This window comes from Geopseudomonas sagittaria (assembly GCF_900115715.1).
Lineage (GTDB): Bacteria > Pseudomonadota > Gammaproteobacteria > Pseudomonadales > Pseudomonadaceae > Geopseudomonas > Geopseudomonas sagittaria.
Window position 1 is genome coordinate 1 of sequence record NZ_FOXM01000023.1, and the last position, 44,620, is coordinate 44,620.

69 protein-coding genes are annotated in these 44,620 nt (G+C 64.3%); 30 read left to right on the forward strand and 39 right to left on the reverse strand.

Going from position 1 to position 44,620, the window contains the following annotated elements:
- Positions 1-225 precede the first annotated feature (225 nt).
- The 39 genes from BM297_RS19505 to BM297_RS19680 form a co-directional block, all read right to left on the reverse strand.
- Complete coding sequence (locus tag BM297_RS19505) at positions 226-453, reverse strand: hypothetical protein (RefSeq protein WP_092434931.1); 228 nt, start codon at positions 451-453, stop codon at positions 226-228.
- Positions 453-884 (reverse strand): lysozyme, encoded by a 432-nt coding sequence (locus tag BM297_RS19510; protein ID WP_092434933.1) that lies wholly within the window; start codon positions 882-884, stop codon positions 453-455. The genes BM297_RS19505 and BM297_RS19510 overlap by 1 nt, the downstream gene beginning before the upstream one ends.
- A 54-nt stretch (positions 885-938) precedes the next feature.
- Positions 939-1,277 (reverse strand): hypothetical protein, encoded by a 339-nt coding sequence (locus tag BM297_RS19515; RefSeq protein WP_092434936.1) that lies wholly within the window; start codon positions 1,275-1,277, stop codon positions 939-941.
- Positions 1,274-2,182: a hypothetical protein gene (locus tag BM297_RS21910; protein ID WP_175526693.1), complete on the reverse strand. Its 909-nt coding sequence runs from the start codon at positions 2,180-2,182 to the stop codon at positions 1,274-1,276. The genes BM297_RS19515 and BM297_RS21910 overlap by 4 nt, the downstream gene beginning before the upstream one ends.
- Before the next feature lie 54 nt (positions 2,183-2,236).
- Positions 2,237-4,339, reverse strand: a complete 2,103-nt coding sequence (locus BM297_RS19525; protein WP_092434939.1) for a hypothetical protein — start codon at positions 4,337-4,339, stop codon at positions 2,237-2,239.
- 71 nt (positions 4,340-4,410) lie between these two features.
- Positions 4,411-4,698: a hypothetical protein gene (locus BM297_RS19530; RefSeq protein ID WP_092434941.1), complete on the reverse strand. Its 288-nt coding sequence runs from the start codon at positions 4,696-4,698 to the stop codon at positions 4,411-4,413.
- Complete coding sequence (locus BM297_RS19535; protein ID WP_139231093.1) at positions 4,695-5,060, reverse strand: hypothetical protein; 366 nt, start codon at positions 5,058-5,060, stop codon at positions 4,695-4,697. The genes BM297_RS19530 and BM297_RS19535 overlap by 4 nt, the downstream gene beginning before the upstream one ends.
- Positions 5,061-5,074: 14 nt before the next feature.
- The gene (locus BM297_RS19540) at positions 5,075-7,633 is read right to left on the reverse strand and encodes a hypothetical protein (RefSeq protein ID WP_092434947.1); all 2,559 of its coding nucleotides are present in this window, start codon (positions 7,631-7,633) and stop codon (positions 5,075-5,077) included.
- Complete coding sequence (locus tag BM297_RS19545; protein ID WP_092434950.1) at positions 7,633-9,387, reverse strand: coiled-coil domain-containing protein; 1,755 nt, start codon at positions 9,385-9,387, stop codon at positions 7,633-7,635. Before BM297_RS19545 ends, BM297_RS19540 begins: the two co-directional genes overlap by 1 nt.
- Positions 9,387-11,459 carry a hypothetical protein gene (locus tag BM297_RS19550; protein WP_092434953.1) on the reverse strand — a complete coding sequence of 691 codons (2,073 nt, stop codon included), beginning with the start codon at positions 11,457-11,459 and terminating at the stop codon, positions 9,387-9,389. Before BM297_RS19550 ends, BM297_RS19545 begins: the two co-directional genes overlap by 1 nt.
- Positions 11,459-11,905, reverse strand: a complete 447-nt coding sequence (locus BM297_RS19555) for a hypothetical protein (protein WP_092434956.1) — start codon at positions 11,903-11,905, stop codon at positions 11,459-11,461. The genes BM297_RS19550 and BM297_RS19555 overlap by 1 nt, the downstream gene beginning before the upstream one ends.
- Complete coding sequence (locus BM297_RS19560; RefSeq protein ID WP_139231094.1) at positions 11,892-12,359, reverse strand: hypothetical protein; 468 nt, start codon at positions 12,357-12,359, stop codon at positions 11,892-11,894. The genes BM297_RS19555 and BM297_RS19560 overlap by 14 nt, the downstream gene beginning before the upstream one ends.
- On the reverse strand, positions 12,346-14,652 hold the full coding sequence (locus BM297_RS19565) for a phage tail protein (RefSeq protein WP_092434962.1): 2,307 nt from the start codon (positions 14,650-14,652) through the stop codon (positions 12,346-12,348). Before BM297_RS19565 ends, BM297_RS19560 begins: the two co-directional genes overlap by 14 nt.
- Positions 14,652-15,248 (reverse strand): phage connector family protein, encoded by a 597-nt coding sequence (locus tag BM297_RS19570; RefSeq protein ID WP_092434964.1) that lies wholly within the window; start codon positions 15,246-15,248, stop codon positions 14,652-14,654. The genes BM297_RS19565 and BM297_RS19570 overlap by 1 nt, the downstream gene beginning before the upstream one ends.
- 3 nt (positions 15,249-15,251) lie before the next feature.
- Entirely contained in the window at positions 15,252-15,542 is a 291-nt protein-coding gene (locus BM297_RS19575) for a hypothetical protein (RefSeq protein WP_092434967.1), read from the reverse strand.
- A 47-nt stretch (positions 15,543-15,589) separates the two neighbouring features.
- Positions 15,590-15,751, reverse strand: coding sequence for a hypothetical protein (locus BM297_RS21915; RefSeq protein ID WP_175526694.1), 162 nt, complete (start codon positions 15,749-15,751; stop codon positions 15,590-15,592).
- The gene (locus BM297_RS19580; protein ID WP_092434970.1) at positions 15,744-16,136 is read right to left on the reverse strand and encodes a Bbp16 family capsid cement protein; all 393 of its coding nucleotides are present in this window, start codon (positions 16,134-16,136) and stop codon (positions 15,744-15,746) included. The genes BM297_RS21915 and BM297_RS19580 overlap by 8 nt, the downstream gene beginning before the upstream one ends.
- Positions 16,137-16,147: 11 nt before the next feature.
- On the reverse strand, positions 16,148-17,143 hold the full coding sequence (locus BM297_RS19585) for a major capsid protein (RefSeq protein ID WP_092434973.1): 996 nt from the start codon (positions 17,141-17,143) through the stop codon (positions 16,148-16,150).
- 31 nt (positions 17,144-17,174) lie between these two features.
- The gene (locus BM297_RS19590) at positions 17,175-17,762 is read right to left on the reverse strand and encodes a hypothetical protein (protein ID WP_092434976.1); all 588 of its coding nucleotides are present in this window, start codon (positions 17,760-17,762) and stop codon (positions 17,175-17,177) included.
- The gene (locus BM297_RS19595) at positions 17,755-18,072 is read right to left on the reverse strand and encodes a Bbp19 family protein (protein WP_092434979.1); all 318 of its coding nucleotides are present in this window, start codon (positions 18,070-18,072) and stop codon (positions 17,755-17,757) included. The genes BM297_RS19590 and BM297_RS19595 overlap by 8 nt, the downstream gene beginning before the upstream one ends.
- Positions 18,073-19,758, reverse strand: a complete 1,686-nt coding sequence (locus BM297_RS19600) for a portal protein (RefSeq protein WP_092434982.1) — start codon at positions 19,756-19,758, stop codon at positions 18,073-18,075. It abuts the gene before it with no gap.
- 5 nt (positions 19,759-19,763) lie between these two features.
- Complete coding sequence (locus BM297_RS19605) at positions 19,764-20,027, reverse strand: hypothetical protein (RefSeq protein ID WP_217648291.1); 264 nt, start codon at positions 20,025-20,027, stop codon at positions 19,764-19,766.
- 2 nt (positions 20,028-20,029) lie between these two features.
- Positions 20,030-21,553, reverse strand: coding sequence for a terminase (locus BM297_RS19610; protein ID WP_092434985.1), 1,524 nt, complete (start codon positions 21,551-21,553; stop codon positions 20,030-20,032).
- Positions 21,495-22,016: a terminase small subunit gene (locus BM297_RS19615; protein ID WP_092434988.1), complete on the reverse strand. Its 522-nt coding sequence runs from the start codon at positions 22,014-22,016 to the stop codon at positions 21,495-21,497. The genes BM297_RS19610 and BM297_RS19615 overlap by 59 nt, the downstream gene beginning before the upstream one ends.
- 4 nt (positions 22,017-22,020) lie before the next feature.
- Positions 22,021-22,194: a hypothetical protein gene (locus tag BM297_RS21920; protein ID WP_175526695.1), complete on the reverse strand. Its 174-nt coding sequence runs from the start codon at positions 22,192-22,194 to the stop codon at positions 22,021-22,023.
- A gap of 15 nt (positions 22,195-22,209) precedes the next feature.
- A complete protein-coding gene (locus BM297_RS19620; RefSeq protein WP_092434991.1) occupies positions 22,210-22,536 on the reverse strand; it encodes a phage holin family protein in 327 nt (108 codons plus the stop codon).
- Between the two features lie 80 nt (positions 22,537-22,616).
- Positions 22,617-22,991: a Gp49 family protein gene (locus BM297_RS19625; RefSeq protein ID WP_092434994.1), complete on the reverse strand. Its 375-nt coding sequence runs from the start codon at positions 22,989-22,991 to the stop codon at positions 22,617-22,619.
- Between the two features lie 224 nt (positions 22,992-23,215).
- Positions 23,216-23,761, reverse strand: a complete 546-nt coding sequence (locus BM297_RS19630; RefSeq protein ID WP_092434997.1) for a hypothetical protein — start codon at positions 23,759-23,761, stop codon at positions 23,216-23,218.
- The gene (locus BM297_RS19635; RefSeq protein WP_245768302.1) at positions 23,758-24,135 is read right to left on the reverse strand and encodes a VRR-NUC domain-containing protein; all 378 of its coding nucleotides are present in this window, start codon (positions 24,133-24,135) and stop codon (positions 23,758-23,760) included. Before BM297_RS19635 ends, BM297_RS19630 begins: the two co-directional genes overlap by 4 nt.
- 235 nt (positions 24,136-24,370) lie before the next feature.
- Positions 24,371-24,760, reverse strand: a complete 390-nt coding sequence (locus BM297_RS19640) for a DUF3310 domain-containing protein (RefSeq protein ID WP_092435000.1) — start codon at positions 24,758-24,760, stop codon at positions 24,371-24,373.
- Positions 24,757-24,936, reverse strand: coding sequence for a hypothetical protein (locus tag BM297_RS19645; RefSeq protein WP_092435002.1), 180 nt, complete (start codon positions 24,934-24,936; stop codon positions 24,757-24,759). Before BM297_RS19645 ends, BM297_RS19640 begins: the two co-directional genes overlap by 4 nt.
- A complete protein-coding gene (locus tag BM297_RS19650; RefSeq protein WP_092435005.1) occupies positions 24,933-25,115 on the reverse strand; it encodes a hypothetical protein in 183 nt (60 codons plus the stop codon). The genes BM297_RS19645 and BM297_RS19650 overlap by 4 nt, the downstream gene beginning before the upstream one ends.
- A complete protein-coding gene (locus BM297_RS19655; protein ID WP_092435008.1) occupies positions 25,112-25,411 on the reverse strand; it encodes a Ref family recombination enhancement nuclease in 300 nt (99 codons plus the stop codon). The genes BM297_RS19650 and BM297_RS19655 overlap by 4 nt, the downstream gene beginning before the upstream one ends.
- Entirely contained in the window at positions 25,408-25,875 is a 468-nt protein-coding gene (locus tag BM297_RS19660) for a recombination protein NinB (protein WP_092435011.1), read from the reverse strand. The genes BM297_RS19655 and BM297_RS19660 overlap by 4 nt, the downstream gene beginning before the upstream one ends.
- On the reverse strand, positions 25,868-26,044 hold the full coding sequence (locus tag BM297_RS21925) for a hypothetical protein (protein ID WP_175526696.1): 177 nt from the start codon (positions 26,042-26,044) through the stop codon (positions 25,868-25,870). The genes BM297_RS19660 and BM297_RS21925 overlap by 8 nt, the downstream gene beginning before the upstream one ends.
- On the reverse strand, positions 26,041-26,688 hold the full coding sequence (locus BM297_RS19665) for a PDDEXK family nuclease (RefSeq protein WP_092435015.1): 648 nt from the start codon (positions 26,686-26,688) through the stop codon (positions 26,041-26,043). Before BM297_RS19665 ends, BM297_RS21925 begins: the two co-directional genes overlap by 4 nt.
- A complete protein-coding gene (gene dnaB, locus BM297_RS19670) occupies positions 26,688-28,061 on the reverse strand; it encodes a replicative DNA helicase (RefSeq protein ID WP_092435017.1) in 1,374 nt (457 codons plus the stop codon). The genes BM297_RS19665 and dnaB overlap by 1 nt, the downstream gene beginning before the upstream one ends.
- Positions 28,054-28,848 carry a replication protein gene (locus BM297_RS19675; protein WP_092435020.1) on the reverse strand — a complete coding sequence of 265 codons (795 nt, stop codon included), beginning with the start codon at positions 28,846-28,848 and terminating at the stop codon, positions 28,054-28,056. The genes dnaB and BM297_RS19675 overlap by 8 nt, the downstream gene beginning before the upstream one ends.
- Positions 28,849-28,945: 97 nt before the next feature.
- Entirely contained in the window at positions 28,946-29,143 is a 198-nt protein-coding gene (locus tag BM297_RS19680) for a helix-turn-helix domain-containing protein (protein ID WP_092435027.1), read from the reverse strand.
- A 96-nt stretch (positions 29,144-29,239) separates the two neighbouring features.
- Here BM297_RS19680 and BM297_RS19685 point away from each other — a divergent pair, with 96 nt between their 5' ends.
- The 30 genes from BM297_RS19685 to BM297_RS19805 all read left to right on the forward strand — a co-directional run bounded on the left by BM297_RS19685 (position 29,240) and on the right by BM297_RS19805 (position 44,549).
- Positions 29,240-29,881: a LexA family protein gene (locus tag BM297_RS19685; protein ID WP_092435031.1), complete on the forward strand. Its 642-nt coding sequence runs from the start codon at positions 29,240-29,242 to the stop codon at positions 29,879-29,881.
- Between the two features lie 400 nt (positions 29,882-30,281).
- Entirely contained in the window at positions 30,282-30,551 is a 270-nt protein-coding gene (locus BM297_RS19690; protein ID WP_092435034.1) for a hypothetical protein, read from the forward strand.
- Between the two features lie 69 nt (positions 30,552-30,620).
- The gene (locus BM297_RS19695) at positions 30,621-30,824 is read left to right on the forward strand and encodes a hypothetical protein (RefSeq protein WP_245768303.1); all 204 of its coding nucleotides are present in this window, start codon (positions 30,621-30,623) and stop codon (positions 30,822-30,824) included.
- Between the two features lie 62 nt (positions 30,825-30,886).
- Positions 30,887-31,159: a hypothetical protein gene (locus tag BM297_RS19700; RefSeq protein ID WP_092435037.1), complete on the forward strand. Its 273-nt coding sequence runs from the start codon at positions 30,887-30,889 to the stop codon at positions 31,157-31,159.
- 14 nt (positions 31,160-31,173) lie between these two features.
- Positions 31,174-31,626: a hypothetical protein gene (locus tag BM297_RS19705; RefSeq protein ID WP_092435040.1), complete on the forward strand. Its 453-nt coding sequence runs from the start codon at positions 31,174-31,176 to the stop codon at positions 31,624-31,626.
- A gap of 544 nt (positions 31,627-32,170) precedes the next feature.
- On the forward strand, positions 32,171-32,407 hold the full coding sequence (locus BM297_RS19710; RefSeq protein WP_092435043.1) for a hypothetical protein: 237 nt from the start codon (positions 32,171-32,173) through the stop codon (positions 32,405-32,407).
- Positions 32,404-32,691, forward strand: a complete 288-nt coding sequence (locus BM297_RS19715) for a hypothetical protein (RefSeq protein ID WP_092435046.1) — start codon at positions 32,404-32,406, stop codon at positions 32,689-32,691. Before BM297_RS19710 ends, BM297_RS19715 begins: the two co-directional genes overlap by 4 nt.
- Positions 32,688-32,846 (forward strand): hypothetical protein, encoded by a 159-nt coding sequence (locus BM297_RS21930; protein ID WP_175526697.1) that lies wholly within the window; start codon positions 32,688-32,690, stop codon positions 32,844-32,846. The genes BM297_RS19715 and BM297_RS21930 overlap by 4 nt, the downstream gene beginning before the upstream one ends.
- Before the next feature lie 13 nt (positions 32,847-32,859).
- Positions 32,860-33,618, forward strand: a complete 759-nt coding sequence (locus BM297_RS19720; RefSeq protein ID WP_092435049.1) for an ERF family protein — start codon at positions 32,860-32,862, stop codon at positions 33,616-33,618.
- Positions 33,596-34,207 carry a lambda exonuclease family protein gene (locus tag BM297_RS19725; protein ID WP_092435053.1) on the forward strand — a complete coding sequence of 204 codons (612 nt, stop codon included), beginning with the start codon at positions 33,596-33,598 and terminating at the stop codon, positions 34,205-34,207. The genes BM297_RS19720 and BM297_RS19725 overlap by 23 nt, the downstream gene beginning before the upstream one ends.
- Positions 34,204-34,683, forward strand: a complete 480-nt coding sequence (locus BM297_RS19730; RefSeq protein ID WP_092435056.1) for a hypothetical protein — start codon at positions 34,204-34,206, stop codon at positions 34,681-34,683. Before BM297_RS19725 ends, BM297_RS19730 begins: the two co-directional genes overlap by 4 nt.
- 27 nt (positions 34,684-34,710) lie before the next feature.
- The gene (locus BM297_RS21695) at positions 34,711-34,941 is read left to right on the forward strand and encodes a hypothetical protein (protein ID WP_139231095.1); all 231 of its coding nucleotides are present in this window, start codon (positions 34,711-34,713) and stop codon (positions 34,939-34,941) included.
- Positions 34,942-34,981: 40 nt separating this feature from the next.
- Positions 34,982-35,179, forward strand: a complete 198-nt coding sequence (locus BM297_RS19735) for a hypothetical protein (protein ID WP_092435059.1) — start codon at positions 34,982-34,984, stop codon at positions 35,177-35,179.
- Positions 35,164-35,499 (forward strand): LytTR family DNA-binding domain-containing protein, encoded by a 336-nt coding sequence (locus tag BM297_RS19740; RefSeq protein WP_092435062.1) that lies wholly within the window; start codon positions 35,164-35,166, stop codon positions 35,497-35,499. The genes BM297_RS19735 and BM297_RS19740 overlap by 16 nt, the downstream gene beginning before the upstream one ends.
- A complete protein-coding gene (locus BM297_RS21935) occupies positions 35,496-35,660 on the forward strand; it encodes a hypothetical protein (protein ID WP_175526698.1) in 165 nt (54 codons plus the stop codon). Before BM297_RS19740 ends, BM297_RS21935 begins: the two co-directional genes overlap by 4 nt.
- Positions 35,657-36,124, forward strand: a complete 468-nt coding sequence (locus BM297_RS19745; RefSeq protein ID WP_092435065.1) for a hypothetical protein — start codon at positions 35,657-35,659, stop codon at positions 36,122-36,124. Before BM297_RS21935 ends, BM297_RS19745 begins: the two co-directional genes overlap by 4 nt.
- On the forward strand, positions 36,121-36,318 hold the full coding sequence (locus BM297_RS19750) for a hypothetical protein (RefSeq protein WP_092435070.1): 198 nt from the start codon (positions 36,121-36,123) through the stop codon (positions 36,316-36,318). The genes BM297_RS19745 and BM297_RS19750 overlap by 4 nt, the downstream gene beginning before the upstream one ends.
- 13 nt (positions 36,319-36,331) lie before the next feature.
- Positions 36,332-37,726, forward strand: a complete 1,395-nt coding sequence (locus BM297_RS19755) for a helicase-related protein (protein ID WP_092435073.1) — start codon at positions 36,332-36,334, stop codon at positions 37,724-37,726.
- Positions 37,723-38,595 carry a DNA-methyltransferase gene (locus BM297_RS19760; protein ID WP_092435076.1) on the forward strand — a complete coding sequence of 291 codons (873 nt, stop codon included), beginning with the start codon at positions 37,723-37,725 and terminating at the stop codon, positions 38,593-38,595. The genes BM297_RS19755 and BM297_RS19760 overlap by 4 nt, the downstream gene beginning before the upstream one ends.
- Before the next feature lie 148 nt (positions 38,596-38,743).
- Positions 38,744-39,082: a hypothetical protein gene (locus BM297_RS19765; protein WP_175526699.1), complete on the forward strand. Its 339-nt coding sequence runs from the start codon at positions 38,744-38,746 to the stop codon at positions 39,080-39,082.
- Positions 39,037-40,521 (forward strand): DNA cytosine methyltransferase, encoded by a 1,485-nt coding sequence (locus BM297_RS19770; RefSeq protein ID WP_092435079.1) that lies wholly within the window; start codon positions 39,037-39,039, stop codon positions 40,519-40,521. Before BM297_RS19765 ends, BM297_RS19770 begins: the two co-directional genes overlap by 46 nt.
- Positions 40,522-40,612: 91 nt before the next feature.
- On the forward strand, positions 40,613-40,804 hold the full coding sequence (locus tag BM297_RS19775) for a DUF1382 family protein (RefSeq protein ID WP_092435082.1): 192 nt from the start codon (positions 40,613-40,615) through the stop codon (positions 40,802-40,804).
- Positions 40,797-41,609 (forward strand): DnaJ-like cysteine-rich domain-containing protein, encoded by an 813-nt coding sequence (locus BM297_RS19780; protein ID WP_139231096.1) that lies wholly within the window; start codon positions 40,797-40,799, stop codon positions 41,607-41,609. The genes BM297_RS19775 and BM297_RS19780 overlap by 8 nt, the downstream gene beginning before the upstream one ends.
- Complete coding sequence (locus BM297_RS19785; RefSeq protein ID WP_092435088.1) at positions 41,606-42,202, forward strand: hypothetical protein; 597 nt, start codon at positions 41,606-41,608, stop codon at positions 42,200-42,202. Before BM297_RS19780 ends, BM297_RS19785 begins: the two co-directional genes overlap by 4 nt.
- A complete protein-coding gene (locus BM297_RS21940) occupies positions 42,166-42,336 on the forward strand; it encodes a hypothetical protein (protein ID WP_175526700.1) in 171 nt (56 codons plus the stop codon). Before BM297_RS19785 ends, BM297_RS21940 begins: the two co-directional genes overlap by 37 nt.
- Before the next feature lie 54 nt (positions 42,337-42,390).
- Positions 42,391-42,747 (forward strand): hypothetical protein, encoded by a 357-nt coding sequence (locus BM297_RS21700; RefSeq protein WP_139231097.1) that lies wholly within the window; start codon positions 42,391-42,393, stop codon positions 42,745-42,747.
- Positions 42,744-42,974 (forward strand): phiTE_015 family protein, encoded by a 231-nt coding sequence (locus tag BM297_RS19790; RefSeq protein ID WP_092435091.1) that lies wholly within the window; start codon positions 42,744-42,746, stop codon positions 42,972-42,974. The genes BM297_RS21700 and BM297_RS19790 overlap by 4 nt, the downstream gene beginning before the upstream one ends.
- Entirely contained in the window at positions 42,971-43,234 is a 264-nt protein-coding gene (locus BM297_RS19795) for a hypothetical protein (RefSeq protein WP_092435094.1), read from the forward strand. Before BM297_RS19790 ends, BM297_RS19795 begins: the two co-directional genes overlap by 4 nt.
- The gene (locus BM297_RS22400; protein ID WP_092435097.1) at positions 43,234-43,551 is read left to right on the forward strand and encodes a helix-turn-helix domain-containing protein; all 318 of its coding nucleotides are present in this window, start codon (positions 43,234-43,236) and stop codon (positions 43,549-43,551) included. Before BM297_RS19795 ends, BM297_RS22400 begins: the two co-directional genes overlap by 1 nt.
- Positions 43,437-44,549, forward strand: coding sequence for a tyrosine-type recombinase/integrase (locus tag BM297_RS19805; protein ID WP_092435100.1), 1,113 nt, complete (start codon positions 43,437-43,439; stop codon positions 44,547-44,549). Before BM297_RS22400 ends, BM297_RS19805 begins: the two co-directional genes overlap by 115 nt.
- Positions 44,550-44,620: the final 71 nt, after the last annotated feature.

A 44,620-nucleotide genomic window follows, 5' to 3' on the forward strand; every position in this document is an offset into this window, starting at 1 on the left:
TGGTGCGGACGGAGAGACTCGAACTCTCACACCTTGCGGCACTGGAACCTAAATCATACGCTGCAACCCGCAACCCTTGCAAATCAACAGCTTGAGCCGCCCGCATCTGTTCACGCTGTCCAGCAAAACAGTTCCCATGTCACGCAGGCTGACGGATCATGTCACGATCTCGCTACGCCACATCTATAAGCGCATCCGTGCTCCCATCTCAGCCCGTCCGGGCAATCACTTTTCCCCAGCTTTCCTATAGAACCGCCTGCCGAACAGGCCGACACCGGCGAACATGACCGCACCGATCAGCCACGACACGACGCCGCCATCGCCTGCAGCCGCAACGCACTGCCATAGCCGCTCGTCAGCCAGCAGCTTGCCGATCTGCGCGGCATAGTCGGCATCGTGCGCCTGGCAGCAGTGCGACCACCAGCCTTCGAAGAACGCGGTGCAATAGTCCATCACTCCACCCCCTCGAACATGGCGCGCTCGGCAGCGCGGCGCCGGACCAGGCCGGCGAGAACCTGACCGCCTGCACGATTCCACCGCTCCAGCTCGGCCGCGGCGCTGGCATAGTCGCCCGCGTTCAGCCGGCGCAGCATCGTGGACTTCTCCAGCGCGCCCGGCCCGAGGTTGTACGTCCACGCCACCAGGGCGTCGAACTGGCCCTGCGTCAGAGGCACCGTGACCAGCCGCTCTACGTAGCCGGCGAAGCGATCCACCTCGGCCAGCAGCAACTCCTCGGCGCGCTCGCGGGTGATCTCCTGCCCCATTTTCACGCCGGCCGTGTGGCCGTAGCCGATGGTCGGGATTCCGGCTGGGCATTTGTACGCGCGCAAGCGCAGCCCCTCGAACTGACGGATCAGCGCCAGGCCTTTTTCACTCGTTCGCATGTCATTCCCTCCCCAGAAACAAGAAAGCCGCCCGGAGGCGGCCTGTGTGCTGCGTTACTCGGAAGGCTCGACGACCGTCAGTCCGTTGGCCGCCAGCGCCTCCAGCCAGTGCTGCCGGGCCTCGTCTCCTGTCGGGTCAGAATGCTCGCGCACGGAGGTGACTACCTGAGCCAGAACGTCATCGATGGCGGGGTCTCCGGTAGGTGCTGATTTTTCCGCCAGCACGGCTGGTATCCACCAGGCATGACATCCGCGCCACAGCGCACCGCCAGCGCCCTGCAGGCGAACGGACAAGTTTCCCGGCCCGTAGCCGGCCGCCTCGGCAATCGCGTCCGCAGCCGAGGCGGGGGCGTCCGGGCACAGCTGGACGACGGATAGCGTGTACTCGGTCATACGCCGGCCCTCTGGTTCAGGTAGCGAGTGAGGTTCGCCGTCTCTGCGGCATTCAGCGCGCGGTTGACGATGATCAGGCCGCAGTTGTCCACGTTGTCCGTGAAGCTGGTGCCAATGGTCTGCGCCGTGAGGATCTGAGCGCCGACGCCGGGGATGGAGCGGGCAACCGTGCAGGCGCTGCCGAGCGCAGCCTGGAATGTAACGGCGAGCGAGTCGTCGGCGTCGTAGTCGATGCGGCGCGGAGTGTCGCGTATGAAGGGTTTCGCGGATGCGGTTGGCTGGACGGCGTGGTTGCCGTGGAGTTCTCGGAGCGAAACGGAGCCGATGGTGATATCGACGTTGGCGGTGGTTCTTGTTATCGAAAGCACGGCGCTGCTTGCCACGATCACACCTTTAAACGTCCCCACGCCAGCAATAGCAACCGACCCCGTTGTGTTCTCGAATACCTTGACGCCGCCTGACACGTGCGCAGAAACTACGACCGTGACTTCGTATGCTTTGCCAATGGTCGCCACGCCCGCCGACGCTGCCACGGTTAGCTGCGGCGATGTTGTTCCACTTTGGTAGCGCAGAGTCCCTCCTGAAAACGTGGCTATATGGGTCGCATCCGCGCCTGATATCGTCCAGCCAGCGGCCCCTTGGCTAAAGTCGCCGTTAGTCAGTATCTCCGCTCCCCGCACCAGCCCCAGCCTCTTATCCAGCATCAGCCCCACGGGCTGGCCGGCAGCGGTGACGGGCGTGGTGCCGGCGCTGTCCTGCCAGAGCGTCGACAAATCCGAGGGATCATAGATAACGCCCTGCTCGCCCAGAGCAAACAGGGCGCGGGGATTCCAGGCGCCGATGGCGTCATTCACCGCCCGCGCAATGGGCGACGTGACGGGCCGCGTGATGGGTCGTGTGATCATTGTGGCTCCAGAATAAGAAAGCCCGCTCAGCGGCGGGCTTGTACTCGCGGATAGTTATCGGGCATTCCACCCGAAGAACTGCGTCCCGGTCGACGGGTCAACGTTGACGTTGATGGTGAACTGAGTGGCTGTGATATTGGAAATCCACCACTTTGCCGCGTTGGTCGAGTTAGTGGCCACAATGCTGATATCTGCCGCTGTCGGCGTGAACGAGAGCCCGTGCGTAACAACGACCGATGTCGACCCTGGGGCAATGCTTGCCGTCCCCTTGTTCTCGGTCGCATAGCCGGAGTTCCCGTAAATCTTGTTGCCTGTTCCGGGCAGAATGCCGGCAGTCTTGTTGCCCTGCACGTAGTTTCCGCAGGCAATACTGTCGGTTGCTTCGCCGTATTCGATCCCGTAAAGCTGCCTGGTCGCGCCGCCGCTGGAAGTTCTCGAAACGTTGCCGGAGGTGATATTCCCCGCCCCTTTGACCTTGATCCCGGAAAAGGCCAGCGAGTTGAAGAAGTCAGAATCGACCACGGTATTGCCACAGATCGACGAGGTGGCAGTGGTGGCAAAGATGCCGTGACCGCCCTTGTTGGAGATCGCATTGCCGCTGATCGTCACATAGCTGCCAGTGACCGCAATGCCGTGCCCGTAGTTCGTCGTGACGGTATCGCCGTTGATCTGGTTCCCAACAATGGCGACGCTCTGGGCTGCCGTCAGGTTGATGTCCGTCCCGAGGCCATTGAAAAACACGTTATTACCGATAACGCTGCGCACCAGGGCGCCGCTGATGCCAATCGAGCATGAGCTTATGTCGCAACCCACAATCGCCAGAGCCTGCCACTGCTGGGTCAGCTGGATAGCCGTTCCGCATGAGTGGGCGCGCGCGGAGTTGAAGTAGCCATTACGGCGGTCGTTGGACGCGGCCAGGCCGCCGAGCTTGAAGCCCACGTTGCAGGTGCTAGCGCCCGACGAAGAACCAATCTCCCAGTTCTGGGTGTTGATCTCTACCCCGACGCCGCACTTGAACACGGTGGCGTTGCGCGACATGGTGAACATATCCCAGTTGACCAGGCCGTCACCTACACGAATGCCGGTCACGGACGATGTCTTTCCGGGACCCTCGATGAACACGTCATCGCCAAATGACACATAGTGCGCCTGCACGTCGAACATCACGCCGATTGTCTCGTTGAGCGTGAAAAACGAACTCTTGACATACTTGTACGGCGATCCGACAAAACGCACCGACCTGTCAACGACAACGGTGGACTTGATCTGGCAGCCCTCGTGCACACGGATTGTATGGCCCACCGCGCTCGGGGCCTGGATGGCTGCCGTCACCGCGGGCGCCCAGTCCCATGTGGTGTGGTCGTTGAGGGCGGGCTTGTCGGTGATCTCGCCGGCGAACTCCCACAGGCTGAATTCCTGCGCGGACAGCATGCCGCGAACACTGGTGATGGCCGATGTGATCGCGTTGCGGCTGAAGGCGACCATGGATGCCCCGCGCAACGGGTCGCCAGAGGCTCCCAGATCCTGACGCAGCACGGCATCGCCTACCGCAACCAGCGAAGCCGAGTCAGTCGCCCACACGCCGCTCATGGTCAGCGGCAGCACGGCAGAGGCTGAGGCACGGTACAGCTCGCCGGAGTACGAGAGCACCTGATTCAGCGCGGTCAAGGTCAGGCCACCAGCGTAGGCGCCAAGGTCGACGTAGCCAGACGACACCTCGAAGGATTCCTGGCGGGCGACCATCTCTGCTGCCGTAGCAGCCGCCTCAGCAACGACCCCCCCCATTACATCAAGCTCGTCCTGCTGCTGCTGGTCGATCATGGTCAGCAGGTCAAGGGCGTCTTCGTGCACTTCCGCGAAGAACTTTCCCTGGTTGCGCAGGTCGGTCAGCTGCAGGAGATCAACAACCCGACGCACGCTTAGCGTCTGACCTGTCTCGGGCGGGGTGATCAGCGTCACGCTGCCGCCGGCCTCGCCACCCGAGCCGCTCACGGTGTACTGAGAGTTAATGGTCAGCGGCAGCACGCCGGCAGTGGCGTCGTCGATCAGCGACACAACCAAGTCGCCCGCCGAGTTGAATTTGAATCCGACTGGGAAGATGGTTGTCACGCCGTTGCCGGCGAAGCTCGCCGTGCTGGTACTGGTCTGGACCGTCATGGGCCGTCCTTTTTTCGAGGCAATAAAAAACCCCGCCGGAGCGGGGTTTGTGTGTTTCGGGGCTGTCGCAGCTATAGAGCAATCAGCATGAGGCCTATACAGACGAAGATGACGGACATGCAGGCAGTCCAAAGCAGGAATGCATTACCGCCATCCACGACCGCGGCATAGGCATCCCTAAGGCTGCTGATACGCCCATCAGCCACCTCGGAGGCAATAGAAATAGACACGAAGGTCGACGGGAAGAATGCGACAACCGCTGCATATACACGGTGCTCGACCGGAAACGGCATGGCAAACAGCCAGACAACCAGCAGCGGCAGCGCAACCACGATGCAGACCGCCTGCAGCGTCTTCACCGGCCATCGCTCGCTCGGAGCTCCAGAATCATTCCGATCAGACGTCCGCGCATAGCTTCCTCGCGATGCAGCCTTTGCCGCTCAATCGAGGCGTCGGCCAGCTGCATGGATCGCAGGCTTCCTCCGGCACGCTCGATCATGCTGTCCCTGGCCATGTAGAAATAACGCTGCTCTTGATCAGTGCAGGCGCCAATAGCGGCCGTGGCTATGTGCTCTGGGTCGGCCTCGTCAGAATAGAATCGCTCAGCGCTATCGAATACGCAGTCGACGTGCGCCGCGCCTGCTGCCTTGAGCTCGTCATCGCTTATCGATGGCGCCCGCTGATTGGCGCACCCAGCCAATACCATGGCGATTCCAGCCAAGAAAACTCGCATCCTTACCTCGCAATTCCAAGTGGGTCCAGATAGGTCTGAGACGGTTTGATCAGGAACTGCTGATTGTTCTCCTTTTCGGCCCGCCTTTCCATCCTGCGCAACGCGCCAGGGTTCATCGCCTCCTGAACGCTGTACAGAAACAGATAGTCCATGGCGGCACGAGTGTAAAACAGGTTGGCGAATGGCGTGTTCTGGATGGCGAAGCGGAACGATGCCGCCGCCGCGTCGTCGCCGTCGCGCATGCGGGTGAATAGGTCGTGCCCGCCGTCGATCAGTCCCAGCGTCGGACCGGATAGCGACTGGGTTAGCCCTCCGCCGAAGCGGTTGGCCTCGCCGAACAGGAAGTCACCGTACAGGCCCATTGCGCCACCCTGCAGCATGGCTGCCACCATCGTCTTGGCGTCGGTGGGGTCGCGCGGTTCGCGACCCTTCAGCAAGTCCTTGGCGGTCATCGCGCCATAGCCGAAGATCGTCGTCCACAGCAGCAGCTGGGCAAATCCGGCTTTCTCGCCGCGACCACTGCGCAGCGCCTGGACAATCTCTCGGCCTGGACGAAACCCGGCACCGTAGGCGCCAGGCGCATAGCCTCGTCCGTACAGCTCGCGGCCAATTGACTTCTGCAGCACGGCCACCGGGAAGGCCTTGAACTGACCAATGAAGCGCAGCAGCTCGCCGGCGACTGTTCCCGGCTGGGTGCCGCGGCGCATCATGGCTCGAGTGCGGGCGTCCGGCTCGATGACGGCGTAGCTCGCCCGGTCGGTGATGTAGCTGCGCAGCTGGCCCCGCAACTCCTCGCGCAACTCGTCCAGCGCAGCATCATTCACGGTGCGACCCTGCCCCTCCAGGTAGCTGGACAGGTCGCCATCCGGAATTCCGTCAACCCCCTGGGTCGTCATGTACTCGCGGCCGTCCGCCTCGCGGGTGGCGGAGTGCCGCAGCAGATCCCATCGGCCGGAGTCGACGCCGAATAGCTCCAGCGTGCGCTGCAGATCGGGATTCATCTGATCCCAGTCGAGCGAGCGATTGTAGGCAAGATGGTGGCTCATCATCAGCGCCGCAGTAGAGCGCATGGTGTCGGTCCACCACGTCAGGCCGTTGAGCTTGAAGAACAGCTGCTGCGCCCGGCTCATCTTGCCGCCGAGCGTGTCGTCGGCGCTGAACTTGCTCACGACATCGCCGCGCACGTTGTCGAAGAATACCCCCAGCGTGGACAAAATTTCGCGCTGCTCGTCCGTCTTGCGACCAGACAACAGGCCGCTGAACAGATCCCCCATGGACGACAGCATGCCGCGGCCCTGGTAGCGCAGCTCGCTTGCCGCCACCGGAAGATCGGTGATTGCCGAAACGACCGCGCCGCCCAGCTTGGCCATGGATTGCCACGCGCGCAGGTTGGCAGCAACGCGCGCACCGACCTGATTGACAGCAATCCGGGCGGTTCCGTCGATCTCGGAAAACCGAGTCTTCAGCAGCCCCCTGCGGTCCGCTTGGAACTGCCTCAACTTTTCAGGGTCGGCCTTGAAGTCGGTCATTAGCTCGTCAAGCGCGGCCTCCCAGTTGGATTCCGGGTTGGTGCCAAGACGACGCATCAGGCCGGTGCTTTCTCCTGCGCGGTCCAGGCCGCCGAGGAATGCCTCGCGAAGCGATCCGGTGCCATAGGCCTTGTTGTACTGGTTCCAGGCCAAGCCATCCTTGAAGTGCAGGACGCGCTCGGCGCTGACCTTATTGGCGAGGTTTCGCGGCCCCTTGAAGCCGGAGGCCTCGGCAGGCTTGTTCGCCTTGAGGTGTACGCCAGAGACAAGGCCGTTGTAAGTTGCCAGCAGAAAGCCGTCGCGGTCGCCTGCGTCAAAGGTGCGCTCGTCCAGCAGCGGCAGAATGTCGTCGCGCCATTGCTGAAAGCCGGCACGCTCAATCTTGTACGGGTCGTGTGACTGGCGCACCACGTAGCCAGGCAGCTTGCGAATGAACGCGCCGGTGCGGTTGGCGTCGATGCGGCTCGCATCCTGGTATTTCTGCATGACCTTGGCGATGGCCTGCGCCTGCTGGCCAATGCCGTCAAGCGGGCGATCCGTGCCAAGGCGCCAAAGCGCGTCGGCGATGTCATCGTCCAGATCGCCGCGGGTCAAGAACGGCAGCAGCCCTTCCCGCTCAATGTCATTGAGGAATCCGGCTATGTAGGCCTGAGACAACTGCTTCTGCTCGGCCGCCACAGATCGGCGGGCGCCTGGGCGAGAGACGTTGGTGCCGACAAGGAAAGACTCGAGGCCGAGGTCTGGGCGATCCGACCAAGTGCCACGGATGTAGCCGACCAGCTCGGCGCGCCGGCGCGCATTCAGCAGCGCGTTGCGCTTCTCGATCACCGCTGCCAGCTTCACCTGATTGCCCAGTTCGTCCGCCGCCTTCAGCGCAGCATCCTCCAGGCCAAGCATGCCGTCCGCCGCCTGCAAATCTCGAATGCGCGCGCGCAGGTCGGTCTGCAGTTCGATCATCTCCTCAATGCTCAGCTCGCGGCCTGCCGCTTTGGCGGCAGCCTGAACCGTATCAATGCAGTCTTGTGCGGCCATTAGTTCCTCAGCTGGCAAATTGCCGCGGCGCGGTAGGCGGCGGCGTAGACTTCGGCGTCTTCCATAAACTCGTCGGCGGCGCGCGTGAATGGCGAGATATCCATGCCGGCCTGCGCCGCCACCTCGTCCGTCAACGCCTGCTCATCGGCGAGCAGCCTTTCGGCGCCGTCAAGCTCTTCGGCGTCCGGAAGAGACATAGCATCTTCGGCGGCGCGGCTGGCCTGCTCGGCCTCGGCATCTGCCATCTGAGCCGCAGGCCGCTTGATTCTTTCCGCGGCGTCGGCGCGCTTCGCCGGGTCAGCCAGGTCAAAGATGGCTTCAACGTCAACCTGGCGCCCGGTCACGGCCTGCGCGACCGCTGTGCGCAGCGCGCTTTCCCGCACCTGCCACGGCGCATTCTCAGCGCGCATGCGGGCGGTATCGCGCAGCTCGAAGCCGTCAGCGATCTGCCTCGCGCGCTCGTCTATGCGCGGACGATAGCGCTCTGGAATCTCGCCGCGGCGCAGGGATGCAAGATCCGCCCGGGCGAACTCGGCCTGCCGGTTCGCGTCCAGCGCATTGGCGATCGCCTTCTGCCGCTGGCCAAGCTGCGCACGCTCTTGGGCGATGGCGTCACGCGCAGCGCGCTCGGCCTGCTTACGAGTCATGCGCTGGCCCTGGAATTCCTTGGCGCGATCCCGGTAGGTGTCGCCCAGCGAATCTAGCGAGCGCTGTAGGGATGCCTGCTCTGCGCGCAGCCCGCGCACGTCAGCAGCCTTTCCGCCTGCCGCCGCCTCCAGTTCGGCGCGGATGGCCGGAGTCAGCTCGTCGGCCGCCTGCCGCCCGGCGCCGACAACTAGCGCGGCACGGTCGTCCGCAAGCCCGCGCTCAAGCGAAACACGCAACGCGGCGAGCGGGTCGTCATCGGCGCGAGCCATGGCATTGGCCAATTGGCTGCGGGAAGCCGCCGGCGCCTGAATCGGCTCCACGGCCACCGCTGACAGCAGCTCGGTTGCCTCCTGAACTTCCGCCCTCAGCCTGCTGCGGCGCATGTCGGAAACCATACCGCCGACGCTGTGCAGGCCGCCTCCCAGCACGGTACCGAAGGCGACGTTCATCAAGCTGTCGGTTATGTCGTAGTCGGACTGATCCTGGGCAGATGCGTACAGGGTCAGCGGCTCCAGAAGCGCCGCGCCGGCAGCCCCCTCCAGCGCCCCGACACGCGCCCGCACACCGAAGCGAGCCGCACGACTGCCGGCCTTGGCCAGCATGCCGGCATAGCGCGCCTCTCCCACAATCGGAATGAAGGCGGACGCCAGGTTGATCGGGTCGACGGCCGACGCAGCGAAGCCGGCCAGCAGCTGAATGGGGACGGTCGAGCCCGGCGCATTCTGCAGGACGAATTGGCGCTCGTTCTCCTCGCGCTTGCGCTCCATCAGGATTTCCAGCGCCCCCTCGCGGATGCCGGAATCCTCAATGGTCAGGTCAAGCCCTGCCTCCTTGACGCGAGCCCGCGCTTCGTCGGCCGTCACCAGCGGCGTGGTCGGCGGGGCGCGCAGCGTCTCGCGCGTGCGCCCCATCATGGTCCCGCCCGGGCGGATAACCTCACCCTCGGCAGCCGCGCCTAGCTCCTGGATGCGATTGACGGCAGACAGCGGGTTCTCGAACCACGACTGGTCAAACGCCGCTTCCGCCGCGTCGGCCTGTCCGGTCACGACGTCATCAAGCAGGTTTCTGTCGCGCCTGACGATCAGGCCTTCGGTGATGATAGGCATCAGTTGCCCCCGCTGCGGCGTAGTTCAAACGAGTTTTTGCCGGGCGCCAGCACGGATTCGCCCACCAGATCGTCCCAGCTGCGCACAACAGGGCCGCCCGACGTGCTGAGCACCGCCTCGCCGCCGTAGTAAAGCGCCAGGCCTGACTCATCAGGCAGCGTCACCCAGTAGCCGTCGCGCTCAATGGCCGCCTTGACGCGGCCTTTCGCGAAGTCCTCGCTGACACCCTGCGGAACGGCAAAGGACAGCTCGCCGGGGTCGATCTTGCGCGCTACGCGCTCAGCTCCTGCCTCGATAAGGTCGGCATCGTATTCCTTCGGCGCCCGCCACGTCCCCTTCAGGGTATAGCGGTCGTCGATGACTGCCTTATAGGCCTGCTCGGCGGCCTCTGATGCGCTCTTGCCTTGCCCCATGTAGGCATAGGAAAGGCGCTCCATCTCGCTGTACAGCGTGGCGAAGGTGCGCTCTCCGCCAACCTGGCCAGACAGCGTGGCGCGGAACTCAGCCATGCTCTCGCCCAGTGCGTCCTTTGCTGCCTTGGTGTCGCTGCTGGGCAGGCCGGCTTTCAGCTCCTCGGTCTTGAGTGGCGCGATTCGCGCAAGGGTCGATGCGGTCTGCGGATCAACGCCTGTGCCGATGACCATCGCCGCGCCTGGCAACTTGCCCTGCAGCTGCTTGAACACGGACGGCCAATGCTTGCCCCACTGCGCCTGCAGCTGCTGCATCATGTCGGCCGCGTTGCTGCCTCCGTCCTCGGTTCGCGCGAAACCTGCCGCAATGCCGGCAGCCTGCTGGTCTGTTAGCAGCTTCGGCTCGGCAACTCCCAGGCGGCGCTGCTCGGCGATGGTGGCCACCGCGTATGCTTCTGCCGCCGCCGGCTCTCCACTGCCGAGCCCTTGCGCCGCCCGCTGCACGTCAGGCGATCTGCTGGCGACGTAGGATGCCGGATCGCCCTGCAGCTCCTTGCCGAGCCGCGATGCTGCGTTGACCAGCACTCCGTACAGCTTGGCGTCCTGCTGAAACCCGGCGGAGGCGGTTCCCCCAGCGACCGGATTGAACTGCTCGAGCAACTGGGCGCGCTGCTCGGGATCTGCGGTTGCCAGGTCGCGGATTGCCGCGCCAAGCCCCTGAGATTTCTGGAACTGCTGAAACCGCTGCTGACCCTCTTCGGCGCCGTAGGACGCGACGAACTCGGCCTGCGATGGCGGGCTGTCGTAGTCGAACCCGGACAGGTATGCCGCCGTGGCATCTGATACGCGCGATGACAGCTCAGCACGGTAAATCGCCTGAGCCTGGCGAGCCTCGATTTCGCGGCTCTTGATCTCCCGCTCGATCAGGTTGCTCATCTGCACCTGATCTTCGGCCGTCATGTTGCCCTGGGCCGCCTTGAAATACTCGCGCGCCCGATACGGGTCGTCGCTGGTCATGCGGGAGATGACAGCAGTGGACATGCCGCTATTGGCCTTGAGCAATTGCGCCTGCGCCATTTCGGCCGGAAGGCCCTTGCGTTGGGCCTGCGACTGCAGAACGGCGGCCATTTTGCTCTGGTAGTAGGCGATCTTGTCGGGGTCATTGTAGTGGAGGGCCGCCCCCTGCATGGAGGTTTCCAGCTGTCCGCGATCCACGTCGTCGTAGTAGCTCTGGCGCTCGCCGAACTCGTAGCGGTTGAGGTCGGCCCCCAGCGACTGCCGGCGCCGCGTCACGATCTCTTTAAAGCGCGATCGCTGGCTTTCCGTCTTGAGGCCTTCGCCTATCTTTCGCTGCGTCTCGTCGAACTGGCCAATAGTGCCGTTGGTCACGTCGAGCGCGTTGGCGCCCTTCTTGGTGTATACGCCCTTCTCCGGGTTGAATAGCGTGTCGAGCTGCCAGTCGGTGAGCTGCCTGTCAGCATCCATCACTGCGGCGGTGTCGGCCTTCTCGCGCTCTTCTTCTGCTCGGCGGATGGCGAAGTCTTCGACCTGGGCCATGCCGCGCACCAGCCCGGAGGCGTCCGGGGCGCGCATGCTGAAGCCGGCATCGCCGATCGGCGCCACGCGCACCTGGCGGCTGGAGTAATCGGGAATCCGTGCCATCACTTTTTCCCCTTGCCGAACATGCCCATGGAGGCGGCCTTTTCAGCGCCGCCGAGAATGGAGCCGATGGCGTCCATCTTGCCCTGGTACTTGGCCAGCTTGCCCTGCTGCCGCTGGTCAATCGCTTGCACCTGATAGCCGTAGGCCTCGCGGGCGGCATTGTTGACCAGGGTCAGCGCGTCCAGCTCGCCGAGCGCGGCGGTGTCGTTCTGCACCTGGCCGGCAGATCCGCTGTTGACGTCCACGCCGTTGGCGGCGAAGGCGGCACGCTGGGCGCCGAGCACCTGGCCGGTCTGCTGGCGTTGCTCGTCGGCGTCGATGTTGCCGCGCTTCACCGCGTCGCGCCCGGCGCGTTCGGAGATCCCGGCGTTGACCTTGGCCACCTTGTTCAGGTACTTGCCCTGCTCATAGCTTTGGACGGCGCCGACTACGTTACTGATGCACATGGGCACCTCTCATCCAGAATTGACGGAACGGCAGGCCCAGCGGGCCGTAGGGCGCCGGAGGCTCGAAGGTGAAGCCGAGCCACTGCAGCCAGCGAATCGCCACGGTGTTGCGCGCGTCGACGAAGTTGGTCAGCAGCGGGCTGCGGGTCAGCATCTCGGCGACCTCGGGCCGGCACACATCGAGGAAGGCGCGCGGGTGGCGCTCGACGTGCACGGTGCTGATCAGCCACGGCACGCCGATACCCTCGGAGTGCGGAGCATCGCCAAACACCGCTACCACGTCGCCATCCACGACGATCTTGCTGGCCTTGTGGCCGTCCATGCCGTCGCGGATCGCCTGGGCTATCGGCACCTGCAGCGCCTCCTCGATCTCGTCGCGGTCGGCCTGGCGCACGATGGCCGCCACGGCCTCGACATCGCTCTCGTGGATCGGCAGCACCTCAGCCCTTGCCACTGATCGTCACCTCGGGAATCAGCGCCAGCACGGTCAGCGGCAGCGGGTCAGGCTGGCGCAGGTAGATCCGCCCGGCCTCATCCCATTGCGTGCTGATCTTCAGCTCGCTGACGCCAGATTGAAGCGCCAGCGGGTCGTTGTAGTTCACCCGGTAGGGGGCTTTCTGCTCGTACAGGTGGGTGGAGTCGCGGCCAGCCCAGAAGTTGCGCGAGTCCTCCAGTACGGCCGTGATCGAGTGGATCGCCTTGCGCTTGTCGAGCACGGTTTCCTGTCCGGGGAAGTCGATCTCTAGCGTCTCCAGTTCGGCGGTATAGGGCAGTCCGACATGCGCCACGGCCGCCGGCGACTGCAGGCTGATCGAGCCACCCGCCACGGTGCGCGGGGGGTGCACGTCGCCATCGGCCAGTACCGCCACGGACTTTCCTTCCAGATGGCTAAGGCCCGAAAGCGAGCCCGCCAGAAGCGCCCAGTCAGCCACGGCCGTGCCGCGCAGCGATGCCGGACACGCCTCCAGAAGCTTGACGGACACCCTGCTGGATGAGTCGTAGCCCGTAACCTCAATGCGCACCAGGTCACTGCCGGCGCGCAGGCGGTAGCGATTGCCAACGCTACCGGAAGAGAACGGAGCATGCCCGCTGGCGGTAAGGGTCACGACCTCCGGGTGCAGCCAGCTGGAACCGCCGCTCAACGTCAGCAGCGCGCTGTCGCTGGTGTTGCGCCCGTCGTAGGTCAGGCCGCAGTCGACGAAGTAGGCATCCTCCATGCCGGTGATACGCCGCGAGGCCATGCGTTCGACATAGCGCATGGTGGCGCCGCCGATGGTGCGGCGCACCAGCAGATAGAGCGCGTCCTCGTCACCCTCGGCCACGCTGGCCACCGATTCGACGAAGCCGTCGGTGCTGTGGCGGTGCCAGGCGATCAGCTGTTCTTCAGGCAGGAAGGTCATGCCCAGCAGCGCGCCGTCGTTGCGCACGCACCACACCAGCCGATCCGGCGCCTGCTGGAAGGCCCAATCCACGATCTGGTAGCCGCGGAACAGGTGCGGCGCGAACTTGGTCAGGTCGTCGCCGCTGAATCCGTCGCTCTCGAAGGTGTAGGCCAGCGATGCCACGCCGGCGCCGCGCGCCTGCACGTAGATCGCCGAGTCGTTGACCACGATGGGGGGAATCTTGGCGCAGCCGTTGTAGCTCTGCACGTTGGCGCGCACGCTCTTGGGCGTCAGCCCGGCTTCCGAGCCCTCGATCACCCACTCGCCGCCAGAGGTCAGGCCGAGCAGCTGGCGCAGCGGCAGCAGGTGGCGGAAGCGATGCACCTGGCGCGAGGCGATGGTCATGGTGACCGCGTCGTCGTCCTTGGTCGGGGTGGCATAGCCGAAGTTGTGGAAGTTGCCGGTCTTGCTCATCCACACGGTCTGCGGGCCGTTGTCGCTGCCGGCGAAGCACAGGCGCTGCTGGTAGTAGCCCACGGCGCCTGGATAGTTGCCGGCGCCAGCGAACGGATTGGCCGCGTTCGGCGGCGTGTCAGTCTTGGTGGCGGCGATGTTGATGTCGGTGAAGGTGTTGGTCGAGGCGCGGCCGATGTAGCCATAGATCCCTGATCCGGCGTTGTCCTTGTACACGTTGTAGTAGTCGGCGCCGGCGACGGCAGTCCAGGTCAGCACCCCGCCCGGCAGGCTGTCCCAGCTGGCGACGGCGGCCGATGCCGATGGCAGACTCTCGTCAGGAACCTCGTTGTCCACAACGGCAGTGACCACGTAGCGGTAACTGGTGGTCGCCCCGCTGCCGCCGGTGCGCGCGCTAGCCGACAGTCCAGCCGGAGCACTGGTCGACGGCACGAAGCTGATCGTGCTCAGCGTCCAGTCGTCATGATCCAGGCGCGAAAGAGACCGCGGGGCATGCGCCGGATGGACGATGGTCAGCACGTCGGCCGACTGCGTGTAGTTGAGTTCGAACAGCTGCGTAGCTGCGTAGGGCGTGGCGATCTCGTAGGGCACGCCAGGGCTTGCCTCGACGATGCCGCCGTCCTTGTAGACGCGCATGTAAAGGTTGCCGAACTCGAGCACATAGGTCTGCTCGTCGTTGAACTCGAACGGGATCAGACGGGCGACACCGCTGGCCTTGCTCTCGTGGACGAACACGGTGCCGGCGCGGTTGCGCACGCCGCCGTAGGGCATCACGAAGAAGTTGTGGCACAGCTTGAGGCCGGTCTGGTAGCGCGCCAGGTCGACGCGCGCCTGCAGTGAGGGTGCCAGCTCGCCGGCGGCGAAACTCGGCTGGATAACGCTGGTGCCCATCAGTTGCGTCCTGTGATGAATTCGGATTCAGGCGGCACGCCCTCCTCCGATTCCTCGAAGGCGTTGGCCTGCGCCATGTCGACGACCATGCGGTACTGCTGATAGGCCGCCGCGTAGTTGCTGGCATTGCCCTGCAGGCCGGTCGCCAGCTCGGCCGCCAGCCGCCAGGCCAGCGCGGAGACGAACAGCGGATCGAAATAGGTGGTGTCTTCCACGCGGGCGACATAGACCAGCTCAGCCGGCGACTGATCGCAGAGGATCGCCCGGCCGCCATCGGCATGCGCCACGGCGAACGGCACCCGCTGGGCGCTGGTCGGCTGGCGGACGCCGGGCTGGCTGACGTGCTGCGCCCTGATGCAGTCGACCGGGTAGCGGTAGCGGTACGCCCAGCCATCCGGTGGACTGCCAATGTCGGCCAGGGTCACGCGCCTGGTGGCGAACGGCCACGGGAAGTCGCGCAGCAGCTCGTCGCGGCAGGCCTCGTAGTGCAGGCTGCACAGCTGGGCGGCGAGGCTCTGCTCATTCAGCGAGGCGATCAGCTGGCTCTGGCCGATGCGGGTCAGCGCGATGTTGCAAATCTGCACGACGCTGGGCATGGGTTAGACCTCGGAGAACACGCCGATGCTGACCAGCGCCGGCGAGCGCAGGACGCGGAAGGTGCCGGGGCCGGCAACCTTGGTGGTCGGCTTCGACGAATCTAGGCGCGTCACGCGAATGGGCTCGCCCGGAGTGACCAGCACCACGTCGCAGAAGTAGGAGCTACCGGCGGCGTTGATGTTCGAGCCCGGCGCGGCATAGATACCGACCACGGCTTCGGCGCCAGAGGCCACCGGAATGTCTGCGCTGGGCTCCGCGGCAGTGCCGAGCGGCAGCGATACGGTTTGCACCATGGTTCACCTCTGACAGAAAAGAGAACGGCCCCCGGAGGGGCCGATGGTCACGCGTCGGGCAGCTCGCGCTTGCCCTTGGGTTCCGGCTTGGCGGGGATCTCCTGGAGATGCGCGCCGGAGCTGTCGATCTCGAGTTCCACCACTTCGCCCGGCTCGTACAGCCGACCGTTGATGAAGGCGCGCTCGAGCACGCGATAGGCCTTAGCCATTGCCCTGCACCCCGGCGACGATGCCCGCAGTGACCTTGCCGGTGGTCGGCGCGGTGCCGGTCACGGTGTAGTTCACACGCAGGTAGCGCTCGCACTTCTGCGCCAGGGTGATCACCGGCAGCTGGTAGCCGGCAACCAGGCTGGCCAGCGGCACCACGGTGCTGTGCAGGGTGACGGGCGAGCCGAACGCCGAGTCGGCATCGGTCTGCACGTCGATGGTCAGCGAGGTCAGGTTGTTGAAGGCGGCAGTCACCTGGACCAGCAGCGGGACGTTGCCGCCCTTGCCGTAGTCCTTGCTGTTGCCGGTATCGATGGAGTCGGTGGACGCGGCGGTGGCGGTGATCGCCTGGTCGCGCGACATCAGCAGCTTGGCATCGAAAAGCATGTTGTTACTCCTTAAACCACGCGGGCTTCGGTGTTGAGCAGGGCGTCAACGCGCTTGATCGGCATGCCGAGGAATTCCGGGATCTTGCGACCGCCGTACTCGCCCAGGGTCAGGTTGATGTTCTTGGCGTTCATGGCCTGCTTGTGCAGGAAGGTCTGGATGGTCTTGTTGCAGTAGATGACGGTGCGGCCTTCACCCTGCATCGGGTTATCCAGGCGGTAGTAGGCGTCGATCATCTTCTCGACCAGGTCGGCACCCGAGGCGGCGTCCTTGGTCAGCGCGGTCACGTCGATGTTGGCGATGCGCGCGTTCGCACGCCAGTCGCGCACGGACATGCCGATGTCCCACTTGAAGTGGTCGCGGTAGGCCTGGAACTCGCCGCCAGCATCGTCGGTCACGGTGTCTTCACCGAGGAAGCGATGCTGGAAGCCGGCTACCGAGCCCTTCGGGTACAGCAGGTGAGTGGACAGCTCGCCCCAGGTCACGAACCAGATCGAGGCGTTGGTGGAGCCGGTGCCGCCGGCGTCGACGATGTTGGCACCCGACTCGGCCGCCAGGCTGTTGTAGCGCGGCGCCAGACCGAGGAAGGCTTCCGGCTCGCTGGCGGTGTTGCCGTAGAACATGTAGCGCGCGGTCTTGTTGTTGAAGCCCTGCAGCTTGGCCATGTTCTCGGACACGCGGAAGGCGTCGGCGTTGCCGGACAGGTCGGCCAGCGCCTTGTCCACCTTGCCGTAGTCTTCCATCATGCCAGTGGTGTCGATGACCTGGACGGTGGTCGACTTGCTCGGCTGGACGCCCTTGTTGAACAGGCGCCAGGCCGGCTCGGGAATGCCGGAACGCATGGTGGTCTTGTGCTTGGAGCCGTCGTTGCACTCCTGATACTCGGCGTCCTGCAGGATGTCGTTCTGCTTGGCCAGCAGCTCGACGATCTTGGCGATCTTGCCGTCTTTCTCCGAGCGGCTGAACTTGTCCAGCAGCGTCGGCATGGTGGAGGTGAGGATGCCCATGGGCAGTGCTCCTTAATGACTGATTGGTCGTCTAGCGGAAGGCGTCGACGAGGGACATTTCTTTGTGGGCTTGCGTGCCGCCCATCACCAGGCCGTCCTCGGAAAGCGACTGGCCGATGCGATGACAGAACTTGACCAGCTCGGGGTGATTACCGATGCCGGACTCGTTCAGCAGGGTGCGCAGCTCGGGGGAGCCGAACTTCTCGATGGCCTTCACGGCGGTCTCGACGGTCTGCGCATATCGCTCGCCGCCGATCTCCTTGTCGGCCTTCACAGCGGCTTCCCACTGCTGCGCCTGTTCCGCCAGCGCCGCCTGGTTGGCTTCGGCCTGCTTCTGCACCAGTCCTGCCTGCAGGTCGATCAGCTTCTGTGCGGCCTCCTGGGGGATGCCAAGCTCTTTGGCGATCCCCTTGAAGGAGCCCAGCACGTCGGCGTCGATCTCAAGGCCTTCCGGCACGCTGAAGTCGGCGTATTCCACAGGCTGGCCGGCGTCCGCGGGCACCTCGGCGGCAGGGGCTTGCGCCTCTGCAGCAGGAGCGACCACGGCGTCGGACTGAACGGGCTCGGCTGCGCTGGTGGTGGTTTCCGGGGCGGCAGCGGCTTGCGTCGAATCAGTCATCGGTTTGGTTCTCATCTCGTTGGCGGGCGTTCTCGGCGGCCATCACGGCGAACAGCTCGGGACACAGCCGGTCGATCTCACCCAGCAGGAACAGGCCGGAGTCGCGCCGGCCCTCGTTGAAATTCATCACGCCGCCGTGGGTGTTGAACACGGCGCCGAACACGTTGGCCCTGGCCATCAGGCGCCACACGAAGCGCCTGCCCTGCGGCGCATTCATCAGCCACAGGAAGTCGCTGATCTCCTGGCGCTGGGCGAGCTTGTCCTCGCGCTCCTTGCGCTCAAGGGCGCGCTCATCGCTTGCGTTGGTCATTTACGGGCCTGTGATGGCGGTCAGGGCGTTGTCTCCCCCGGTGTCGGTCTCGGACAGCAGCTTGGCGCCCTGCATCATCTGCATGGACTGCTCCATGGCTTGCTGCTGCTGCATGGCCTCGGCGCGCTGCTGGCGAATCTGCGCGACCTGATCGTCGGAGCGGATCAACGTCGGCGGGATGCCGAGCATGGTTGCGTACTCGTCGACGGCCTGGTCGAAGTCGACCTTATCCACGATGTCCGGATAGATGCCGGCCAGATTGCCGGCGAAACCGACGGCACGCTCGATGCCAGCCACGCCAAGCGCCTTTTGCGCCTGAGCCAGCACGCTGACGTACTCGACCTTGAGGTCCATGCCGGCCAGTTCCTCGGGAGGCGGCGGCAGCAGCGGAGCGCCCGGCAGCAGCCCGGCCCAGCGCGGCGACGACTGTTCGAGCATCAGACCGAACACGCGGTCGATCAGCGGATCCAGCAGCTCGTCGTTCATGCGCTCGAGTACCGGGCCGAGCATCAGCATTTTTTCCTCTTTGCGCGCGGCGATCTCGGTCGCGGTGCGCACGTCGTCCATGCTGCTGATCATCAGGAACAGGTCGACGAAGAACGCCGAGTTGATGCGGTCCTCGTGGGCGCGGATCTCCTCGCGCAGCGCGGAGTAGGCAGCCGGCTGGATCTGATACAGCGGCTCGAACTTCTGGCCGACGTTGGCCGAATCCACGTAGGTGATGTCGCCCGGCAGGATCGACGCACGCTGGCCACGCAGCGAGCCAGGCGCACCCATCGGCGGGTTGACCAACTTCTCGAGCATCTGCGCCTTGCGCTTCTCCATCAGCTGCAGCGCCTTGGTGTCGCCGATGGCGACCGAACCAGGCCCGTGGCCGTAGATGTTCTCGCCGTTGACGTCCCAGCGCGGCACCATCATCGGCGACGACTGGAAGCCGGACTGGCGCAGGATCTTGTCGCTGTCGCCGCCACGCTCCCAGTACACCGAGCGGAACGGCATGTTCTGGTTGTCGGGGCGCTGGGCGTCGCGCTGGTCGTTCGGCTCGATGGCGTGGACCACGTCGACCCAGGCGTCCGGGTTGCTCGACAGCAGTGATACGGCGGTGCTGCTCATGGCCTTCTGGCCGAACTGCTGGGCCATCTGCCGGGCCGTCATTCTAAATTCGCGGTACAGCGAGTCGACCTGCTGGCGTGAGCTGGTCGCCGCCATGTAGCTGCCTGCGGTGAAGTTGTAGCAGCGCAGGAACTCGTCCTGATCCGGCATGACGATCATTGCGCCGGTGCCGAAGGCGCCCATCTCTCCATAGAGCGTGGGCAGCACGTTGTACAGGTTGGACCGGGCGAACACGTCCTGCATGGCCAGTTCGGCCTGGTGCAGCCAGGTCTTGACCGGCCCGAACTCCATCAGGGCACTGTCCGGCGTGGTCAGCTTGAACCACGGCCGGCTCGGGCTGGTCATCCCGGAGAACATGCCGGAGGTCAGCACCTTCAGCGCCGACCGTGCGGTGCTGTTGATGATCATCTGGTCGCGGCGCTTGCCGTCGTTGACGTCGCTCAGGCTCCAGCGGCCCATGTCCGGCGCCATGTGGTCGGACAGGTCGCGCCATAGCGGCAGCCAGCCCTTGTCCCGTTCGTTGCGCAGGGCAGACAGCCTCCGGTCGAGGGTCTGCCGGAGGGAGTCAGCCATGGTCGTCAGCTTCCGAGGAGGGTCTTTTGACCGGTCGCGGCCGGCGTGGTCAGGCCGGTGGCGCCGGTCAGGATGGTCGATTGCTGGCCAGCGGCAGCGGCACGGCGGCGGCGCTCGTCATCGCGGGCCTGCTGGACCGAGGCGTCGGCCGCGGTCGGTGCGTCGGGAGCCGGTGGCGGCGCCTTGGGGGCTTCGGGCGCGTTGAACATGTCGTCCAGGCCCAGCGCCTTGCCCAGCGGGCCGGCCTTGAAAATCTTTTTGCTGCACATGGTCAGCTCCTGAAGGGGTCGTATTCGCTCAGCAGTGCCGAGCCTTGATCATGCGTGTGGTTGGACTTCATCACCGGGAAGGCGAAGGTCAGCGCCAGTGCGTCGGCGTCGTCCGGCGAGATGCCGAGGCGCTTCTTGATGTCGTCCTTCTTCTCCAGGGCGATCTGGTCGCGCTGGTTGTGCCCGTACTCGGGTGAGGTCAGTTCAGCCTCGAGCAGCGGGTCGTCATCGATGGCCAGACCGGCACGCAGGCTCTCGCGCAGGCGCCACCACATGTAGGTGCGCATGTTCGCGTAGTGGGCGTCAGGCGATGCGCTGGCGAAGTTGATGTCGATGATCGCGATTCCCGGCATCAGGCGGCGCAGCTGGTCAGCCACAGGGCCGCCAACGCCGGTGGAGTCGACGAACACAGCGTCAGGTCGATGCTCCTGCACCACGGTGCACACCTTGGCGATGAACAGCGTGGTGTCGCGCGTCTCGCTGCCGGGAATCTTGATCTTGGGGATTGATCTGGCGTCCAGGCCGCGACGGAAGCGGATCACGTTGTCGTCGTCGCCGCCGCGGGCAATGTCGATGCCGCACACCAGCGCATCGGACAGGCCGTGGACGGCCTCGCGCCGGATGGCCTCGGCCACCCAGTCAGTCGGGATCAGCTGCAAGCTCGATGCCCTCGGGAACATGCCGCGGACGCGGACGCGGAAGAAGTCGGAGTCTTCGCCGTAGTCGGCGGCCCACTTGGCAATCTGCTGCTTGTTGGTGCCGTCCACTGTTCGGCTGTCGACCTGCCTGGCGTTCCAGCGGTGCTTGTAGCGGGTGAAGCACTCGCGGAAGCGGCCGACGTTGCGGGTCGGGTTGCCGAACGCTATCCAGATGATCTCGGTGTCTTCGTCGGTCAGCGCGCCCTCAGCAACCTCCCACACCTTGTCGGCGATGTTCGACGCCTCGTCAAAGATCAGGACGATCCGCTTGCCCTTGTTGTGCAGACCGGCAAATGCCTCGGTGTTGTTCTCGCTCCACGGCACGGCGTCGGCGCGCCAGCTGCGCGAGTGCTCGGCGTCGTTGGCGGCGATGGCCGTGGCCGTCGTCGTGAACCAGTGGCTGACGATGGACAGACGGCGCCACTTGCTGACTTCCGGCCACGTCTTGGTGCGCAGCTGGTTCTCGGTGTTGGCCGTCACCACCACCTTGCAGTCGTCACATGTCGACATCGCCCAGTCGATGATCATGCTGATCGCCGCTGACTTGCCGATGCCGTGACCGGAGGCCACTGCAATCATCAGCGGCTGGTGGCGGGTCTCAGGGTCGCTCAGGTGTCCACCGATGTCGTTCATCACGTCGCGCTGCCAGTCGCGCGGCCCATCGACGCCCTTCAGCTCGCCCTCGCCCCACGGATAGGCATACAGCGCGTATCCATAGGGGTCGTGCGTAAAGCTGCCGATGTCGTCGACCAGCTGCGCCTCGAGGTCGTCAGTCTCCGCGCTTGGCGCGCTCGCGGGCCTTGGCGATGCGGTCGGCGAGCGAGACATTGACGTTGACCTCTAGCTGTTCGCGGAAGGCATTGACGCCAACGTGCTTGCCGATCAGCTCCAGGTTGCGAAGCTTGTCCGGCCACTTGATCTTGCGAATAATGGATGCGGTGTCGCCGCTCATCAGTTCCTGCACATCCAGGCCGCTGATGGTCAGTCGCCAAGGCTTCGGCCACTGCGCGACCGGCAGGAAGTTTCCAGCGCCGTCGAGGATGTCCACCACGTCGAGCTGGTCAATCTCGGCCAGGCGGTTGAGCACGTAGTCGGCGTCGACCTTCACGCGCTGCGACCTTTCGGCCTGGGCAGCGCGGATAGCTGCAGCGACACAGGTTTTCCCAAGCAACTCAGGGCCGATGCGGTCTGCCGTCTTGGCGCTGTAGCCAGCTCTGATACACGCCTGCGTGGCATTCAGGTCCTTCAGGTACTCATCGACGAAAGCGGCCTGTTTCGCGGTCAGCGCCATGGCATCACGCGACAGGCTCAGCTACGACCGGCGCGATGCGCATCCAGTCGAACTGGCTGTAGATGGCCAGGGTGACGCCATCGGTACCGATGAAGCGCAGTCCGTTTGAGTCCTGGACGTAGGTAGACGCCTCCAGCTCGTGGACGACGCCAGTGGAGTGGATCTGGTACTTGGTCATGCGGTGCTCCTTGGGTTACTCCCCAGCCTTCTGCTCAATGCCCGCCTTCTTGGCCAGCCACTGCGTATACAGCGCACCAGCCACATCAGCGCCCAGCACGGCAATACCAATGCCCAGGCCGCCGGCGAGGTAGATGCTTCCACCTGCAGCGAGGCTCAGCAGCAGCGCAGACATTCCGAAGAAGCCGGACGCACCGAAGCGCAGCGTGACGCGCTTGGCGATCTCCCAGCCGGTGAGGTCTGAGCCGGACGCCCTGAGCATCTCGCCGGACATGCCGGCCATGCTGATGACGATGAACAGCCAGAGCGGCATGTCGGACAAAGCTGCGTGCTCGCTCTGCATGTTGGCGTCCTTGCGGGTGTAGGTGCCGGCTGGTCCTGGTGAGAATCCCGGATGGGGATCAGGGGCCGGCGGAAAGTGGATTACTTGGATTCGTGCAGGCGCTGCTTCAGCTCGTAGCCCATCAGCGGCCAGACCTTGGCGACAGCGTTCTGCCGGGCGATCTTGCGACCGATCTCGGCGTCGAAGTTCTCCGGGCTGGCACAGGCCGACTCACCGGTGACGGTGAAGCCGTTCTTCAGCACTAGGACGCAGAAGGTCAGCAGCGAAAGACTGGGTGGTGTATTGGCTCCGCTCGCCTCGTCGATCAGACCTGCATCCAGCTCAACCCCGACGACACCGTCTCGCGCAGTGAAGTAGTGCTCGCTGTCGATGTTGGCCTCAAGGTCTGCCGGCGTGATGCGGGGAGCTGTCAGGCCCTTGGCTTGTATCTCCTGCTCGATTGCTCGATCGGTCATGCGGGCTCCAGAAACGAAAAAGCCCCGCATCTGCGAGGCTCTGAATTGGTGGGCGTGGGATGGCGAATCCCTGTGCAGCCAAATTGCGCCCATGAAAAAGCCCGGCAACCATTGCTGGCTCCGGGCTTCGTGTTCGATTGTCCATCCTCAACGCGCAAGATCGACAGGATGGAGATATATTCGCTCAGTTGATCAGTGGATTGCAATGGCTTTCTGCAAATAATCTAGGCAGCTTCACTACAGATCAGCTCCTCGATATCAAGAATCTCCTGTGCAGCCTCAAGCGCCTCGCTCACTTCGCGCTCCAGATCCCGGCGAATACCGCCTCTCCAGCGGCGCAGGGTCGACTCTGGCTTCCCGTCGTCATCCCAATTCGCCATCTCGTACCATCCGGCCGGAAGGACGCTGGTCGAGCGCTTCCCTTCCGCCCCGGGAAGCTTCGGATAGGCCCAGGTCACGACGGCGCACTCGATGAACCGCTTGCCGGCCGGCGACTGGACAGCCTTGGCCATGCGCAGCACGGCTTCGCGCTTGCGGTCGGCGTGGGTGCTGTACTTCGACACCAGGGCATCCCACTTGGCGGAAGTCAGCTGCGAGTGCAGGCGCCCGAACACCATGCAGTCGACGAGGAAAGCGCCCTCCTTGCCGCTGATCTCGCCCGGAATGCGCGCCTGTTGCACCTTGGCGTCGAAGTCGCACCCGCCAGCGCTGTTGATCGTTTCTGCCGCCAATGCCCGAACCACTGCCGAAATCACGCTCTGATAGATCATGCCGCCCCCAAATATCCCTTGATTGCTTCCCTGGCCTCGTCCGCCCCCCGGCAGACGATGGCCATGTACCCTTGCTGGTTGAGCCAGTCGAGCCAATCGGCCTGCTCTGGCTCCACCCTGCCGCCCTTCACCCGCTTCAGCTCGATCAGCAGGCCGTGATAGCCGTTTGCCGGCACCAGCAGCTGCAGATCCGGGTAGCCCTTGCGGACGCCCTCAGCCTTGAGCTTTGCCGCCACCGCGGGGTGACGATCCCCTCCGTTCGGAATCGCCACCAGCCGGCCGCGCAGGGCCTTGTGCTGCAGGTCGAACCAGCGAACCAGGTTCACTTGCTCGGCGTGCTCGGTCGGTACTGCTCGCTTGATTGCCGTGGTCACTTCCTCATCATCCTGTTCAGCATCTGCCGCGCCGCCTGCTCAAGCTCTGGATTGGCCTTCAGCAGCCTTTCCGCCTCTACCCGCACCCTTGCCGCGCCCTCGTCGAGAAGATCGAGCTGGCGAGCTGCTGGGAGGCTTTGTGACGCTCCAGGCAGGCCGCCCTGTGGTCGCTGATCGCCTTTCGCTGCTCCAGGCTCAGCAAGGCCAAATTGACGGAGCCAGTCATCGCCAACCCTCACGCGCCGTCTTCCAGCTCGCCCGGGGTGGCCGCGAAGTACAGGCCGCGCTCGCTCGGGAATGCCACGTCTGCGCCAACGGCCGGCTGGCGGCGCTGCTCGTTCGGCCTGGCAACGCTGCCGAGAACCGCCATCGCCAACCGATCGATATCGCCCTTGCGCATCTCCGCGTGATGCTCGCGCAGCTCGGCGCGGTACCACTCGGCTTTGCCTAGGCACTTGGCCGGCTCGCCCTTCTCACCAGCTCGCAGGCGGTACTTGAGGAAATTCCCCTTGCAGTAGCCGGCGAACTCCTCGGGCGTCAGGGCCGCGCGAATTACATCAATCGCCTGCATGCCATCCGGGAACAGGTCGTAGTGCTTCGGGTTGCTGATTTCGTCGTGGCTCATTGGCTAACCCCCTCGGCCAGCTCGCGGCAGTGGCCGACGAACTCCAGCTCCGGCGCGCTCAGGCCGGCGGCCTTCTCGTCCACGATGTCGCTCAGCAGGATCAGCGCCCCGCGCAGGGTGTGCTCGCTGGTGTGGCCTTGTTCGGCGATCTGTAGTGCTGCTGCTTGTGCGGTCATTGCGTGTGCTCCTTGCGGTCTTGGCGGTTGTTGGCGATCAGGGGCTTCTGGCCGGGTGCCAGGTGCCAGTCGAATTCGGTCTTGCACCCGCTGCACAGCCGGGTATTCATGCTGCGAAGGTCAACCATCGGCTCGCCGCAGTCGGGGCAGCGCTTGCCGAGGCCGTTGTCGTGGCTCATGCGACCTCCCAACCGATCAGGCGGCGCGTCTGCTCCAGCAGCTCGGCCTCGGTACCGAACCTGGCGATGAACGCGCGCTTGTCCAGGTGAATGCTCGGGGTGAGCGGGTGATTGATGCCTCGGTGATGGGCCGGGCACAGCGGGATGGCGTCGAAGTGGCTGGCCTTGCGCCCTGCTCCAGCGCCGGCGCGCGGGTGATGGATCTCGGCCGGCGTGTCTCGGTAGCCGATCTGGCGGCAGGCCATGCAGCCGAGCGACTGCACGCGGCTGAGGTGCTGCTTCTCGGCCTTGGTCATGCTGCGGCCTCCCACTGCTCAGGCATCTGGCCGCGCGGCTCGCTCCAGACCACGCCCTTATCGGCGCCGAACGAGTACATGAACTCGATCAGATCCCCCAGCTCGCGGACGGTCATGCGCTTGGTGCTCAGGCCCAGCAGCACGAAGCCGCCGTTGATGCCGGCAGCCATGCGCACTTCCTGGCGCACGGTCGCGGTCATGATGTGCTTCCAGTCCTCGGCGTCGAGCTGCTGGATCGCCCCGTTGACCGACCACGGCACTTGGCGCGCGATGTCGGCGAGCATCGCCCAGAGCTTGGCGTTCTGCTCCAGGGTGCGGCGGGACTTGACCGGGCGGACGATGATCTCGACGGCGCCCTCGGCGGCCAGCTCGGTGGCAAACAGGTAGGCCAGTCGGCACACGTCACGGACGCGGCTCGTGCCGGCGGTCCAGAAGTGGCGAGGCTTGCGGATAACGTCACCCATGACGCATCCCCCGGCGCACGCTGCCGTCGCGCAGGATGACGATGATCTGCCCGCCCATGCGCATCTCGACCTTGCTCGGAGCGTCCTTGGTGATGACGTAGCCGGCGGCCTGGCGCTGGGTGATTGCCGCCTGCTGGGCGGGGTCGCGGGTGTACTGGCCTGCGTTCATGCGGCCTCCTTGTGCTTGTAGCGATCGACGGCGGCAACGAACTGGCAGATAAACCACTCGGCCAGGCTGTGCTGCCCGTGCGCGGATTCCTTGGTGTCGTTCAGCGGCTGGTGAATGCGGTGCCTTGCCTGCTCCAGCGGAGCCCGTTCGGTCATGCTGTCGACCAGCTCGGCAACTACCCAGCCGACAGGCACGAAATGCGGGCGCGGCTTCCGATCGCCTGCGGACAGGAACGATGCGTAGGTGCTCAGGCTGTAGTTCTCGCTGACGAGCTTTCCAACTTCGTAGGTGCTGACGTTCAGCACGCCACGATCGGCGTAGTAGCTGAGCATTCCGTGCAGCAGATGGCCGCTCAGCATCTCGGGATCGCCGAACGCGAAAACAACGGGGCACCCGGTGGCGGCCTCGGCATCCTTGGCCTTTTCGATCTCGATCGGCTTAGGGCATGCGCCCTTCACTTCGACGAAAACACCGCAGGCAGGCAGGTAGAAGTCGGGCATGTACCAGCCGTGGCGGGTGTCGATCGTGCGCGGCTCGTAGACCCAGCGGACGCCGAGCACGTCCATGATGGAGGCCCATCGCTGCTCTGCGTGCGATCGCATCTCGTAGCCGGCGTGGGGGAAGATGGTTTGATGGCGCTCCATCACTTGCCCCCCTTGTACCGGCTGGAGAGGCTGGTGGTTTTCGGCTGCTCGGCATCCTCTGGCGGCTGCCAGTCGTAGGCGAGCTGGGCGAAGGTGCTGAACTGGCCCATGAAGGCGGTGCGAACAGTGCCGGTCTCGATGTCTCGGCCTTTGCCGATGATTACCTCGGCCACGCCCTTGTACTGGCTGTCCTCGTGGTACACCTCGTCCCGGTAGACGAACATGATCACGTCGGCGTCCTGCTCGATCGCGCCAGACTCGCGCAGGTCGGAGTTGATCGGGCGCTTGTTCGGGCGCTGCTCCAGCGATCGGTTGAGCTGGGACAGCAGGATCACCGGGATCTGCAGCTCGCGCGCCATCAGCTTGGCGCCGCGGGTCATGGCGCTGACGGCCTCGGTGCGATTGCCGCTCCCGCCCTCCTCGTCCAGCAGCTGCAGGTAGTCGATCACCATCAGGTCGAGGCCATAGCGGCGCTTGTGGCGGCGGGCCAGCGATCGGATGCGGCTCATGGTCATGCCAGGCCGATCGGACATGCTCAGCCCTGAGTCGCGGATCTTGCCGGCGGCGGCGGTCAGGCGAATGCCGTTCTCGCCCTTGCCGCCACGGCCGCTCTTGATGTCCTGCAGCGGGATCTTGCCCTCGGCAGCCAGGAAACGGTCCATCAGCTGGCCGTTGCTCATCTCCAGGCTGACCACGAGCACCTGCTTGCCGCCGCGGATGGCGTTGTGGGCGGCGATGTTCATGGCCAGGGTGGTCTTGCCCATCGCTGGGCGGCCGGCGAGGATGATCAGCTGCTCGGGGCGCAGGCCCTGCAGCTTCTCGTCCAGGTCGGCAATGCCAGTGCTCAGGCCGTCGAGTTCTCCTTTCAGCTCCTCGCGGCGCTCCAGTACCGGGATGTGGTCGCGCAACACGTCGGCGGCGGCGATCACCTCAGCGGTCGCGGCCTCAGAGTCGAGGGAAAGCACCTCGGCCTGGGCGGCTGCCACCTTGTCGGCGGCGTCCTGATCGCCGTGGGCAATCTCGTTGAGGCGATCGCTGCACAGGATCAGCGCCCGGTCGAGCGATCGCTCGCGGACAATCTCGGCATACCGGCCGGCGTTGGCGGTGCTCGGGGTGTTCTTCACCAGCTCGCCGACGTAGGAGATACCGCTGTGCCCCTCCGGCGCCGATCGGAACGACTCACCTACGGTCAGGGCGTCAATCGGCTGGTTTGCCGCTGCCACCCCGAGAATGGTGCGGAACAGGTCGGCATTCTCGGGCCAGTAGAAATCTTCAGCGGCCAGGTCGGCGGACAGTACGTCGATCAGTTCGGGGCGCTTGATCATCGCGCCGAGCACGCTGTGTTCGGCTTCCAGGCTGTAGGGATCACGCATGGTAGTTACCCTCCACAACCTTGACGAAGTTGCTCGGGGCGATCAGCCAGTCGAAGGTGGCGCGGAACGGCTTGGCGCCCATGCGGCCTTGAACCTTGCCCATCAGGAAGGCGGAGGTCTTCACGGTAGCGAAGTAGTCGCGCCAGAAGTCGAGGTCGCGGTGCACAGCGCTTTCACGCCAGCGGCTTTGCAGGTGACGCTTGCGGGTGTCGTTCAGGATGGCGACACCAGGCAGCTCAGGGAGGACTTCGTGGTACAGGTCGACAATGGCCTGGTGAGGGCATGCCGGCATTTGCGACTTCTGGCGAACAGGCTCGGCAGCTTCGGCCGGTTGCTCCGGTTGACGCTTGGCGTCGACGACTCCCGTTAGGGAGTTAATGTCTTTACTGTCTTTAAAGTGTGTCAGAACCGACACAGTGGCGCGTACCTTTTCAACACACTGTGTCGGTTTCGACACGGTCGCCTTTTGATCGATTTTCCAGCAGGAAACAGGGGCAATGCTGATCGGGTCGCGGCTGCCACCAGAGCGAGCAACGACACCCTGGCGGATCAGGTCGTTGATGATGCGCGAGACGTTCGCACGATCCAGGCCGGCCATCTTGGCGATGTATGAGGCGGCAATGCGCGCCTCGTCGACGTTGTAACCGATGGTCAGGCGGTGCACAGCCAGAGCGACACGCAGCTCGCGGCCAGATAGGTCGGCCCCGATCAGGGCTTCATACAGCTCGTTATCCATCCTGGTGAACCCTGCGGAGCTGGTGTTGCGTAGTGGAACGATATTTGTCATGATCTCTCTCGCGTTTGATGTACACAGAGCCCGGTCTAGCCACCGGGCTTTTTTTCGTCCGCGATTTGCATATTCGTATCGCGGGTCTAACATTGATTTATGCCGCAGCCTTGCGTGCAGCTGCCCGGAGGGCCTTCTTGTGGAACTTCTCGATGGCCTTCCCCAGCTCGTAACGCGGTTCGGTGCCGTTGATGGCGCGGTGAATATTCGGCTGGCTGGTCCCGCAGCCCTCGGCGATTTCCCGCTGAGAAAGACCCAGGCCGACCAGCTCGGAGAGCATGTCGTGGATAGTCATTTTGGTCGCTCAACTCGTTTTAGTATTGGCCATGATACGCAACAGTATGGACCATGGCAATACAATCTGCCGATACAAGAACGTATCGAGGATTGCATGACCATATCCCGCAGGCTGACCGAAAAATTGCGCACAAAAGGATGGTCGGAGGGCGAGCTAAGCCGCCGATCCGGCGTACCTCAGCCGACCATCAACAGAATCATGAGCGGTGAAAGCCAAAGCCCACGCCGCCCGAACGTAGAGAAGCTTGCGAAGGCGCTCACAGTTTCCCCAGAATGGCTGCTCTTTGGAGGCCCGCTAGACAGCAACGTCGAGCCGGGCCCGGCAATGAAAGGGAGAGTTCCATTGATTTCGTGGGTACAAGCGGGCGATTGGTCAAGCCAGGCGGAAGTCAGAAGCCATATGAATCCGGAGGACTGGCTGCCCTGCCCTGTCAGCCATGGGCCGCGCAGCTATGCGCTCCGTGTGCGCGGCGAGTCGATGTACAACCCGAACGGACGGCAGTCATTCCGCGAGGGCGACCTGATCTACGTCGATCCTGATCGGCGCGCGATCAACGGATCGCTGGTCGTGGTCAAGATTGACGGCAGCCAGGAGAGCACGTTTAAGAAGCTCATCATTGAAGGCGACGAGCGGTATCTGAAAGCCCTCAACCCGGCATGGCCTAATCCGATCATTCCCATGGATGAAACTGTAACCATCTGCGGCGTCGCCATCTTCAAGGGTGAACCGCTCTAACCGCTAACACGTCCGCGCAATACGAAGCCCGCCGCCGCGCGGGCTTTTTTTCGTCCATGCAAAAAATAACTCGATTTCGTATTGACCGCATCCATACGTTATCGTATCGTTCACTCCATCGAAGCGAAACACAGCGACGACAGGCAGAGATGCCTCGGCATGGCCGGAACGCTCTTTAACAACTTAGAAGCCGTCACCCTCAGCGGGCACCAGAAATGTGCATATGAGGGCAGCACCCGCCACATGCGGGCAGCTGGACACAGGAACCAAGTAGTCGGCGCGCATGCCAATGAGGGGAAGCGCGATGCCCAGTGAGCGATGGGCGCCTGTGTTAGCCAGACGATTTCTCGGTGCGCCTCAAGCGGGGCGCATCAGGGGAAGTCCACTGGAGGATCAAGAGATGTGCAACTGCCATAGCGAAGTAACCGAGAAGTTGAAGGCCCGCGTGTCCAGCCAGCTTCCAGCCGGCGCAACCGGGCTCGATGTTGATCTGCAGGGATACGCCTTCATCCTCGGCGATGCCCTCGGCCACAAGGCAGCCCACAACGTGCGGATCGAGTACATGGCGCCGAAGAAAGCCGGCGGCATGAAGAAGGTCGTCCAGAATATGAACATGATCGCCAGCTTCTGCCCGTTCTGCGGCGAGAAGTACGAGAAGGATGCGGTCTAAGCAGTTTTCCTAGCAGCCCTTCGCATGAGGGGCTGACGGGAAGACAACCAAGCCAAGAGGAAACACCCCATGTTCGGTATCGGTAAAAAGCTGTTCGGCGCCAAGAAAGCAGTCAAGAAGCTGGAAAATCGCGACCTGATGCAAGCCATCGTTGGTGGTTGCCTGCTGGTCGCCTCGGCTGATGGCGAGATCAGCAAGAACGATCCGACCAACCATTACGGCCACCGCGACACATTCCTGCCGGCCGTTTACCAGCTGCTCAACGCAGCCTGAGCCGATTTCCGGCTGCCGCTTCACGAGGCGGCAGTCGCGGAAGTCCACATGGAGATGAAGAGATGAGCGATTACTTCCGCGAGGCTTTCGGCGGCCAAGGCAGTCCAGGCGAATCAATTGATGGCGGCCCTGCCTTCCCAATCAAGGAGCACCTTGATAGCTACTGGTCAGGCATGACCCTGCGCGACTACTTCGCGGCGAAGGCCCTGGCGGCGCTGATCAGCTCGGTCAAGGAGCGATTCGACCTCGGTGAATCATACCCGGATAACAATCTGCGATTCGCCAAAACCGCATACGCCATAGCCGACGCCATGCTCAAGGCTCGCGGCAACTAATCGGAGATGAAGAGATGAGCGAAGCAAAGCACACGGCTGGTCCGTGGCGCTGGGAGATCAACGAGAAGCACAAGACCATGCAGCTCGCCGGCGGCGTGCCGAAGTACGACATAACCGTCATGTGCTTTGAGCGATGGGGCATGCACAGCGCCGTGCCGATGCTTAGAAACACGGCAGAAGACGGCATGAACATCATGCACCGCTGCACAGACTTCGCTGTTCCTGTATCTGGACGTGAGCACCATGCGCACTGGCTCAAGACCATCGACCACCCTGATGCCCGCCTGATATCCGCAGCGCCTGAGCTACTGGAGGCTCTGACAGAGCTGGTCACCGACATGGTGATCGCTCAGGGCAACATGCGAGACGCAGCAAAGCACGACGCTCGCTGGGAAGGATGCGCTGATGCCATCCAGCCTCGGATCGACAGCGCCCGCGCAGCCATCGCCAAGGCTCGCGGCAACTAACACCCCGTCCGCACCCTGCGGGCCGTCTGACGCCAGACGCACAGGGCGCCGCGCGATGCACGCTGCGCGACAGAGTGAGTCCCTGGCTTTCCCTCCCTCGGAGGTTTCCCGGGTAGCAAGCGAGCGAACGACTGGCCGGCGATAGCGGCCCCGATCACCCGGCAGGGCGGATCGGGAATGGATATGCGTTGCGCAACGAAACTGCGCTGGGAGCAAAGGCGATCAAGTTGTCGAGGCTGTTCGTGGAGTTGGTGCGCCGTACGACACTAGGCCCGTGTAAATATCGAAGCCCGACGCCAGAACATATCCATTCCCGATGCGCCCTCGCATCACCACCGCGGCGAACTGCCCCCGCGACCCACTCCAGCAGGAGTGCGCAATCGAAAAGATGACGACGCCGGCCGGAAGGCAGCAGCCGGCAATCCCCCCACTGCCTGCATCGGCAGACACCCAGCAGCAGCAACCCAACCCAATGCCTCTGGAGGCGCGCCCCTCGGGTGGTGCCGGGGGCTGGGTGCCTGACCAATGCAGGAAGGAGACGCACATGGAAATCACCATCAAGCATCACGGCATCAAGTTGACCCTGGAAGCCTACAGCGAAGACGGCCTCGACCTGTTCACCGTCGAGGCGATAGAGGCCATCGACGCCCCCTACGACGTGGCAGAGCTGGCCAAGCTGCTGACCAATGACGGGCAGGCCATCCACCGGCTCGCCAGCGACGAACTCGACAGCCAGCGCGAGCTGATCAGGACCAACCAGGACGAGGAGCGCGCAGCATGAACGACGAACTTCGCGCCGCCGTCGAGCGGCTGTTTGCTGCATGCCTGGACGTGACGCTGGCAGGCAAATACCACGCCCACATGCGCTACTCGGCGCACTGCGGGGCAGTCTGCATAACCCTCTACCCAGCAAGCACCCCGTACAAGGACGGCGATTGCCGTGTCGCTCTGGTCGACTCGTGGATCTTCATCCACGACGAGCGCTGCATGGAAGGCGATGAGGTGGCGCGCATCCACGCCGTTATCGACCAGCTCAGCGGCTACCTGCAGGAGGAAGCAGCATGATCCGCGAGCAAGCCACCCGCATCGAGCCGCAGCAGCCGGCCGAAAGCTCGAGCGAGAAGCTGGGATGCCTCGGCGTCCTGGCCATCTTCGTCGCCATGCTCGGCACCGTCTACGCCACCCCCTACGTCATCGCCTGGGCGGTCGGCGTTATCTGATCTGGAGCAACCAATGAGCAACCAAATCCAGCGCATCGACACCGATAGCGCAATGCCGGCAGTTGTCAGCGAGTCGGCAACCATCCTGTCCGTCATCCAGCGCGCCGCCGCCGACCCTCAGTGCGACATCGAGAAGATGGAGCGCCTGATGGCAATGCACGAGCGGATGCAGTCGCGTAACGCCGAGACGGCCTTCAACGCCTCCATGGCCGAGATGCAGATCGAGCTGCCGAGCATCGCCGAGCGCGGCAAGACCAACAACGGCAAGTACGCCACCCTTGAGGACATCAACGACGTGGTTAAGCCGATCATGCAGCGCCACGGATTCGCCCTGTCGTTCCGTGTCGAGCACGTCCAGGGCGGAATCAAGGTGACGGGCATCCTCATGCACCGCGCCGGGCACCGCGAGGAGACGACCATGCTCCTGCCGTCCGACACCAGCGGCAGCAAGAACGCCGTCCAAGCGGTCGGATCGTCGGTCAGCTACGGCAAGCGCTACGTGATGAACGCCATGCTGAACATCACCACCCGCGGCGAGGACGACGACGCCTATGCCGCGGCGCCGACCGCGACCATTACCGCGCCGCAGGCCGCTCAGGTAGCCGCGCTGCTGCAGAAGTGCAGCGACAAGGCCAAGGCGGCGTTCGAGGCAATGCACGGCGCTCCCGAGCATGTCGCCAAGGCAGAGTTCGACAAGGTCATGGCCGCGCTGTCGAAGTCGGCCGCAAAGCACGCACAGGAGGCAGGCAGTGCAGATCATCACGCACATTGAGCAGGGGTCTGCTGACTGGCTGGCTCTGCGCCTGGGCATCGTCACGGCGTCGGAGCTGGACTGCCTGCTGGTCAACGGCAAGGGCGAGGCTGGCTTCGGGGCCGCTGCCTTCACCTACATGGACCAGCTGATCGGCGAGCGCATCACTGGTGAGGCGGCCGACCAGTTCCAGGGCAACCGCCACACCGAGCGCGGCCACGAGCTGGAAGGCGTGGCACGCGGACTGTACGAAGCGCGCACAGACGCCACGACAGAGCAGGTCGGTATCATCCTGAATCACGGGATCGGCTACTCGCCGGATGCTCTGGTGGGCAGCAGCGGCCTGACGGAAATCAAGACCAAGCTGCCGAAGCTGCAGGTCGGCGTGATCCTGGCCGGCGAAGTTCCGAAGGAGCACGTCGCGCAGTGCCAGGGCGGGCTGTGGGCGTCCGAGCGCGAGTGGATCGACTTCATCAGCTACTGGCCGGGCATGCCGCTGTTCATCAAGCGCGCCCATCGGGACGAGGCGATGATCGACAAGATCGCCGAGCGCGTGCGCACCTTCTACGAGCTGATGGACGACCGCATGGCGCGGGTTCTTGCGGCATGACACGCGCCATCTCCATCGTCCGCGAAACGGAATACGGTCCTGAAAAGCTCTGCACCGTGTGCCGCGAGTGGTGGCCGGCTGACACCGGGTTCTTCGGCGTCCGTCACGACAGGGGTTGCAGGCTGACGGGCCGGTGCAGGGCATGCGATTCCCAGCGCAAGCGCCGTCAGCACAGAGCCAAGAAAGACCGCGACCTGCCAGCCAAGGCCGCACAGCTCGCCCAGCTCGGCATCGCCGAGACGGCTCGCCGCTTGAGACGGTCGCCCCACACGCTGTACCGGGTCGCCAGGGCTCACGGCATCGAGTTTGCTCGCCAGCATAAGCAGCGACAAGAGGCATCCATCGTGCCTCACATCCGCCGCCACGCCGGCCGCATGCGCCAGATCGACCTGGCCGCACAGCTCGGCATCAGCCGCACCACCCTGCGCCGCCTAGCCAAACAGCACAGCATCAACATCAACAGCCGGGCGCACTAGCTGCGCCCTCCTCTACGGATAGACACCATGAGCAAACCCGACTACTCGCAGTTTGACGCGACGCTTCTCGACGCTATCAGGGTCGGAAAAACAAGCTTTGCACAACTAACAAATCACAAGCCGTTGATGGCTCTGGCAAGGCCGTTCTGCGCCGGCACCGACACCCCCGAGTGGCGCATCGTCGACCGCCGCCTGCAGGCGCTGCGCAAGGCCGGCAAGATCAAGCACGCCAGCCAGCTTTGGACCATCGTCGAGTAATCACCGGGCGCTCCGGCGCCCTCCTCTACCGGATATCCCCATGTACCCAAATCTCCCCACGCCGGCCGCGAAAGAGGCCGCGCGGCAGCAACTCGCCTGCCTGATGGCCGAATACACCGGAGAAGTCCAGGTGTTCGGCTACTGCATCCAGCGCCAGACCATGTCTCCACAGCACGGCGTCTGGCAGAAGGCCAATCAGACACGCAAGGCGAGGGCGGCGAAATGCGCGAGGAACTGACCACGTCGGGCAACACCTTGAAGCGCAGCTCGATCAAGCTGGCCGACTTGACCCACCTGCAGGCCGATTCAAAGTACGTCGAGGCGCACGGCGCCGGCGGAAGCATCCTGCTGGACGAGCCGCTGGTGGCGCTTGAGCGCGAATTCGGCGACACGCTGCTGCGCATCCACCGCAGCACGCTGGTTGTGCGCAGCAAGGCCATTGAGGTCGAGCGCCACGGCGAACACCACTACCTGCACGTCGAGGGCGTGATCGGAACGCTCAAGGTGTCGCGTCGCTACGTCGCCAAGGTGCGCCAACAACTGAGCGTGCCGGCATGAAGCGCAAGACAGACCAGTTTGCGATGGTCTACGCCGCCGAGTACTTCATGGGCAAGTGCGCGGAAGACAGCGCGCCGTGCCCATACCCAATCTGGCAGCTAGGCCGCCGCTGCGCCTGGCTCGCCGGCTACCACGACGCCCGCCGCGAGGGATTTGCATGAGCAAGGTACGCAAGCCGAACAACAACCGCGCCCGCCTGGAGCGGGCCAGCCGCGCAGCCCTGCGCCAGTCGAAGATCGCGGTCTACAACATCGATCCCATCGGCCGGCAAGGCCTGTGCAACTGGAGCACGGCCGCGAAGTACCGCCCGAGCCGCCACGTCGCCGACGCCATCTTCGACATGTCGCACCAGTGGGTCATCTACATCAGCGCGTTCTGCGAAGACCAGGCCGGCCGGCGCTATTACAAGTCGGTCGAGATCGCGCCGAACGGGATCTACCACACCGACGCACTGGCCGGCGTGCTGGACGAGCATTACCGGGCGCTGCTGGATAGCTGCAACCCTGTGCATCTGGTCGGCAGCGGGTGGATTGCCAACCCCTGCGGGCAGTCGCTGAGCGAGGAGCAGGCCGCGCGGATCTTCGAGGCGGTCAAGGCGTGGCCCGAGCAGGAGGCGGCGGCATGAGCCGTCGCAGTCACACAGGCCATCGCATTGGCGAATGGCATGGCAAGGCCAAGCTCACGACCGAACAGGTGCGCGCTATGCGTTCCGACTACATCCCCGGCATCGTCGGATACGTCGCGCTGGCCGGTCGCTACGGATGCGGCGTGAGCACCGCCCGCGACATCTGCACTGGCGTTACGCGCTGGGCTGACTGACCAAGGAAATCCAATGAGCTATCAAGAATTCGTAACCCGCAAGCTGGAGACGGTCGCGCCGGCCGGACTTTCCGAACCGTTCACCATGCCCGAGTCGCTATTCCCCATGCAGCGCGACCTTGTTTCATGGGCGCTGCGCCGCGGGCGATCAGCGATATTCGCCGACACCGGCCTCGGCAAGACGCGCATGGAGGTCGCATTCGCCGACGAGCTGTGCCGGCGAACTGGCGGAGACGTGATGATCCTCGCGCCGCTGGCCGTCGCCGCGCAGACAGTGGCCGAGGCCGCGAAGATGGGTATCACCATCACCCACTGCCGAGAGCCGGAAGACGTTCAGCCCGGCATCAACATCACCAACTATGACCGCGTGCACAAGTTCGACCTGTCGCGCTTCATCGGCGCCGTGCTGGACGAGTCGAGCTGCATCAAGCACCACACCTCGCGCACCTTCGATCAGCTGGTGCAGGCATGCGCGCTGATCCCCTACCGGCTCTGCGCCACAGCCACCCCAGCGCCGAACGACTGGACCGAGCTGGGCACCCATGCCGAATTCCTCGGCGTCTGCACCCGCGCCGAAATGCTCGCCGAGTTCTTTGTGCATGACGGAGGCGAGACGCAGACATGGCGGCTCAAAGGCCACGCCAGGCACCTGTTCTGGCGCTGGGTCAGCCAATGGGGCGCCATGGTGCGCAAGCCGTCCGACCTCGGCTATGACGACAGCGCCTATCGCCTGCCGCCGCTGCTGGAAACCGAGCACATGGTTGACGTTGACGACAGCGCGCTGACCGAGGACGGCATGCTGTTCGCCCTGGAGGCCAGCAGCCTGATGGAGCGCCGCGCGGCCCGCAAGGAAAGCATGGATGCCCGCGTGCAAGCCTGCGCTGATCTGGTCAACGCCGATGGCGAGTTCTGGATCATCTGGGGCGAGTACAACGCCGAAACCGAGGCGCTGGCAAAGATGATTCCCGGAGCCGTAGAGATAGCCGGATCGGACAAGACCGAGGACAAGGAACGCAAGCTGGCCGACTTCGCTGCCGGCACGACCCGCGTACTGGTCAGCAAGGCATCAATCTGTGGATGGGGGCTCAACTGGCAGCACTGCTCCCGGATGGCCTTTGTCGGCGTGTCCGACTCGTTCGAGGCCTACTACCAGGCCGTGCGCCGCTGCTACCGATTTGGCCAGACGCGCGAAGTCCACGTCCATCTGTTCAGCAGTCAAATGGAAGGCGCCGTGCTCGCCAACCTGCGCCGAAAGCAGCACGACGCCATCGCCATGGGCGAATCGCTCGCAGCCGAAACATCGGCCGCCGTGCGCCAATCCATCACGGGCACCGCCCGCCAGACCAACGAATACAACGCCAAACGCCAGGTGAAAGCGCCGGCATGGCTTAGGAGTGACGCCGCATGAAATGTATCGCCCAGGTTGACCGCACCGATTCCACCCTGTTCCACGGCGACTGTGTGGAAGTCATCGCCGGCCTGCCGGATCGCAGCGTCGACTATTCGATCTTCTCTCCGCCGTTCAGCAGCCTGTACACCTACAGCAACAGCCCGCGCGACATGGGCAACAGCCGCACTGATTCCGAGTTCTTCGAACACTTCGATCATCTGGTAAAGGAGCTGGCCCGCGTCATCAAGCCGGGCCACTGCGTCAGCTTCCACTGCATGCAGCTGCCGACCAGCAAGGAGCGCGACGGCTATATCGGCCTCAAAGACTTTCGCGGCGCACTGATCAAGGCGTTTCAGGCGCACGGCTTTATCTACGCCAGCGAGGTGACGATCTGGAAGGATCCGGTGACGGCCATGCAGCGTACCAAGGCGCTCGGCCTGCTGCACAAAACCGTGCGCACCAACGCGACCATGTGCCGGCAGGGCATCGCCGATTACCTCGTCACCATGCGCGCGCCGGGAGACGTCGAGGACAAGGTAGCCCACGGCGCCGATATCCCTGTCGATGAGTGGCAGAAGCTGGCAAGCCCTGTCTGGATGGACATCAATCCGAACGACACACTGCAATTTCGCTCCGCCCGCGAGCACGACGACGAGCGCCACATCTGCCCGCTTCAGTTGGAGGTCATCCGCCGCGGCATTCGCTTGTGGACGGCGCCCGGAGACGTAGTGCTGACCCCGTTCCTTGGCATCGGCAGCGAGGCTTACTGCGCAGTCGAGCTTGGCCGGAAGGCGGTCGGCGTCGAGCTGAAAAAGAGCTACTTCGATCAGGCGGTCAAGAACATCGACAGCCTTGCCGCCCAGCATGATCTTTTCGGTGTCGCATGACCCCGCCCGGCGCCACCCACGCCCTCGGCTGCCACTACTACCGCAAGCGGCCTCAAGGCGGTGCCGATGTCTGGTGCCGCGAGCACGGCAAATGGCGGTACATGGAAGACAAGTCGGCCCGCAAGGCCATGAAGGAGGCGACGAGGCTATGACCGCGAAGACAGACGCGCAGCGACAACAGGAAAAGCGCACACGCGACAAGCTGCGCGAGGACGAACGCCTCGCACGCCTGCTGGCTCGCCGCATCACCCTTGACGTCTACAAGGGCACCGACTACGCGCTGATCCGCTGCATGGTGCGCGCCGGGATCGAAGAGCCGCACGACATCATCACCCGGCTGATACATGGGGCTGACCGCCTGAGCGACGCCGAGCTGGCTGCGCTGGTGAGCCTGCCGAGCGTGTCACGGAAGCCTGTCACGAACGAAAAAAAGGAAATCACATGCGCTACGGGAGCGTCTGCAGCGGCATCGAGGCCGCAAGCGTAGCTTGGCATCCGCTGGGCTGGCGAGCCGACTGGTTCGCCGAGATCGAGAAATTCCCCGCCGCCGTCTTGGCGCACCACTACCCCATCGTGCCGAACCTCGGCGACATGACCAGGATCGCGCGCCAGGTGCTGGCCGGAACCGTGGAAGCGCCTGACGTGCTGGTCGGCGGCACGCCATGCCAAGCGTTCAGCGTGGCCGGCATGCGAGCCGGGCTGGACGATCCGCGCGGCGCGCTCACCATAAAGTTCGTGGAGCTGGCAGATGCAATTGACCATGTTCGAGTCGCCAGAGGCGACGACCCCGCCGTCATCGTCTGGGAAAACGTTCCCGGCGTACTCAGCGACCGAGGCAACGCCTTCGGCTGCTTTCTTGGGGCGCTTGCTGGGGAAGACTGCGAATTGCAGCCTTCAGGGGGCCGGTGGACGGACGCTGGTTGTGTGTATGGACCAAAAAGAGCAATCGCGTGGCGGGTACTTGACGCCCAATATTTCGGCCTGGCCCAGCGACGGCGCCGTGTGTTCGTTGTCGCAAGTGCTCGAAACGGATTCGATCCCGCCGCAGTACTTTTTGAGCGCGAAGGCGTGCGCCGGGATACTCCGCCGCGCCGAGGCGAGGGGCAAGACGTTGCCGGCACCGCTCCTTTCGGCCCTGCGCTCCAGTGCGGATGCGGGTATCTCTACCCCGACACCCTTGGCGCCTACGGATGCCCTGCCTGCGAAGGCGAGGATGGTCCCGGCGTAGAGGTGCTGGCAGGCGTCCCGCTGTTCGGCGGCGGCAACCAGGGCGAATCGCTGTTCCACGGCACCTGCCTAACGGCACACGGCATCCGCCACGATTTCGAGAGCGAGGTGTTCGCCGTCCACGGCACGCAAGATCCATGCGTGCAATCCGGCATGGCTTTCGCGCCGGGACGCAATAGCGGCCAAGAGAATGCCGTTCTATCCGTAGCGCTGCGCGGCCGTGAAGGCGGCGGCATGGCAGAGCTTGGCGACGAAGTGGCCGGATGCCTACGCGCATCGAGCGGCGGCGGTGACAAGCCGCATGTGCTTGCTCCGGTCTGCGTGACAGGACATATCACGCACACGCTCAAGGCCGAAGGATTCGACGGCAGCGAGGACGGCACCGGAAGAGGCCAGCCGATTGTCTGCGCCACGCCGGACGCCTCCTATGGTCGGCTCCAGGGCTGCAGCGGCCAGGACGCCGGCCACGGTCACAGCCACCTGATACCGAATCAATCGGCCGTCCGCCGCCTGACGCCGGTCGAGACGGAGCGCCTTCAGGGATTCCCCGACAACTACACCCGCATACCGTGGCGCAGCAAGCCCGCCGCCGAATGCCCGGACGGCCCGCGCTACAAGGCTATCGGCAACAGCATGGCGGTGCCCTGCATGCGCTGGATTGGCCTGCGGATCGAGCGACACCTGGAACAACACGCATGACCCCACCCATCTACTGCCGATCGCTCCCCCTGCGGCCGGCTCAAGACTGCGACTGCAGCGAATGCCGGCCTATGCCGGCGAAGGAGAACGCATGAAACGTGCAAGCCCCGTAGAGCTGCGCGCCGCACTGGAAGCAGCAACGACCATGGCCCGCGCAGGCATTCTGTTCGTGCCGATGCCGGCCCTCGACCAGGCAGACCATGACGCCTTGGCGAACCAGATGCACGACCGCCTCGAAAAGCTCGAGCAGGAAGCCAGCGCCCAGGATGCAGGCCATGAGTGACAAGATCGACGCCGTGATCGCCAGCATGGGATGGGATCTCGATCCGCAGGAGTGGGCGGACATGCGCCTCCTGTGCGAGGCCGACCTCGCCCAGCAGCCCGCCACGGCGGTGCGGGAGGAGTGGCGCTACATTATTGAGCGCGTAGTTGATGAGCTGGACGCGCTGAACTGTGCTTTCCGCGACCAGATAGACGATGAAATGGCAGACCCGGAGGAAGAATTTGATCGGTGCGCCGCCACTGACGAACTGATTGAGCAGGCGCGCGCCATGCTCGCCATCGCCCCTGCTGCGCCGGTACCGCAGGAGCCGGTGCAGATGCACCACGAGCCGCACAATCGCGCGATGTGGCATGAGAACTGCCCTGGGCGGCGGTTCTCATCGCCGATGAAGCCGCGTGGCGATGGCTCCTGGGAATGCGGCGTCTGCGGGGCTGTAGGGCGCGTCACCGCCCCGCCCTCCGCCGAGCAGCCGAAGTGCGGCACCTGCAACGGTCACGGCATGGTCGGCGGGCTGAGGCAAGACGGGTACGACAGCGAAACCTGCCCGCAGTGCGCTGGAACCGGCTACGACTGTCCGGATTGCATCGCCGCCGCCGAGCAGCCGAACGCAGCAGTTATGCCTTGCGGTACGGCGGTATCGAACGTGTACGAAGCGTATGAAGCCGGGAAGAAATCCGCAGAGCAGCCGGACGCCATGAAAGTAAATCGCAAAACGCTGGAGCGATACGTTCGGCATCTGCAAATAGCCGGGTACAACAACGCTGCCGACGATCTACGCGCCCTGCTGGCCGGAGGTGAGCAATGAAGCCGCTACACGGAGACGCCGAGCACTGGTTCGGCGAGTGCGCCAAACTGATCGCCGAGCGCGACGCCTTAGCTACCGACTGGCGAGTGGCCTCTGGCGCAGCCATCATGCTGCGAACAGAACTGGCCGACATGCGCAGCGAGCGCGATGCCCTGGCGCAGCGGTGCCGGGAGCTGGAGGCGGAGAACAACACCTTCAACGCCGAGAGGCTTCGCGTCGGAAAGGAGAACGCGACCCTGCGCGCCGAGAACATCAAGCTTGCCGAATGGTACTCAGAGGCGGGCGTCAGGGAAGACACCCTGCGAGCCGAAGTCGCCGACCTCAAGGCCCGCCTGCTGGAGGCAGAGCGCGGCAACGAGGAACTGGTGCGGCTGCGGGCTGAGAATCGGGAGCTGGAGAAGGACACGGCGCGCATCGACTGGCTAGCGGACCAGTTCAAGACTTGCACGGTATACATGACCGGCGAGCACCCGTGGCGCCCCACCAGCTACAAGCTGCGCGAGCTGAATGGACCAACGTTCCGCCATGCCATCGACGCAGCTATGGGAGAGGCCACATGTGCAACCACCGATGGCGCTACCGCAACACCCTGAGCCGCGCCGAGTGCTGCCGCTGCGGCGTGCAGGTAGAGCGCGTCTGGCCTGACCCGGACGGCCGCTGGCAGCTCTGGAAGGTCGCCATGCGCGCGGCGATGAGAGCCAAACCGCAGGCCACCGTCCTGGCATAGCCTGCCGATCACCTACGAATCAAATAGCTGCCCGAGGGCGGCGAGGGGAAAGTCATGCCTGCCGAAACACAAACGATCTATGTGGTCTGGACAAACACCGACCTGACCGAAGGCCGCGGCCATCAAATCCCCATCGCCTACGCACTGTCTCAGACAACGGCGCGGCGGATCGCGTCTAGGCGTGGAGTGCAAGGCTCTGATGCAGAGGTCCAGCCGTTCGAGGCAATCCTGCATCGCGGCAGATGGTGCGCGCCGGTTTCAATTGAGAGGCCGTCTAAAGCCGACGAGGAGAAGGACAGGGCCCTGGCAGCCGCAGCAGCAGCTCGCGCCGCACGGGATGCAGCAATCGAGAAGGCACGCAGCATGGGCATGACGGAAGAGGATCTGAAGGCTTTGGGAGGCGGCGCATGAGCACGAAGACTGACGACTTCACCGCATGGTTCGAGGCGCCCGAGCAGGCCGATCTGCGCTTGAGCTGCTCGAGAGGCTGGGCCGAGCTGATCTGGCAGGCATCCCGCGCGGCGGTGGTGGTCGAGCTGCCAGATACCTGGTCGCCGAATGACTGCGGCGACTGGGCGTACTGGGCTGACGCAGTTGATTCAGCAATCGAGGCTGCCGGCGTGAGGATCAAGGAATGAGCACCTGTCCGTTCTGCAAGCGCGACCCATACCACTACGTCGATATCGGAGTTGGCTACCAGGCTGCAGCGGTTGATTGCTGCGACCTCGGTATCGCTCTGCATTACGGCGACAAAGAGGCGTGGCAGACACTGAGGAATATGCGCAGCCACTCGCCACGCAAGAAAGCTCGCGCCATGAAGGTGTTGCGTGAGTACGGATATCGGCCTGATTCGAAGGGTCGATTTGCCGCCAAGGTGTTCGAAGTGAGGGTGAAGTGATGACCCTGATCGACGTCCCCCAGACAGCGAAGTTCCTCGGGGTATGCCGGCAGACTGTGTACAACATGATCAAGGCCGGTGAAATTCCCTTCGTCATGGTCCGCAGCCACTACCGCATACCCCGCGAAAAACTCGTAAGCCAGCTCGCCGCCGAGCCCACTGCTAGTATCTCTAGCGCGGGCGGCGTAGCGGAGGAATCCACATGCCGTACAAACGAGACGATTCGCCCTATTGGTGGATCAGCTTCAAAACACCAGCTGGACGCTACGTTAGACGGTCTTCTGGGACCGACGACAAAGCGGCAGCGGCAGCGATAGAGAACCAGGCGCGGGCCGATGCCTGGAAGGAAAAGGAGTGGGGCGTGAATCCGCCCCGCACCTTCGAGGAGGTCATCGTTCCGTATCTGCAGCATGCTCGCCAGCACCAGCGCAGCTACGAAACGACGGCCCATCGCGTGAAGCAGTTGAGGAAACACTTTGCCGCCCAGATCGTCAACGACCTGGGCGGCCAGAGCATCCGGGACTATATCACCGCGCGGACGCAGGATGGCGCGAGCGCGGCGACGGTCAACCGGGAGTTGGCCGCATTCAGCGCGGCGATCAACTGGTGCAACACGGAACTGGAGTGGGCTTTGCCGAACCCGGTGAAGGGCCGGACGATGAAGGAGCCGGAAGGAAGGGTGCGCTGGATAACCCGCGCGGAGGTGGATGCGCTGTGCCGGGCCGCCCGTGAGGGGCGCAACGGCGCACTGCTGGAGGACTTCGTGCGGCTGGCGGTCAACACCGGCTGCCGAAAGGAGGAACTGCTGGGGATGGAGTGGCGGCGCGTGGATCTCCACAACCGCCTGCTGTACCTGGAGGGAGAGCACACCAAGGCCGGCAAGCGCCGGTCGATCCCGCTCAACCAGGGCGCGCTGTCGGCGCTGTTGGGCAGGCAGGCATTCCGCGCAGAGCACTGCCCGGCGAGTCCGTGGGTATTCGCCCGAGCGGACGGGGAGCGTGCGGTGAGTATCAGGGTGGGATTCGAGAATGCGTGCAAGCGGGCCGGCATCGTGGACTTCGTGATTCACGACCTGCGCCACACCTGCGCGGCGCACCTGATCAGTGCCGGGGTGGCGCTGGCCGAGGTGCGCGATCTGCTCGGGCACTCGACCATCACCATGACCGAGCGGTATGCCCACTTGGCCCCGGCGAGGGTGCGCGATGCGGTCGGGATTCTCGACGGACTGAGCGCGGAGCGTGATGAAGTCGTGTCACGATCTCGCTACGCTGAGAATCCAGTGCGTCTAATCTCAAAGGAGGGAAAACGGCTGTAAGCCGCATTCTAGAAGGTGGTGCGGACGGAGAGACTCGAACTCTCACACCTTGCGGCACTGGAACCTAAATC

Coding starts and splice junctions, on each gene's coding strand:
- BM297_RS19505 (WP_092434931.1), bottom strand. CDS start 453: ATGGACTATTGCACCGCGTTCTTCGAAGGCTGGTGGTCGCACTGCTGC.
- BM297_RS19510 (WP_092434933.1), bottom strand. CDS start 884: ATGCGAACGAGTGAAAAAGGCCTGGCGCTGATCCGTCAGTTCGAGGGG.
- BM297_RS19515 (WP_092434936.1), bottom strand. CDS start 1,277: ATGACCGAGTACACGCTATCCGTCGTCCAGCTGTGCCCGGACGCCCCC.
- BM297_RS21910 (WP_175526693.1), bottom strand. CDS start 2,182: ATGATCACACGACCCATCACGCGGCCCGTCACGTCGCCCATTGCGCGG.
- BM297_RS19525 (WP_092434939.1), bottom strand. CDS start 4,339: ATGACGGTCCAGACCAGTACCAGCACGGCGAGCTTCGCCGGCAACGGC.
- BM297_RS19540 (WP_092434947.1), bottom strand. CDS start 7,633: ATGGCCGCACAAGACTGCATTGATACGGTTCAGGCTGCCGCCAAAGCG.
- BM297_RS19545 (WP_092434950.1), bottom strand. CDS start 9,387: ATGCCTATCATCACCGAAGGCCTGATCGTCAGGCGCGACAGAAACCTG.
- BM297_RS19550 (WP_092434953.1), bottom strand. CDS start 11,459: ATGGCACGGATTCCCGATTACTCCAGCCGCCAGGTGCGCGTGGCGCCG.
- BM297_RS19555 (WP_092434956.1), bottom strand. CDS start 11,905: ATGTGCATCAGTAACGTAGTCGGCGCCGTCCAAAGCTATGAGCAGGGC.
- BM297_RS19565 (WP_092434962.1), bottom strand. CDS start 14,652: ATGGGCACCAGCGTTATCCAGCCGAGTTTCGCCGCCGGCGAGCTGGCA.
- BM297_RS19570 (WP_092434964.1), bottom strand. CDS start 15,248: ATGCCCAGCGTCGTGCAGATTTGCAACATCGCGCTGACCCGCATCGGC.
- BM297_RS19575 (WP_092434967.1), bottom strand. CDS start 15,542: ATGGTGCAAACCGTATCGCTGCCGCTCGGCACTGCCGCGGAGCCCAGC.
- BM297_RS21915 (WP_175526694.1), bottom strand. CDS start 15,751: ATGGCTAAGGCCTATCGCGTGCTCGAGCGCGCCTTCATCAACGGTCGG.
- BM297_RS19580 (WP_092434970.1), bottom strand. CDS start 16,136: ATGCTTTTCGATGCCAAGCTGCTGATGTCGCGCGACCAGGCGATCACC.
- BM297_RS19585 (WP_092434973.1), bottom strand. CDS start 17,143: ATGGGCATCCTCACCTCCACCATGCCGACGCTGCTGGACAAGTTCAGC.
- BM297_RS19590 (WP_092434976.1), bottom strand. CDS start 17,762: ATGACTGATTCGACGCAAGCCGCTGCCGCCCCGGAAACCACCACCAGC.
- BM297_RS19595 (WP_092434979.1), bottom strand. CDS start 18,072: ATGACCAACGCAAGCGATGAGCGCGCCCTTGAGCGCAAGGAGCGCGAG.
- BM297_RS19600 (WP_092434982.1), bottom strand. CDS start 19,758: ATGGCTGACTCCCTCCGGCAGACCCTCGACCGGAGGCTGTCTGCCCTG.
- BM297_RS19605 (WP_217648291.1), bottom strand. CDS start 20,027: ATGTGCAGCAAAAAGATTTTCAAGGCCGGCCCGCTGGGCAAGGCGCTG.
- BM297_RS19610 (WP_092434985.1), bottom strand. CDS start 21,553: ATGTCTCGCTCGCCGACCGCATCGCCAAGGCCCGCGAGCGCGCCAAGC.
- BM297_RS19615 (WP_092434988.1), bottom strand. CDS start 22,016: ATGGCGCTGACCGCGAAACAGGCCGCTTTCGTCGATGAGTACCTGAAG.
- BM297_RS21920 (WP_175526695.1), bottom strand. CDS start 22,194: ATGACCAAGTACCAGATCCACTCCACTGGCGTCGTCCACGAGCTGGAG.
- BM297_RS19620 (WP_092434991.1), bottom strand. CDS start 22,536: ATGCAGAGCGAGCACGCAGCTTTGTCCGACATGCCGCTCTGGCTGTTC.
- BM297_RS19625 (WP_092434994.1), bottom strand. CDS start 22,991: ATGACCGATCGAGCAATCGAGCAGGAGATACAAGCCAAGGGCCTGACA.
- BM297_RS19630 (WP_092434997.1), bottom strand. CDS start 23,761: ATGATCTATCAGAGCGTGATTTCGGCAGTGGTTCGGGCATTGGCGGCA.
- BM297_RS19640 (WP_092435000.1), bottom strand. CDS start 24,760: ATGAGCCACGACGAAATCAGCAACCCGAAGCACTACGACCTGTTCCCG.
- BM297_RS19645 (WP_092435002.1), bottom strand. CDS start 24,936: ATGACCGCACAAGCAGCAGCACTACAGATCGCCGAACAAGGCCACACC.
- BM297_RS19650 (WP_092435005.1), bottom strand. CDS start 25,115: ATGAGCCACGACAACGGCCTCGGCAAGCGCTGCCCCGACTGCGGCGAG.
- BM297_RS19655 (WP_092435008.1), bottom strand. CDS start 25,411: ATGACCAAGGCCGAGAAGCAGCACCTCAGCCGCGTGCAGTCGCTCGGC.
- BM297_RS19660 (WP_092435011.1), bottom strand. CDS start 25,875: ATGGGTGACGTTATCCGCAAGCCTCGCCACTTCTGGACCGCCGGCACG.
- BM297_RS21925 (WP_175526696.1), bottom strand. CDS start 26,044: ATGAACGCAGGCCAGTACACCCGCGACCCCGCCCAGCAGGCGGCAATC.
- BM297_RS19665 (WP_092435015.1), bottom strand. CDS start 26,688: ATGGAGCGCCATCAAACCATCTTCCCCCACGCCGGCTACGAGATGCGA.
- dnaB (WP_092435017.1), bottom strand. CDS start 28,061: ATGCGTGATCCCTACAGCCTGGAAGCCGAACACAGCGTGCTCGGCGCG.
- BM297_RS19675 (WP_092435020.1), bottom strand. CDS start 28,848: ATGACAAATATCGTTCCACTACGCAACACCAGCTCCGCAGGGTTCACC.
- BM297_RS19680 (WP_092435027.1), bottom strand. CDS start 29,143: ATGACTATCCACGACATGCTCTCCGAGCTGGTCGGCCTGGGTCTTTCT.
- BM297_RS19685 (WP_092435031.1), top strand. CDS start 29,240: ATGACCATATCCCGCAGGCTGACCGAAAAATTGCGCACAAAAGGATGG.
- BM297_RS19690 (WP_092435034.1), top strand. CDS start 30,282: ATGTGCAACTGCCATAGCGAAGTAACCGAGAAGTTGAAGGCCCGCGTG.
- BM297_RS19695 (WP_245768303.1), top strand. CDS start 30,621: ATGTTCGGTATCGGTAAAAAGCTGTTCGGCGCCAAGAAAGCAGTCAAG.
- BM297_RS19700 (WP_092435037.1), top strand. CDS start 30,887: ATGAGCGATTACTTCCGCGAGGCTTTCGGCGGCCAAGGCAGTCCAGGC.
- BM297_RS19705 (WP_092435040.1), top strand. CDS start 31,174: ATGAGCGAAGCAAAGCACACGGCTGGTCCGTGGCGCTGGGAGATCAAC.
- BM297_RS19710 (WP_092435043.1), top strand. CDS start 32,171: ATGGAAATCACCATCAAGCATCACGGCATCAAGTTGACCCTGGAAGCC.
- BM297_RS19715 (WP_092435046.1), top strand. CDS start 32,404: ATGAACGACGAACTTCGCGCCGCCGTCGAGCGGCTGTTTGCTGCATGC.
- BM297_RS21930 (WP_175526697.1), top strand. CDS start 32,688: ATGATCCGCGAGCAAGCCACCCGCATCGAGCCGCAGCAGCCGGCCGAA.
- BM297_RS19720 (WP_092435049.1), top strand. CDS start 32,860: ATGAGCAACCAAATCCAGCGCATCGACACCGATAGCGCAATGCCGGCA.
- BM297_RS19730 (WP_092435056.1), top strand. CDS start 34,204: ATGACACGCGCCATCTCCATCGTCCGCGAAACGGAATACGGTCCTGAA.
- BM297_RS21695 (WP_139231095.1), top strand. CDS start 34,711: ATGAGCAAACCCGACTACTCGCAGTTTGACGCGACGCTTCTCGACGCT.
- BM297_RS19735 (WP_092435059.1), top strand. CDS start 34,982: ATGTACCCAAATCTCCCCACGCCGGCCGCGAAAGAGGCCGCGCGGCAG.
- BM297_RS19740 (WP_092435062.1), top strand. CDS start 35,164: ATGCGCGAGGAACTGACCACGTCGGGCAACACCTTGAAGCGCAGCTCG.
- BM297_RS21935 (WP_175526698.1), top strand. CDS start 35,496: ATGAAGCGCAAGACAGACCAGTTTGCGATGGTCTACGCCGCCGAGTAC.
- BM297_RS19745 (WP_092435065.1), top strand. CDS start 35,657: ATGAGCAAGGTACGCAAGCCGAACAACAACCGCGCCCGCCTGGAGCGG.
- BM297_RS19750 (WP_092435070.1), top strand. CDS start 36,121: ATGAGCCGTCGCAGTCACACAGGCCATCGCATTGGCGAATGGCATGGC.
- BM297_RS19755 (WP_092435073.1), top strand. CDS start 36,332: ATGAGCTATCAAGAATTCGTAACCCGCAAGCTGGAGACGGTCGCGCCG.
- BM297_RS19760 (WP_092435076.1), top strand. CDS start 37,723: ATGAAATGTATCGCCCAGGTTGACCGCACCGATTCCACCCTGTTCCAC.
- BM297_RS19765 (WP_175526699.1), top strand. CDS start 38,744: ATGACCGCGAAGACAGACGCGCAGCGACAACAGGAAAAGCGCACACGC.
- BM297_RS19770 (WP_092435079.1), top strand. CDS start 39,037: ATGCGCTACGGGAGCGTCTGCAGCGGCATCGAGGCCGCAAGCGTAGCT.
- BM297_RS19775 (WP_092435082.1), top strand. CDS start 40,613: ATGAAACGTGCAAGCCCCGTAGAGCTGCGCGCCGCACTGGAAGCAGCA.
- BM297_RS19780 (WP_139231096.1), top strand. CDS start 40,797: ATGAGTGACAAGATCGACGCCGTGATCGCCAGCATGGGATGGGATCTC.
- BM297_RS19785 (WP_092435088.1), top strand. CDS start 41,606: ATGAAGCCGCTACACGGAGACGCCGAGCACTGGTTCGGCGAGTGCGCC.
- BM297_RS21940 (WP_175526700.1), top strand. CDS start 42,166: ATGTGCAACCACCGATGGCGCTACCGCAACACCCTGAGCCGCGCCGAG.
- BM297_RS21700 (WP_139231097.1), top strand. CDS start 42,391: ATGCCTGCCGAAACACAAACGATCTATGTGGTCTGGACAAACACCGAC.
- BM297_RS19790 (WP_092435091.1), top strand. CDS start 42,744: ATGAGCACGAAGACTGACGACTTCACCGCATGGTTCGAGGCGCCCGAG.
- BM297_RS19795 (WP_092435094.1), top strand. CDS start 42,971: ATGAGCACCTGTCCGTTCTGCAAGCGCGACCCATACCACTACGTCGAT.
- BM297_RS22400 (WP_092435097.1), top strand. CDS start 43,234: ATGACCCTGATCGACGTCCCCCAGACAGCGAAGTTCCTCGGGGTATGC.
- BM297_RS19805 (WP_092435100.1), top strand. CDS start 43,437: ATGCCGTACAAACGAGACGATTCGCCCTATTGGTGGATCAGCTTCAAA.